50 protein-coding genes, 2 rRNA genes and 1 pseudogene (2 of these 53 cut by a window edge) are annotated in these 57,671 nt (G+C 41.7%); 31 read left to right on the top strand and 22 right to left on the bottom strand.

Translation table 11 applies throughout. The features are described 5' to 3' along the window. From GFH30_RS12390 to GFH30_RS12375, 4 genes are all read left to right on the top strand, one after another. Positions 1-1,039: ribosomal RNA gene (locus GFH30_RS12390) — 23S ribosomal RNA — on the top strand (it extends 1,856 nt beyond the left edge of the window). A 180-nt stretch (positions 1,040-1,219) separates the two neighbouring features. Continuing rightward, positions 1,220-1,334 (top strand): 5S ribosomal RNA (gene rrf / locus GFH30_RS12385). 325 nt (positions 1,335-1,659) lie between these two features. Continuing rightward, positions 1,660-4,062 (top strand): YgiQ family radical SAM protein, encoded by a 2,403-nt coding sequence (locus GFH30_RS12380; protein WP_153373034.1) that lies wholly within the window; start codon positions 1,660-1,662, stop codon positions 4,060-4,062. Positions 4,063-4,468: 406 nt separating this feature from the next. Continuing rightward, the gene (locus GFH30_RS12375; RefSeq protein WP_153373032.1) at positions 4,469-5,008 is read left to right on the top strand and encodes a DUF2726 domain-containing protein; all 540 of its coding nucleotides are present in this window, start codon (positions 4,469-4,471) and stop codon (positions 5,006-5,008) included. A gap of 53 nt (positions 5,009-5,061) precedes the next feature. On the opposite strand, the gene GFH30_RS12370 is transcribed toward GFH30_RS12375, so the two are convergent. The 5 genes from GFH30_RS12370 to mdtD form a co-directional block, all read right to left on the bottom strand. Next, on the bottom strand, positions 5,062-5,418 hold the full coding sequence (locus GFH30_RS12370) for a RidA family protein (RefSeq protein ID WP_153373030.1): 357 nt from the start codon (positions 5,416-5,418) through the stop codon (positions 5,062-5,064). Between the two features lie 3 nt (positions 5,419-5,421). After that, the gene (gene shiA / locus GFH30_RS12365; protein WP_153373028.1) at positions 5,422-6,717 is read right to left on the bottom strand and encodes a shikimate transporter; all 1,296 of its coding nucleotides are present in this window, start codon (positions 6,715-6,717) and stop codon (positions 5,422-5,424) included. 221 nt (positions 6,718-6,938) lie between these two features. After that, positions 6,939-7,994: a DNA polymerase IV gene (gene dinB, locus GFH30_RS12360; RefSeq protein ID WP_153373026.1), complete on the bottom strand. Its 1,056-nt coding sequence runs from the start codon at positions 7,992-7,994 to the stop codon at positions 6,939-6,941. A gap of 119 nt (positions 7,995-8,113) precedes the next feature. Then, positions 8,114-8,881, bottom strand: a complete 768-nt coding sequence (locus GFH30_RS12355) for a glycoside hydrolase family 25 protein (RefSeq protein ID WP_153373024.1) — start codon at positions 8,879-8,881, stop codon at positions 8,114-8,116. Positions 8,882-8,947: 66 nt separating this feature from the next. Further along, positions 8,948-10,339, bottom strand: coding sequence for a multidrug transporter subunit MdtD (gene mdtD, locus GFH30_RS12350; protein WP_153373022.1), 1,392 nt, complete (start codon positions 10,337-10,339; stop codon positions 8,948-8,950). A gap of 574 nt (positions 10,340-10,913) precedes the next feature. Here mdtD and GFH30_RS12345 point away from each other — a divergent pair. Beyond that, the gene (locus GFH30_RS12345; RefSeq protein WP_153373020.1) at positions 10,914-11,894 is read left to right on the top strand and encodes a hypothetical protein; all 981 of its coding nucleotides are present in this window, start codon (positions 10,914-10,916) and stop codon (positions 11,892-11,894) included. A 56-nt stretch (positions 11,895-11,950) separates the two neighbouring features. Here GFH30_RS12345 and GFH30_RS12340 read toward each other — a convergent pair whose 3' ends face one another. Further along, on the bottom strand, positions 11,951-12,571 hold the full coding sequence (locus GFH30_RS12340; protein WP_153373019.1) for an LOG family protein: 621 nt from the start codon (positions 12,569-12,571) through the stop codon (positions 11,951-11,953). A gap of 306 nt (positions 12,572-12,877) precedes the next feature. Between GFH30_RS12340 and GFH30_RS12335 the strand changes: the two genes are divergently transcribed. From GFH30_RS12335 to GFH30_RS12310, 6 genes are all read left to right on the top strand, one after another. Continuing rightward, entirely contained in the window at positions 12,878-14,455 is a 1,578-nt protein-coding gene (locus GFH30_RS12335; RefSeq protein WP_153373017.1) for a TerC family protein, read from the top strand. Positions 14,456-14,528: 73 nt separating this feature from the next. Beyond that, on the top strand, positions 14,529-14,993 hold the full coding sequence (locus GFH30_RS12330) for a YchJ family protein (RefSeq protein WP_153373016.1): 465 nt from the start codon (positions 14,529-14,531) through the stop codon (positions 14,991-14,993). 61 nt (positions 14,994-15,054) lie between these two features. Continuing rightward, the gene (locus GFH30_RS12325) at positions 15,055-15,699 is read left to right on the top strand and encodes a trimeric intracellular cation channel family protein (protein WP_153373014.1); all 645 of its coding nucleotides are present in this window, start codon (positions 15,055-15,057) and stop codon (positions 15,697-15,699) included. Between the two features lie 129 nt (positions 15,700-15,828). Beyond that, the gene (gene niaP / locus GFH30_RS12320; RefSeq protein ID WP_153373012.1) at positions 15,829-17,148 is read left to right on the top strand and encodes a niacin transporter NiaP; all 1,320 of its coding nucleotides are present in this window, start codon (positions 15,829-15,831) and stop codon (positions 17,146-17,148) included. A gap of 166 nt (positions 17,149-17,314) precedes the next feature. Further along, a complete protein-coding gene (parC, locus tag GFH30_RS12315) occupies positions 17,315-19,534 on the top strand; it encodes a DNA topoisomerase IV subunit A (RefSeq protein WP_153373010.1) in 2,220 nt (739 codons plus the stop codon). 150 nt (positions 19,535-19,684) lie between these two features. Then, complete coding sequence (locus tag GFH30_RS12310) at positions 19,685-21,361, top strand: AMP-binding protein (RefSeq protein ID WP_153373008.1); 1,677 nt, start codon at positions 19,685-19,687, stop codon at positions 21,359-21,361. A gap of 58 nt (positions 21,362-21,419) precedes the next feature. Here GFH30_RS12310 and GFH30_RS12305 read toward each other — a convergent pair whose 3' ends face one another. After that, positions 21,420-21,800, bottom strand: coding sequence for a hypothetical protein (locus tag GFH30_RS12305; RefSeq protein ID WP_153373006.1), 381 nt, complete (start codon positions 21,798-21,800; stop codon positions 21,420-21,422). 98 nt (positions 21,801-21,898) lie between these two features. Between GFH30_RS12305 and GFH30_RS12300 the strand changes: the two genes are divergently transcribed. Then, the gene (locus GFH30_RS12300) at positions 21,899-22,303 is read left to right on the top strand and encodes an MAPEG family protein (RefSeq protein WP_153373004.1); all 405 of its coding nucleotides are present in this window, start codon (positions 21,899-21,901) and stop codon (positions 22,301-22,303) included. Between the two features lie 115 nt (positions 22,304-22,418). Beyond that, complete coding sequence (ppa, locus tag GFH30_RS12295; protein ID WP_106983845.1) at positions 22,419-22,955, top strand: inorganic diphosphatase; 537 nt, start codon at positions 22,419-22,421, stop codon at positions 22,953-22,955. Positions 22,956-23,047: 92 nt separating this feature from the next. On the opposite strand, the gene GFH30_RS12290 is transcribed toward ppa, so the two are convergent. Next, entirely contained in the window at positions 23,048-24,364 is a 1,317-nt protein-coding gene (locus GFH30_RS12290) for an OprD family outer membrane porin (protein WP_153373002.1), read from the bottom strand. 735 nt (positions 24,365-25,099) lie between these two features. Here GFH30_RS12290 and GFH30_RS12285 point away from each other — a divergent pair. Continuing rightward, a complete protein-coding gene (locus GFH30_RS12285; protein ID WP_153373000.1) occupies positions 25,100-25,840 on the top strand; it encodes a TorF family putative porin in 741 nt (246 codons plus the stop codon). A gap of 42 nt (positions 25,841-25,882) precedes the next feature. Here GFH30_RS12285 and GFH30_RS12280 read toward each other — a convergent pair whose 3' ends face one another. Continuing rightward, a complete protein-coding gene (locus GFH30_RS12280; RefSeq protein WP_153372998.1) occupies positions 25,883-27,376 on the bottom strand; it encodes a YifB family Mg chelatase-like AAA ATPase in 1,494 nt (497 codons plus the stop codon). 65 nt (positions 27,377-27,441) lie between these two features. Beyond that, positions 27,442-27,669: an accessory factor UbiK family protein gene (locus GFH30_RS12275; protein WP_153372996.1), complete on the bottom strand. Its 228-nt coding sequence runs from the start codon at positions 27,667-27,669 to the stop codon at positions 27,442-27,444. Between the two features lie 276 nt (positions 27,670-27,945). On the opposite strand from GFH30_RS12275, the gene glnK reads away from it, so the two are divergent. From glnK to GFH30_RS12240, 7 genes are all read left to right on the top strand, one after another. After that, on the top strand, positions 27,946-28,284 hold the full coding sequence (gene glnK, locus GFH30_RS12270) for a P-II family nitrogen regulator (RefSeq protein WP_005094485.1): 339 nt from the start codon (positions 27,946-27,948) through the stop codon (positions 28,282-28,284). 59 nt (positions 28,285-28,343) lie between these two features. Beyond that, positions 28,344-29,756 carry an ammonium transporter gene (locus tag GFH30_RS12265; protein ID WP_153372994.1) on the top strand — a complete coding sequence of 471 codons (1,413 nt, stop codon included), beginning with the start codon at positions 28,344-28,346 and terminating at the stop codon, positions 29,754-29,756. A 139-nt stretch (positions 29,757-29,895) separates the two neighbouring features. Continuing rightward, positions 29,896-30,360 carry a transcriptional regulator NrdR gene (nrdR, locus tag GFH30_RS12260; RefSeq protein WP_153372993.1) on the top strand — a complete coding sequence of 155 codons (465 nt, stop codon included), beginning with the start codon at positions 29,896-29,898 and terminating at the stop codon, positions 30,358-30,360. Positions 30,361-30,362: 2 nt separating this feature from the next. Beyond that, positions 30,363-31,451: a bifunctional diaminohydroxyphosphoribosylaminopyrimidine deaminase/5-amino-6-(5-phosphoribosylamino)uracil reductase RibD gene (ribD, locus tag GFH30_RS12255; RefSeq protein WP_153372991.1), complete on the top strand. Its 1,089-nt coding sequence runs from the start codon at positions 30,363-30,365 to the stop codon at positions 31,449-31,451. Continuing rightward, positions 31,448-32,740 carry a DNA adenine methylase gene (locus tag GFH30_RS12250; RefSeq protein ID WP_153372989.1) on the top strand — a complete coding sequence of 431 codons (1,293 nt, stop codon included), beginning with the start codon at positions 31,448-31,450 and terminating at the stop codon, positions 32,738-32,740. The genes ribD and GFH30_RS12250 overlap by 4 nt, the downstream gene beginning before the upstream one ends. Before the next feature lie 33 nt (positions 32,741-32,773). Continuing rightward, on the top strand, positions 32,774-33,433 hold the full coding sequence (locus GFH30_RS12245) for a riboflavin synthase (protein ID WP_153372987.1): 660 nt from the start codon (positions 32,774-32,776) through the stop codon (positions 33,431-33,433). A gap of 107 nt (positions 33,434-33,540) precedes the next feature. Continuing rightward, positions 33,541-34,086, top strand: a complete 546-nt coding sequence (locus tag GFH30_RS12240) for a VTT domain-containing protein (RefSeq protein ID WP_153372985.1) — start codon at positions 33,541-33,543, stop codon at positions 34,084-34,086. An 87-nt stretch (positions 34,087-34,173) separates the two neighbouring features. Here the strand turns inward: GFH30_RS12240 and blhA are convergent, their stop codons facing one another. The 3 genes from blhA to GFH30_RS12225 are packed head-to-tail and all read right to left on the bottom strand — an operon-like array spanning position 34,174 to position 36,674. Continuing rightward, positions 34,174-34,800 carry a cell division protein BlhA gene (gene blhA, locus GFH30_RS12235; protein WP_153372984.1) on the bottom strand — a complete coding sequence of 209 codons (627 nt, stop codon included), beginning with the start codon at positions 34,798-34,800 and terminating at the stop codon, positions 34,174-34,176. Positions 34,801-34,825: 25 nt separating this feature from the next. Then, the gene (locus tag GFH30_RS12230; RefSeq protein ID WP_153372982.1) at positions 34,826-35,233 is read right to left on the bottom strand and encodes a DNA polymerase III subunit chi; all 408 of its coding nucleotides are present in this window, start codon (positions 35,231-35,233) and stop codon (positions 34,826-34,828) included. Then, the gene (locus GFH30_RS12225) at positions 35,226-36,674 is read right to left on the bottom strand and encodes a leucyl aminopeptidase (RefSeq protein WP_153372980.1); all 1,449 of its coding nucleotides are present in this window, start codon (positions 36,672-36,674) and stop codon (positions 35,226-35,228) included. Before GFH30_RS12225 ends, GFH30_RS12230 begins: the two co-directional genes overlap by 8 nt. Positions 36,675-36,838: 164 nt before the next feature. Here GFH30_RS12225 and lptF point away from each other — a divergent pair, with 164 nt between their 5' ends. The 4 genes and pseudogenes from lptF to GFH30_RS12205 all read left to right on the top strand — a co-directional run bounded on the left by lptF (position 36,839) and on the right by GFH30_RS12205 (position 41,874). Further along, entirely contained in the window at positions 36,839-37,939 is a 1,101-nt protein-coding gene (lptF, locus tag GFH30_RS12220; RefSeq protein WP_153372978.1) for an LPS export ABC transporter permease LptF, read from the top strand. 2 nt (positions 37,940-37,941) lie between these two features. After that, complete coding sequence (gene lptG, locus GFH30_RS12215; protein WP_153372977.1) at positions 37,942-39,012, top strand: LPS export ABC transporter permease LptG; 1,071 nt, start codon at positions 37,942-37,944, stop codon at positions 39,010-39,012. Positions 39,013-39,135: 123 nt separating this feature from the next. Then, positions 39,136-40,687: pseudogene (gpmI, locus tag GFH30_RS12210) on the top strand (2,3-bisphosphoglycerate-independent phosphoglycerate mutase). A 17-nt stretch (positions 40,688-40,704) separates the two neighbouring features. Further along, positions 40,705-41,874: a S41 family peptidase gene (locus GFH30_RS12205; RefSeq protein WP_153372975.1), complete on the top strand. Its 1,170-nt coding sequence runs from the start codon at positions 40,705-40,707 to the stop codon at positions 41,872-41,874. Positions 41,875-41,882: 8 nt separating this feature from the next. Here GFH30_RS12205 and GFH30_RS12200 read toward each other — a convergent pair whose 3' ends face one another. The 3 genes from GFH30_RS12200 to gacA all read right to left on the bottom strand — a co-directional run bounded on the left by GFH30_RS12200 (position 41,883) and on the right by gacA (position 45,537). Beyond that, complete coding sequence (locus GFH30_RS12200) at positions 41,883-43,241, bottom strand: sigma-54-dependent transcriptional regulator (RefSeq protein ID WP_153389376.1); 1,359 nt, start codon at positions 43,239-43,241, stop codon at positions 41,883-41,885. A gap of 80 nt (positions 43,242-43,321) precedes the next feature. After that, a complete protein-coding gene (locus GFH30_RS12195) occupies positions 43,322-44,887 on the bottom strand; it encodes a sensor histidine kinase (protein WP_153372971.1) in 1,566 nt (521 codons plus the stop codon). 14 nt (positions 44,888-44,901) lie between these two features. Then, positions 44,902-45,537 (bottom strand): response regulator transcription factor GacA, encoded by a 636-nt coding sequence (gene gacA / locus GFH30_RS12190; protein WP_153372969.1) that lies wholly within the window; start codon positions 45,535-45,537, stop codon positions 44,902-44,904. A 215-nt stretch (positions 45,538-45,752) separates the two neighbouring features. Between gacA and GFH30_RS12185 the strand changes: the two genes are divergently transcribed. After that, positions 45,753-46,802 (top strand): serine hydrolase, encoded by a 1,050-nt coding sequence (locus tag GFH30_RS12185; RefSeq protein ID WP_406565736.1) that lies wholly within the window; start codon positions 45,753-45,755, stop codon positions 46,800-46,802. 65 nt (positions 46,803-46,867) lie between these two features. Here the strand turns inward: GFH30_RS12185 and thrC are convergent, their stop codons facing one another. The 4 genes from thrC to xerD all read right to left on the bottom strand — a co-directional run bounded on the left by thrC (position 46,868) and on the right by xerD (position 51,328). Beyond that, positions 46,868-48,007: a threonine synthase gene (gene thrC, locus GFH30_RS12180; protein ID WP_153372967.1), complete on the bottom strand. Its 1,140-nt coding sequence runs from the start codon at positions 48,005-48,007 to the stop codon at positions 46,868-46,870. Positions 48,008-48,063: 56 nt separating this feature from the next. Next, positions 48,064-49,368 carry a homoserine dehydrogenase gene (locus GFH30_RS12175; protein WP_153372965.1) on the bottom strand — a complete coding sequence of 435 codons (1,305 nt, stop codon included), beginning with the start codon at positions 49,366-49,368 and terminating at the stop codon, positions 48,064-48,066. A 128-nt stretch (positions 49,369-49,496) separates the two neighbouring features. Then, positions 49,497-50,312: a DsbC family protein gene (locus tag GFH30_RS12170; protein ID WP_153372963.1), complete on the bottom strand. Its 816-nt coding sequence runs from the start codon at positions 50,310-50,312 to the stop codon at positions 49,497-49,499. Positions 50,313-50,410: 98 nt separating this feature from the next. Further along, on the bottom strand, positions 50,411-51,328 hold the full coding sequence (gene xerD / locus GFH30_RS12165; RefSeq protein ID WP_153372961.1) for a site-specific tyrosine recombinase XerD: 918 nt from the start codon (positions 51,326-51,328) through the stop codon (positions 50,411-50,413). Between the two features lie 179 nt (positions 51,329-51,507). Here xerD and GFH30_RS12160 point away from each other — a divergent pair, with 179 nt between their 5' ends. From GFH30_RS12160 to ftsW, 5 genes are all read left to right on the top strand, one after another. Beyond that, a complete protein-coding gene (locus GFH30_RS12160) occupies positions 51,508-51,768 on the top strand; it encodes a FeoA family protein (protein WP_153372959.1) in 261 nt (86 codons plus the stop codon). Further along, positions 51,765-53,621, top strand: a complete 1,857-nt coding sequence (feoB, locus tag GFH30_RS12155) for a ferrous iron transporter B (protein WP_153372957.1) — start codon at positions 51,765-51,767, stop codon at positions 53,619-53,621. Before GFH30_RS12160 ends, feoB begins: the two co-directional genes overlap by 4 nt. Positions 53,622-53,656: 35 nt before the next feature. Next, positions 53,657-53,908 carry a DUF6587 family protein gene (locus GFH30_RS12150; protein WP_153372955.1) on the top strand — a complete coding sequence of 84 codons (252 nt, stop codon included), beginning with the start codon at positions 53,657-53,659 and terminating at the stop codon, positions 53,906-53,908. Positions 53,909-54,069: 161 nt separating this feature from the next. After that, positions 54,070-55,416, top strand: a complete 1,347-nt coding sequence (gene murD / locus GFH30_RS12145) for a UDP-N-acetylmuramoyl-L-alanine--D-glutamate ligase (RefSeq protein ID WP_153372953.1) — start codon at positions 54,070-54,072, stop codon at positions 55,414-55,416. Positions 55,417-55,436: 20 nt separating this feature from the next. Beyond that, positions 55,437-56,633: a putative lipid II flippase FtsW gene (gene ftsW, locus GFH30_RS12140; RefSeq protein WP_153372951.1), complete on the top strand. Its 1,197-nt coding sequence runs from the start codon at positions 55,437-55,439 to the stop codon at positions 56,631-56,633. 7 nt (positions 56,634-56,640) lie between these two features. On the opposite strand, the gene GFH30_RS12135 is transcribed toward ftsW, so the two are convergent. Continuing rightward, positions 56,641-56,877, bottom strand: a complete 237-nt coding sequence (locus GFH30_RS12135) for a zinc-ribbon domain-containing protein (protein ID WP_153372949.1) — start codon at positions 56,875-56,877, stop codon at positions 56,641-56,643. A gap of 48 nt (positions 56,878-56,925) precedes the next feature. Continuing rightward, positions 56,926-57,671: the 3' portion of a tRNA glutamyl-Q(34) synthetase GluQRS gene (gluQRS, locus tag GFH30_RS12130; protein ID WP_153372947.1), read on the bottom strand. Its footprint extends 187 nt past the window's final position; only the last 746 of its 933 coding nucleotides appear in the window; its start codon lies beyond the right edge, outside the window; its stop codon occupies positions 56,926-56,928.

Raw genomic sequence — 57,671 nt, 5'->3', positions numbered from 1 at the left:
AGCGCAAGCGAAGCTATTGATCGAAGCCCCAGTAAACGGCGGCCGTAACTATAACGGTCCTAAGGTAGCGAAATTCCTTGTCGGGTAAGTTCCGACCTGCACGAATGGCATAATGATGGGGGCGCTGTCTCCAGCAGAGACTCAGTGAAATCGAATTCGCCGTGAAGATGCGGTGTACCCGCGGCTAGACGGAAAGACCCCGTGAACCTTTACTGCAGCTTGACATTGAACTTTGATCTTACTTGTGTAGGATAGGTGGGAGGCTTTGAAGTCGTGACGCTAGTTGCGATGGAGCCAATCTTGAAATACCACCCTGGTAATATTGAGGTTCTAACTCTGCTCCATAATCTGGAGCGAGGACCATGTCTGGTGGGTAGTTTGACTGGGGCGGTCTCCTCCTAAAGAGTAACGGAGGAGTACGAAGGTGCGCTCAGCGTGGTCGGAAATCACGCGTAGAGTATAAAGGCAAAAGCGCGCTTAACTGCGAGACCCACAAGTCGAGCAGGTACGAAAGTAGGTCTTAGTGATCCGGTGGTTCTGTATGGAAGGGCCATCGCTCAACGGATAAAAGGTACTCTGGGGATAACAGGCTGATACCGCCCAAGAGTTCATATCGACGGCGGTGTTTGGCACCTCGATGTCGGCTCATCTCATCCTGGGGCTGAAGCAGGTCCCAAGGGTATGGCTGTTCGCCATTTAAAGAGGTACGCGAGCTGGGTTTAGAACGTCGTGAGACAGTTCGGTCCCTATCTACCGTGGGCGTTGGAAATTTGAGAGGATCTGCTCCTAGTACGAGAGGACCAGAGTGGACGAACCTCTGGTGTACCGGTTGTGACGCCAGTCGCATCGCCGGGTAGCTATGTTCGGAAGGGATAACCGCTGAAAGCATCTAAGCGGGAAGCCTACCTCAAGATAAGATTTCCCAAGGACTTTATGTCCTCTAAAGAGCCGTTGAAGACTACGACGTTGATAGGTTGGATGTGGAAGTGCAGTGATGTATGAAGCTGACCAATACTAATTGCTCGTGAGGCTTGACTATACAACACCCAAACAGTTGGTGTTGTAGTCGAAATCACTACAAAACAACTTGATTTAGTTTGAAAGCTAAGTAAAATTAAGCAACGCATCGATACTCAAATATCTCTGTTAATAACTCTTTTGACCAAAGCTAGGCATGCGAAAGCAACTAAGACCATAGCGAGTAATCATAAACAGTTGTGCTGGCGACAATAGCAAGAGTGAACCACCTGATCCCTTCCCGAACTCAGAAGTGAAACCTCTTAGCGCTGATGGTAGTGTGGGATTACCCATGTGAGAGTAAGTCATCGCCAGCTCATTAATTCGAAAACCCCCTCAATCAAAAGATTGAGGGGGTTTTTTCTTTGTGGGGAAGAAAGTTGGAATATATAAAAAATAATTAATCTAGAAAATTAAGCCATACCAGGTATAAAAACCTGAAATTTTTTAGGTATATCGCTTAGAAAAAGAAGAATTAGGACTCAAAAATATTCATCATTCATTCCTAATCATCAGTCATTCTAAATATTTGTATAAATTATAATCAAGCAAGCTCGGTCTAATTCATGCTAAAATAGTCGGCTTTCATCTTTGATCTAATTTTAGATCTCCTATCATCTGCCAGCCGAGAATTTGCTAGCCATGTCTACTGCTTATACCATGCAGACAGCGCCTAAAGCGTTGTTTGATTACGACAAATATTGGGCGTCATGTTTCGACCCAGCGCCATTTTTGCCGATGTCACGCGAAGAAATGGATCAACTCGGTTGGGACAGTTGTGATTTTATTTTAGTTTGTGGCGATGCTTATATCGATCATCCGTCATTTTGTTCAGGCATCATTGGTCGTACCTTGGAGGCGCAAGGCTTCCGTGTTGGCATTATTGCACAGCCTGACTGGACGAACGTGGATGCGTTCCGCGTGCTCGGTAAACCGAATATTGCTTGGGGTGTAACGGCAGGGAACATGGATTCCATGATTAACCGTTATACGGCTGACCGTAAAATTCGTTCAGATGATGCTTATTCACCAGATAATGTGCCAAATAAACGTCCAGACCGTGCAGCAACTGTGTATTGTCAACGTGTACGTGAAGCTTACCCTGATGTACCTGTACTTTTAGGTGGTATCGAAGCATCACTGCGTCGTATCGCACATTATGATTATTGGTCAGACAAAGTTCGTCGTTCAGTTTTGATGGATTCAAAGGCCGACCTTTTGATGTATGGTAATGGTGAGCGTTCGATCACTGAAATTATGCATCGTTTGGCGCGTGGTGAAAAAATCACAGATATTACTGATGTTCGTGGTACGGCATTTATTGTCAATAAAAATAACCGTGCATCGAAAGCCAAATTTGTCGAAATTGCATCGAATGATGTCGATAGCGTTGGTCGTGTTGATCCAATCATCAACCCATATGTGATGACTGAAGATTTAGACGGCTGTGAAATTGAAAAGGGTAAAGAAAGTACCCAATATCAAGGTTTCCAAAAAGAACCTGTTGCGAATCCGATTGTACGTGAAGGCGATAATCTAGATTCTGATACTCAAATTGTACAACTTCAGCCCGCATCTAAAGCGATAAAACATAAATTACCGCCACGTGAATTATCTGTTATTCGCCTGCCTGCTTTTGAAGAAGTGGCAGCAGATCCTGTGTTGTATGCACATGCCAATCGTATTTTGCATTTAGAAACCAATCCGGGTAATGCGCGTGCTTTGGTTCAAAAGCATGGCGAACGTGATGTTTGGCTGAATGCGCCTCCAATTCCGTTAACCACGGAAGAAATGGATTATGTGTTTGATTTGCCTTATGCACGTCTTCCACATCCATCTTATGGTCAGGCACGTTTCCCCGCTTTTGACATGATTAAGTTCTCTGTGAACATCATGCGTGGCTGTTTTGGCGGATGTACCTTCTGTTCGATTACTGAGCATGAAGGTCGTATTATTCAGAACCGTTCTGAAGAATCGATTTTACGTGAAGTTGAAAAAATTCGTGATACTGCACCGGGCTTTACCGGCATTATTTCCGATTTAGGCGGCCCGACTGCCAACATGTATCGTTTGGCGTGTAAAGATCCTGAGATTGAAAAGAATTGTCGTAAGCCATCGTGTGTGTTCCCGGGGGTATGTCAAAACCTACATACTGATCATGCGCCATTGACCCAGTTATATCGTAAAGCACGTTCTTTACCAGGTATTAAAAAGATTCTGATTGGTTCAGGTTTACGTTATGACTTAGCGGTATTAAACCCTGAATACGTGAAAGAATTGGTGACGCATCACGTTGGTGGTTACCTTAAGATTGCACCTGAACATACCGAAAAGGGCCCACTCAATAAAATGATGAAGCCGGGTATTGGGACGTATGACCGTTTCAAACAAATGTTCGATCGCTTTAGTAAGGAAGCAGGTAAAGAACAATACCTTATCCCTTACTTCATCGCAGCGCATCCAGGCACAACCGATTACGATATGATGAATCTTGCGATTTGGCTGAAAAAGAATGGTTTCCGTGCCGATCAGGTACAAACTTTCTATCCATCACCAATGGCAACTGCAACCACCATGTATCACACGGGTAAGAACCCACTTGCCAAAGTCGCGCGTTATACAGAGACCGTAGATATTGTAAAAGGTGATAAACGTCGTCGTTTGCATAAAGCATTCTTGCGTTACCATGATGCCAATAACTGGCCATTACTGCGTGAAGCATTAAAAGAAATGGGACGTGCAGATCTGATTGGTAACTCGAAGCATCATTTGATCCCGACGTATCAACCTGCATCTAGCACCGAAGGGCAGTATCAATCGGCTCGTAAAAAGAATTCGACTGTGGCAGGTGATTCTGCAAAACGTAACGGTGAACAAGGTAACCGAACTAAAGCCGCACAGGCTCAAGGTCGTCCTTCAAACACCAAGAAACGTCCTGAGCGTGGTCAAATCTTAACGCAATATACCGGTTTACCACCACGCGAAACAGGTGATGCGAAAAAACCATTTACAGGTAATAAATCAAAGTCTAAATCACGTGCTTAATGTATGACGTGATCTAGATGTATATTCAAAAAGGCACTTCGGTGCCTTTTTTATTGCGTTCATTTTGTCAGTTCATTCCAAGATCATGTTTATTGAAGCGACGTAGGCTGATGAATAAAGACATAAATATGCGAAAAGTACTGTTTATCGGAATTGTCCGACAAATGAAGAGGATAGTATTGCGATATGTCTGAGAAATGCTTTAGATTTAGGTAGACAAGAGAGAAGGATCTCTTTTGACTCAGTATAGGCTGATGTTTTAGCAAATGTTGCGAACTTAAGTTGTTTTGATACAGCATGTATATGTATCTTACAAGAATGGTTCTAAACGCCTCAATTATAAAAAATGGATCTATACTGATTCTTATAAAACAAAAATGACTATAAGAATTCAAAGGACAATGGCATGGCTATTTATATTCTCATTGGGAGTTTGTTACTCTTTTTTGCGTTAATCATCGCATGGAGACAACTCGGCAATCGCGCAAAAAGACAAGACAGTATTTTGAAACAACGTGCAATTTTTAATTTTAATGAACAGCTGACCTATACGCGCTTAAAAGAAATACTATCTGAAAAAACTGTATTGGCACATGTGTCCTACGATACCTTGCTGACAACGAAATTTTATCGAACCCGTAATAAATACCGTAACTTAGTGGCAGACTTTGTGGTTTTAGACCAACAGCATCACATCATTGCGATTGTCGCTGTAGATGATCCTTTAGTGTTAAAGCGTCCACAGCAATCGCAATACGAAGATGCTTTACTGACGATGGCAGGTTACCGCGTGATACGTTATGACAATGTGCCAGAATATCAACAGTTAAGGCAGGATTTCTTAGGTGAACAAGCATTTTCAATGATTGATTCAAGCTCGAATTCAGTCAACGAGATGAAACGACCGCGTTCATATGCAGGTCGTAATATTAAAGCCATGAGCTAAAAATAAAAAAGCATGCTATGTGCATGCTTTTTTTATATTGATTCAGATCAATGTTATGTAGGTTTAACTGCAACAACCGTCAATTCGACCAAAACTTTGGGATCATAGAGCTTGGCTTCGACACAAGTACGCGGCAGGGCTTGAATATCTAAAACCCATGCATCCCATACTTCATTGAATGCAGCATAATCTTGTTCAATATCTTTTAAATAGATAGTCACTGACATGATGTGGCTTTTATCTGTGCCTGCTTCAGCAAGGAACTGGTCAATGATGTCCAACGTTTGTTGAGTTTGACCTTGAATATCGAGGTCAAGATCCGATGCTAATTGACCCGCAAGATGGACTAAATTGCCTGAAATCGCAATTTCAGAAAAGCGTTTCGAGACATGCAAACGTTGAACCGTCATTTCTTAATCCTGTGTTTTTGGCATCATTGCAGCCACAACCGCTGTTAATAAACAACCAATCGCTAAATAAATAGCAACATAGTGCCATGAACCATCTGCCCAAATCACCAAGGATGCTGCGATCATTGGCGTAAAGCCACCACCAATAATACTCGCCACTTGGTAGCCCACACCTGCACCGCTATAGCGATATTCAGTGCCGAACAATGAGGTAAAAATAGGTTGGTGAACACTGACCACCATATCATGTGCGATATTGGCAAGCAAAATGGCACCGACAATAATCATCCATGTATTTTGTGCATCTAACGCCATAAAGAAGGGGAATGCGGATAGTGCACCGATTAAACCGCCCCAAATACACATGGTTTTATGCTCAATTTTGTCAGAAATCCAAGCAAAAAATGGAATACTGATACAACTGATCGCACCGACCATGAGGGTAATATTTAAGAAGAACTGTTTATCCATACCCAAATGATTGGTCGAATAATTGAGAGCAAAATTGGTTACCAAATACATGGTTAACAGCTCAGTCATTCGCAGCGCAATAATATAAAAGAAGGCTTTTGGATGCTTGGTTACCGCTTGTATGATCGGAAGTTTGGCTGGCTTTTGCGCAGAATTGATAACTTTTTCAACAAATTCTTGAGATTCATCCTGACCGTGACGAATCCACATTGCAATGGCAATTAAAACGATACTGGCAATAAAAGGGATACGCCAAGCCCAATCCGCGAAAGCGGCTTCACCAAAGAAATGAAGAATGAGTGATACAGCGCCAGTCGCGAGTACTAAACCTACGCCAAAACCGACTTGAACACCGCTCGAGTAAAATGCTTTTTTACCTTTAGGCGCATTTTCTACTGCCATAAGTGCAGCACCGCCCCATTCACCACCGACGGCAAAACCTTGTAATGCACGTAAAGTGACCAATAGTACCGGTGCCCACCAACCGATCATTTCAAAATTAGGTAATAGACCAATACCCACCGTTGATAAGCCCATCAAGACGACAGTAATAACGAGCATTTTTTTACGACCGAGTTTGTCACCAAAATGCCCGAACACAATACCGCCTAGCGGGCGAAATAAGAAACCGACACCAAAGGTTGCAAGGGCAGCAAGGGTGCCCATATTGTTGCCAATACTTGGGAAAAATTGATCTTTAAAAATTAAGGCTGCGACAATCCCGTAAAGGAGAAAATCATACCAATCGACGACAGCACCAACAAAGCTAGAGAGCGCAGCTTTACGCGCGCGTTGTTCTTGAACAACAGAAGAATTCGCAGAGGACATGCAAGAAAAGTTTCCATGAGTTACAACAGAGTTGCCCTGTAATATTCGGATTCGGTCGTCACGCCAATCACAGGACATCATGCTGAAAGTAAAGGTGATTTTCAGCAGCTCAGCAGATACATGGATAATGCATTGCGGGGGATAGATTACTCTAAATTTTAAAAATGTAAAAACAAAGTTGCGCTATTTTTGCACTCATGCCTATATCTTGATCAATTGACCTAAAGTAAGGAAAGTTGTTGCTCTGGTTCTGGTGGACTCAGCAAATGCACTCCAACACCAATCAAGCGAAATGATTGCTGCGGATCAATATGCATATCGATGATTAAGTTGTGTAAGACTTGTTGTAAATCTTGAACCGAGCGTAGAGGCACTTTAAAGCTTTTACTGTGTTGCAGAATTTTAAAATTGGGCATTTTGAGTTTGACTGACACACCGCGTGCTGTAAGTTTTTTTTGATTTAAGCTAAACCAAACTTGTTCTACCAATTTGTCCCAATAAGGTGGACATTGTGCGAGCACTAAATTGCCATCAAAAGTGGTTTCTTTGGAAATTTGCTGCCTTTCGCGTTCTGCTTCAACAGGGCGGTCATCAATGCCTTGGGCATATAAATAGAGCCTTCTGCCGTATTTACCAAAATGTTGAATGAGAAAGAATTCATCAACATCCTGCAAATCTCCCAAAGTAACCAAGTTTAAACGTTGTAATTTTTCTTGGGTGACCCTACCAACACCTGGAATTTTCTTTAATGGTAGCTCATGGATAAAAGCCTGAACTTGAGTGGGTTTAATCACACAGATGCCATTGGGTTTATGCCAATCTGAAGCCACTTTGGCTAGAAATTTATTCGGTGCTACACCTGCCGATGCTGTCAAACCTGTGAGCTGAAAAATATCCTCACGAATGCGCATTGCAACTTCGGTGGCACTGGCAATATTTTGCAAATTTTCAGTGACATCTAAGTAGGCTTCATCAAGTGATAGTGGCTCGATCACATCGGTATATTGACGAAATACTTGATGAATTTGTGCCGAAACTTCACGATATTTTTGGAAATTCGGTTCAATTACAATGACCTGTGGACATAGTTTTCGAGCTTGTGTCATCGACATGGCTGAGCGCAACCCAAAGCTACGCGCGGGATAAGATGCAGCCGTCACCACCGCACGCGCATGATGGGATGCGATTACGACCGGCAAGTGTTTTAAATCAGGGCGTTCACGCAGCTCTACGGAGGCGTAAAACGCATCCATATCGATATGAATAATTTTGCGCATGCGTCATCTTAAAAGGCTTTTTGACTCTTGTGAAGGCGAAGCGATCGCTTTATCTCAACAAAGCGAAGCAAGATGTCGCGTTGATATTTATGAAATTCAAGCAAGATATTTTGATTTTTTTAATCAATAGGTGGCTTGTGATAAGTCACCTGATTTTTTTCTAAAAACTTTAACCATACTTGCTCTGAACCATAAAACACATTCATGTCCACAGGTGTGCTGATCCCTTGAATTTTTCCTTGATTGGTATGTTGCCAAAAGTGCCATTTGGGCTGATCTTTCAAGTCTGGCAAGCCTTTATATTCGCGAACCCAAAGTGGAACGTCTTTAAATGATCCTGCCAATACGATGTTATAAAAAGTTTTCGAGGTATAGAAAATCGGTTGCTTGCCATAATGTTGTTTCAAGGCATCGTGCATGACCTGAATTTCTTTTAAAAGTTGTTCTTTGGAATAGGTATTGATGCAATTGCTGTCATATTCCAAATCAATCACAGGCGGCAAAGTATCAGGTTTATTCGGTACAGATTCAATAAAATTTTGGGCTTGAACCGTGCCATCACGGCATAAACGGTAAAAATGATAGGCACCAACTAATAGTCCATGTTCACGCGCTTTGAGCCAGTTTTCTTGAAATTTAGTATCTTTAAAATCACCACCTTCGGTCGACTTTAAATACACGAAGCGATATTTTTGCGGAGAAATCTTTTTCCATTCAATCTCTTTTTGATGATGCGAGACATCAAACCCTTGAATCGGGTAGTCTGCTGCATTGGCAGAAGGTGCTCTAAAAATAAATAGATACAGCAGCAAAAACACAATAAAAATGACCCCAGTGCTCAATGCAATCGGCCAAAGATTTGAAGTGTGTTTTTTGTTGGCTGTCATAAGTTGATCTAATCTTTATGGAGTATTGAGCTTAAACCTATTTTTAGCTATCGCACTAGCATTCTTCTAAACTGAAACATTTTTAGGGATATTCCAGAAAATATAAGCTGCAATCACATTAATGCATCCTAAACACATCAATGCAGTATGAAACGCTAAATCTAATTGATCGGCCCCAAAATATGCACTAAACATATTTACCAATGTACCTGCTAGTGCAACACCGATACTCATAGACAGCATCATAATCATGGATAAAAAACTATTTCCACTGCTGGCATCTTGTTGGGTTAAATCTTTTAAGGTCAGTGTGTTCATTGAAACGAATTGCAAGGAATTTAAAATACCAAAAACAAAGAAATGAATGGCACGCAACCAAATCGGTGTCTCGGCTGTGGTGAGTGCAAAACTGGCAATGCAAATACCAACCAATAACGTATTGACGACCAAGACACGGCGATAGCCAAAATATTGAATGATCGGGCGAATAATCGGTTTAGATGCTAATGATCCTAAAACCGTTGGAATCATCAATAACCCTGTAATAAAGGGTTCGAAGCCAAAAGCCACTTGCAGCATTAGCGGCAATAAGAAGGGCATCGCATTGCCACCTAAACGGGCAAAGAAATTGCCCAAGATGCCAAGCGTGAAAATCTTATTATTGAATAAGCGGCTGCGGAATAAGGCATTTTGATGGGTATGTGCATGGTAGGCATAAATAAAGGAGCTGATAATACCGACAAAAATCAGACCAAGACTCCACCAGATTGGATATTGAGGACTAGCAAAGTTTTCAATACCCAAACATAAGCTGACCATAGCAAAGATCAATAAGATAAAACCACCAAAATCAAAAGCAGCTACTTCGGGTTCAGTCACATTAGGCATAGCTTTGAAGGTCAGTAAAGCACCTAAAATACCAATTGGAATATTGATAAAAAATACCCATTGCCAAGATAAGTATTCCGCCATCCAGCCACCTAAGGTAGGACCAATTAGAGGTCCCATTAAACCGGCGAGACTCATCAGGCTCATAGCGGCTAAAAACTGAGTGCGGGGAATAATTTTAAGTAAGGCTAAGCGACCGACCGGTAACAGTAATGCACCACCAAAACCTTGTAATACGCGATAAATGAGTAATTCATTGAGGTTATGCGAAAAGGCGCAGCCTAATGATGCCAATGCAAAAATAATAATGGCTGCAAAATAAATATTACGGACGCCATAACGGTCAGCGAGCCAACCACTTAAGGGAATACATGCCGCCACAGACAGCACATAAGCCACCACCACACTGTGCATTCTTAAAGGATCTTCTCCTAAATTAAGCGCAATGGCAGGTAATGCCGTATTAATAATAGTGCTGTCCAAACCCTGCATGAAAAAGCCGATAGACACCAGCAAGACAAGCAGTCTAAATTCAGGGGTTAAGGCTTGATGGCTGGGCGTTGCATTCATAATCATAAATGAAGTTATTTTTGAACAGTTTAAAGCAATCTAAAGCGGATGTTGTATTAAATCGTTGTCATTTACAGGCGCATCAATGGTATTTAAATAGACAGGACATTGGGTCTTAGCAGTAGCTCAATACCTTAAATTTTAAGTTAAAAAGATATCTAAATTGTGCGGCATACCAGATTCGTATCGTTTATTCGCTGAATACTTAAACAGTATAAGTTGGCTATTTTAGCCATTTTATCGTTTTAAATGCCTTTTTATATCTAAAAATATCAGGTTGAGCATCGCGTTCAACAGATAAAAGTCTTTGTTTTTATATTATTTAATGAATTTGAAATAATACTGATCAGCACGGAACTGCTAGCGAAGTGAGCGGAGTCGCACGGACGGATGAAATTCGACTCAAATAAGCGTTATACTTCACCCATTCTAAAGAGCACCTCGGTGCTCTTTTTTATATCGTGCTACAAAATTTATGACCAGATTGTCACGAAAGTGAAATAAAACCGTCATAATCTTGAGCAAAATTCCAACGGTGCTGTGTTGGATAAAATTCTTCGCAAGGTTTGTTTTTATGACAATCGAAATCTTGATGGTAGTAGGCTTCTGTTTAGCAGCTTATTCTATCGTCGGAAATGATGTACCACAGACACTCGGTACATTTATCTCATCGAATGCACATCGCCCGTGGTGGATCTTATGGATCTATATCAGCACGATTTTGATGGTGGTATTGGTCTATGGTTGGTACGCCTCTGGCGTAGGTGATGCATCTTATGGACGTTTGGAAACGATTCCATTTCCAGAAGGTGGGGTCACTTGGCTATATATTGTGCCGCCAGTTCTACTGATTTTATTGACCAAATATGGCATTCCTGTCAGTACAACATTCCTTGTACTCACCATTTTTTCACCAAGTAGCTTAGGCTCGATGATGGTGAAATCAATGATGGGTTACGCCGTTGCGTTCATTGTTGCTATCGTAATCTATCGTTTTGTTATGGGCAAAGTATCGCAATACTTTGCGCGTACTCGACATGAGCCATCTTCTAAAGTTTGGGTCGGTTTGCAATGGGTATCGACAGCATTTCTGTGGAGCCAATGGCTGATTCAAGATTTAGCAAATATTTTTGTATACGTGCCTCGCCAAGTGCCATTATCGTTCCTCATTTTTGCGATTTCAGTCTTTGTCATTCTGATCGGGATCATTCTCTATCAACGTGGCGGTGCGATTCAAAAGATTGTTGATACCAAAACCGGTGTGACCGATATTCGCTCTGCAACGATTATCGACTTTATGTATGCACTGATTTTATTGGTGTTTAAAGAGTGGAGTAATATTCCAATGAGTACGACATGGGTATTCTTAGGTTTACTTGCTGGTCGAGAGTTTGCCATGTCAATGATGCTGCATGAAGTGAATAAACACCGTACTTCGCGTAACGTCAGCAAAGATGCTATGAAGTTAATGTTCGGTTTAGCGATGTCGGTTCTTTTGGCAACGACGCTGCCGATGTTCTATGAGTTTGTCACCAATCTTGCTCAACAACCTTGATTGTTGTGTTTAAAAGCGAGCCTAGAGCTCGCTTTTTTTACGTCTTAAAGAATGGATTAAGCTCTAAATTTTTCAGGATAATCGAGATTGTTAATCGCGCTATAAATTTGTGCAGCGTGCTCGCAAATGATTAATTTCGCCCGATGCTGTGGAGGTAAAAAGCCTTCTTCGACGGCAACATCAAGTTGTTTGATTAACGGATTATAGAAGCCATTGACGTTATATAGCATCATGGGTTTTTGGTGCTGATTGAGTTGCCCCCACGTTGCAATTTCCAAAATTTCTTCAAAAGTGCCTAAGCCACCGGGCAAGGCAACAAAAGCACTCGCGCGTTCTGCCATCATGGCTTTACGTTCATGCATATTTTGCACGATATGCAGTTCAGTCAATGTACTGTGGGCAATTTCATAGTCCAACATAAATTCAGGAATGACGCCAACCACTTCGCCGCCATGTTGCATCATGGCATCTGCCACTTGCCCCATTAAGCCAATACTGGCACCGCCATAAACCAAGCCAAAACCGTGTTGGGCTAAACCTTGTGCCAATTCAATAGCTTTTTGTTGATAAATGGGTTTGTTACCCGCACGTGAGCCACAATATAGGGCTACCAGTGGACGCGTCGTTTTAGGAGAAATTGTTTGATTTAATTCTGTCATTGATGCCACGCTTTGCATTTATTTTCTTTACCTTAGCATTAATATATTTTGCCGTTCTAGCTTAAACAAAAAATATGACAAAGAGGTGAGTGATTGTGTATTTTTTAAAATCAAAAATGACACAATTGAAAACAGGTGAATTTCAGCTTGTTCTTGTTATACTGAAAATGTTTTTCACAACAATAGAACGAACATGGGTAGTGGAAGTTGGTGCTATCACCAAACAGATTGTCACACAGATAAAATCAAAATATATGCAAAATTAAGCCAAATTCATGGACTTAAAGTTGTATATACAATGCATGACATGCAGGAGATGACACAATGATCTTCGAATGGATGTCAGATCCATCTGCATGGGTAGGTCTACTTACACTGATTGTGCTCGAAATTGTACTTGGTATTGATAACCTTGTTTTTATTGCGATTTTGGCAGAAAAACTTCCACCAGAACAACGTGGTACAGCACGAGTAGTCGGGCTATGTTTAGCCTTAATTATGCGTCTGATCCTGTTGGCATCCATTGCTTGGGTGGTGACATTAACCGATCCAATGTTCTATGTATTTGATCATGCATTCTCAGGTCGTGATCTGATTTTATTGTTCGGTGGTGTATTCCTCTTGTTTAAAGGCACCATGGAACTGCATGAGCGCTTAGAAGCTAAACCGGTATTAAAAGAAGAAAATCCTGTCCATGCAGTATTTTGGATGGTGATTGTACAGATTGTGGTGCTTGACGCCGTATTCTCACTCGATAGTGTGATCACTGCTGTGGGGATGGTGAAAGATCTTTCTGTGATGATGACAGCTGTTGTGATTGCCGTGGGTGTCATGCTGTGGGCATCAAAACCATTAATGGACTTTGTGAATAAGCATCCAACTGTGGTGATTCTGTGCCTTGGCTTCTTAATGATGATCGGTTTCTCTTTGGTGGTGGAAGGCTTCGGTTTCCATATTCCAAAAGGTTACTTATATGCAGCCATTGGTTTCTCTGTCGTAGTTGAATTTATTAACCAATCAATGCGTCGTAATCAAGAGAAACTCGTGACCACAACTGATTTACGTTACCGTACAGCGTCCGCTGTGATGCGTATGCTCGGTGGTAAGTCTGCACAAGATCCTGAACATGCGGAGCCGGAAGATGTCCTTGCAACACGTGCTTTTGCCGATGAAGTGTTTGATGATGAAAATGGTGCCTATCACAGTGTGATGGTACAAGGTGTATTGGGGCTTTCTGAGCGTCCCGTCAAATCAGTGATGACACCACGTCCAGAACTCGAATGGATTGATTTAGACGAAGATCCTGAAGTTGTAAAAGCCAATTTGTTAAGCACCAGTCATTCACGTTTAATTGTTGCGCGTGGTGAACTTGATAATATTGCAGGTGTAGTACTGACACATCGTGTGCTCAATGATTTTATTGAAACCGGTCATTTAGAACTTGAAAAACACTTACGTGAACCTGTGATTGTGCATGAAAATGCGCAAGTGCTTATGGTGATGGATCAATTACGCCAAGCACCGCTACAAATGGCAATTGTGTTAAACGAATATGGTTCGATTGAAGGGATTGCAACGCCAATTGACGTGCTTGAAGCAATTGCCGGTGAGTTCCCTGATGAAGATGAGTTAGATACAGCAGCAGAAAGCCTCGATGATGGTAGTTTGTTGCTTGAAGGTTCAACCGATATTCGCCACGTCTCGTTATTAATTGGACGTGACTTGGTCAATGAAGCCGAAGAATACTCGACTTTATCAGGTTATATCTTATTCCATATGGCGCGATTACCGCATAACGGTGAAAAATTCGAAGCCGATGGTCATATTTTTGAAGTCGTGACCATGGATGGACATAAGATTGATAAAGTCCACATCACCGCACAACCTGTAGCGAAAGACTAAGTTCAATTTATCTAGTTCACTCGCAATTTTGCTAAAATAGCCCGTTCATACGGGCTATTTTTTTGGAATTTTTATGTCAGATGCATGTCCATGTGGGCAAGGTGAATACGAAAATTGTTGTCAGCCCTTACATTTGGGTCAAGCGGTCGCAACGAGTGCAGAACAACTCATGCGTTCTCGTTATAGTGCCTTTGCTAAGCATGAAATAAACTATATTCAAAACACGACAGCTTTGGGGCAGCAACAAGCTTTGGATATGCAAGCGATTGCAGATTGGAGCAGGACGAATCAATGGCTCAAACTTGAAATTGTTCAAGCCAATGAAAAGCTCGACAAAACACATGCATTGGTCGAATTTAAAGCGCATTATCATGATGGCAAGCAAACCCAAATTCATCACGAACGTTCGCACTTTGTGCGGCAGGATGGGCTTTGGTATTTTCTTGATCCAACCACAGAGCAAACCATCACCATGAAACAAGCGTGTATTTGTGGTTCGGGCAAAAAATTTAAACAATGTTGTGCGCAATTTTTATAAATTCCACACTGATTTAGCTTAGAATAGCCGCCATCTCAAAGCCTCAATCGGAAGTAAGGCGATGTTGTTGACCATTATCTATATTGTTGCCATTACAGCTGAAGCGATGACGGGTGCGTTGTCCGCAGGTCGGCGAAGTATGGATTGGTTTGGGGTCATGATTATTGCCTGTGTCACGGCATTGGGTGGTGGTTCTGTTCGCGACGTTTTACTTGGGCACTATCCATTAACGTGGGTTAAGCATCCTGAATATTTGGTACTGACCTGTTGTGCCGCCTTTGTGACGATTATCATTGCCAAATGGATGCGTCATTTACGTAATATCTTCTTGGCACTGGATGCTTTAGGCTTAATTGGCTTTACCATCATTGGTTGCCAAATTGCCTTAGAGATGGGGCATGGTTTTGTGGTGTGCGCCGTTGCAGGTGTGCTCACAGGGGTATCGGGTGGGATTATCCGCGATATCTTGTGTAATGATGTGCCTTTAGTGTTCCGACGTGAACTGTATGCCAGTATTTCCTTTGTTGCAGTGATTTTCTATTGGCTGTGTCGCAATTGGGACTTATCGCTTGAAATCACCATTGTATCAACCTTAGTGTTTGGTTTTAGTCTCCGTATTCTCGCGATTTATTTCGGTCTTGAGATGCCTAAATTCATTTATAAAGAGGATGATGAACAATCCGCATCCTCTAAAGACGCGAATTAATTAGCGCTTTATTTTAAAATAGCGGGGCTTAAGCGCCTCGTTTTTATATGTTCATTTCATTATAAAAAACGGTCTAATTTTGCGCTGCACATGCAGCTTCTCTCGTATCACCCAAATAGAGATGTGTTTATGGATTTAGTTTCTCGAATACAGCGTTTACCGATCGGTAAGTTTCACTATATGTTGCTGCTCGTCATTGGGTTGGGCTGGATGTTTGATGCCATGGATACGGGGCTGATTTCCTTTATTTTGGCAAAAATGTCTGAAGACTGGCAAATGACTGCTGAGCATAAAAGTTGGGTGGTATCCATTGGCTTTATTGGTATGGCCATTGGGGCAATTTGCTCGGGTGCATTGGCAGATCGATTTGGGCGTAAAACTGTTTTTGCACTGACTTTGGTGATTTATAGCCTTGCCACAGCCGCATGTGCTTTTGCGCCAAATTTAACGTGGCTGTTAGTTTTTCGCTTTATTGTCGGCTTAGGTTTGGGTGGGCAACTTCCTGTCGCTGTGACCTTAGTAAGTGAATATATTCCTGCTCATGTGCGTGGTCGTTTCATTGTTTTACTCGAAAGTTTTTGGGGCTTAGGCTGGCTGGTTGCTGCGTTAGTATCGCGCTTTGTCATTCCTGATTTTGGTTGGCAAGCGGCATTTCTAATTGGTGGTATTCCTGCATTTTATGCAATTGTGATTTGGAAATATGTACCTGAATCGATCCCATTCTTAATTCAACGTGGTCGGATTGATGAAGCGCATGCTTTAGTCAAAGACATTGAGAAAAAATGTGGCGTACAAGTCATTGAGATTTTCCAAGTTCAAGCCATTGCGGAAAAACCAAGTTTGTCATTTTCGCAATTATGGTCAGGTGTTTTAGCACGCCGTACTTTAATGTTATGGCTCATTTGGTTCGGTATTGTATTTTCCTACTATGGCATTTTCACATGGTTACCAAGCTTGTTGGTCAAGCAGGGTTACACCATCGTACAATCCTTTGAATATGTATTAATGATGATCTTGGCACAATTGCCGGGTTATATCGCTGCCGCATGGTTGGTGGAAAAATTAGGACGTAAGGCAACCTTAGCCGGATTTATTGGTATGTGTGCCTTATCGGCTTACTTCTTTGGGCAAGCAGACAGTGTGACCGATATTATGATTTGGGGTTGTTTCATGTCCTTTTTCAACTTAGGCGCTTGGGGTGTGTTATACACGTATACACCAGAACAATATCCAACCCATATTCGTGCCTTTGGTTCGGGGTGGGCAGGTGCGATTGGTCGAATCGGTGGGATCGCTGCACCTTTTGCAGTGACGCATTTGATGGTATTCCCGCAAGGTTTTAGTTATGTCTTCACGATGTTTACGGTGGTCTTGGTGGCGGTTGCATTGATTATTTTAGTCTTGGGTGAAGAAACCAAAGGCAAACGCTTAGAATCGATGGACGTGTAGTCTCTGATGATTTTTTAGTTGCTTAGGGCGTTTAAAATGGATATTTTTACGCCATAAGACATAAATTGTCGCGCTGTGTCATTTCATGCCCTTGTGCCGTGGACAGCTGCGACTTAGCATAACAAACATTGATACAAAAACGAATGAATTAGGAATATAGGTTGTTATGACAAGCCTTGCGCATCATGCGACAGAAAACCGTTCCGTAGCGGAATTTACCGAACAAGCTTACTTAAACTATGCCATGTACGTGATTATGGATCGTGCATTACCGCATATCAGTGACGGTTTAAAACCCGTGCAGCGTCGTATTGTCTATGCGATGAGTGAACTTGGTTTAAAGTGGACCAGCAAACCGAAAAAATCGGCACGTACGGTCGGTGATGTACTGGGTAAATACCATCCACATGGTGACTCTGCGTGTTATGAAGCGATGGTACTGATGGCGCAGCCATTTAGTTATCGCTATCCGTTTATTGAAGGGCAAGGCAACTGGGGTTCACCCGATGATCCGAAGTCTTTCGCTGCGATGCGTTATACCGAAGCCAAGCTGTCGCAATATAGTGAGTTGTTATTGTCGGAACTTGGTCAAGGCACCTGTGAGTGGCAGGACAACTTTGACGGTTCAATGAAAGAGCCGATTAATTTGCCTGCGCGTGTACCGAATATTTTACTCAATGGTACAACGGGTATTGCCGTCGGGATGGCAACCGATATTCCACCGCATAATTTACGTGAAGTGGTCAAAGGCACCATCGCGCTCATTCGTAACCCGAATCTGACCGATGAAAAAATTTCAGAATATATTCCAGCGCCTGATTTACCGACTAAAGCGGAAATTATTACCCCCGCTGCAGACTTACTGAAAATTCAAGTGACGGGTCGTGGTAGCTATCGCATGCGTGCGGTCTATACGGTTGATAAAAATGAAATCGTGATTACTGAATTGCCATATCAGGTATCAGGTTCAAAAATCATTACCCAAATTGCCGATCAAATGCAGGCGAAGAAACTGCCATTGGTGAGCGATGTTCGTGATGAATCCGATCATGCCAATCCAACGCGTTTAGTTATTGTTTTACGTTCAAACCGTATTGATGCTGAAGCGGTGATGAGTCATTTGTTTGCGACGACCGATTTAGAATCGAGCTATCGTGTCAATATGAATATGATTGGTGCGGATGGTCGCCCGCAAGTTAAATCGATTCGTAAAATTCTCTTGGAATGGATCGAAATTCGTAAAACGACGGTCACACGCCGTCTGCAATATCATTTAAATAAGATTGAAAAACGTCTGCATATTTTGGGCGGTTTAATTATTGCCTATTTGAATATTGATGAAGTGATTCAGATTATTCGTGAACAAGATCAACCAAAACCTGTGCTCATGGAGCGATTTGGCATTGACGAAGTTCAAGCTGAAGCTATTTTAGAACTGAAACTTCGTCATTTGGCGAAGCTTGAAGAAATGGAAATGCGGACTGAACAAGAAGAACTTGAAGCAAAAGCAGCCATTATTCGTGAACAACTGGCAAATCCTGAATCACTCAAAGCATTGATTATTAATGAACTGAAAGATGATGCCAAACGTTTTGGTGATGATCGTCGTTCGCCATTGGTACATCGTGCAGAAGCACAAGCCATTAACGAAAATGACATGTTGCCTGCCGATCCTGTGACTGTTGTTTTATCAGAAGCAGGTTGGATTCGTTGTGCCAAAGGGCATGATGTTGATGCCGAAAATCTAAACTTCCGTGCGGGTGATCAGTACTTAAGTCATGCGCAAGGTAAATCGAACCAACGTGTCTATGTATTCGATGAAGCTGGGCGTAGTTATGCATTGCCAATCAATAATTTGCCATCTGCTCGCGGACTCGGTGAACCTTTAAGTTCAAAATTATCACCTGCAAGTGGTATTGGTTTTAAACAAGTCTTGGTCGCAGAGGATGAAACCGAAATTTTAGCTGTGAGCAATAAAGGTTATGGCTTTAAAACCCTTGCTAAACAGCTTGATACCAATGCTAAAGCGGGTAAAGCCTTCTTGACCGTGCCTGAAGATGCAGCAGCAATGAATTTACAGATCATTGAAAATGCAACGCATTTAGCGGTTTTAAGCACAGCAGGTCGATTACTTGTGATGGATTTATCAGAATTGCCTGTACTGAACAAAGGTAAAGGTAATAAATTGATACAACTTGAGGCGAAAGATCAAATTTTATCCATGACAACTTTAAACTTAGATGAAATAATTCAAGTGCTTGCAGGACAACAACAACTAAAATTAAAAGGGGATGATTTGCTGAAATATGTGGGTAAAAGAGGAGCTAAAGGTCAGCTATTACCACGCGGATATCAAAAAGCAAATAAACTGTTGATTCAAAGATAATACTAGCATCCATCTGTTGAAATACGTTATATATGGTTACGACTTCGACAACATGGATGCAATGTCGCGTATAAACAAATTCAAAAATGACGCGCGACATTGAAAAAAACAGTTGAAATTCTAAGGATTATGATTGGAGAAATTGGCATTATGGAAAAGATTTGGTTTGCTGAATATCAGAAAACAGGGATCCCACAAACTGTAGAATTACCCGCTGAAAACACGTCTTTGGTTGATGTGTTTGAACGCAATTTCCAAAAATTTGGCTCACGTGATGCCTTTATCTTTATGGATAAAGTGCTGACTTTTAATGAATTAGAAGAAGCGAGTCGTAAGTTTGCAACGTATTTACAAAGCTTAGGTTTACCAAAAGGCTCACGCGTTGCGGTGATGATGCCGAACGTTTTGCAATATCCAATCGTGGCATTGGCTGTATTCCGTGCAGGTCTTGTTTTAGTGAATGTAAATCCACTCTATACATCACGTGAACTTGAACATCAGTTAAATGACTCAGGCGCAGAAGCATTGGTTATTATTGAAAACTTTGCTTCAGTGTATCAAGCGATTATTGGTAAAACACCTGTGAAGCATGTCGTTGTTGCTTCAGTCGGTGACATGCTCGGTACGTTAAAAGGTACATTGGTGAATTTCGTACTGCGTTCGGTACGTAAACAGATTCCTGCGTGGAATATTCCGGGTCACATCAAATTTAATGCTGCGATGTCGAAAGTCAGTGCAAGCAATTATAAACGCCCTGAATTAACTTTAAGCGACACGGCTGTGCTGCAATATACAGGTGGTACAACGGGTGTATCGAAAGGTGCAGAGCTGACCCATCGTAACCTTGTAGCCAACATGTTGCAGTGTGATGGGATCTTCCAAAGTAAATTTGGCGCACAAGATGGTCAACCTGATGACCGTATCTTCTGTGCATTACCGCTTTATCACATCTTTGCATTTATGGTGTGTGCACTTTACGGTATGTACAAAGGTCAAGCCAACGTATTGATTCCAAATCCACGTGACTTACCTGCGGTCATTAAAGAATTACGTAAATATCAACCGTCATTCTTCCCAGCTGTAAATACATTATTTAATGCGCTTGTGAACAACGAAGAGTTTAAACAACTTGATCACAGCAAATTAAAAATGGCGATGGGCGGTGGTATGGCTGTACTGCCTTCAACTGCAGCAGCATGGAAGAAAGTGACAGGTACCAACATTACTGAAGGTTATGGTTTATCAGAAACATCACCTGTTGCAACAGCGAATCCACCTGCGTCTGAAGAATTTAGCGGCACGATCGGTATTCCATTGCCTTTAACTGAAGTTGCAATCTTAGATGATGATGGCAATGAAGTTGCGCTTGGTGAACAAGGTGAAATCTCGATTCGTGGTCCTCAAGTCATGAAAGGCTATTGGAACCGTCCAGATGAAACTGAAAAAGTCATGACCAATGGTTTCTTCCGTACGGGTGACATTGGTGTCATGGATGCACGCGGCTATGTGAAGATTGTAGACCGTAAAAAAGACATGATTTTGGTGTCTGGTTTCAATGTTTATCCATCTGAAATTGAAGAAGTTGTTTCGCAACATCCGAAAGTGTTAGAAGTGGCGGCAATTGGTGTGCCAGATGAAAAATCAGGTGAAGTGCCTAAACTGTTTGTTGTGAAAAAAGATCCATCTTTGACTACAGAAGAAGTCTTGGCATTTGCGAAAGAAAACTTAACAGGCTATAAACGTCCTCGTTATGTCGAATTCCTTGATGAATTACCAAAATCCAATGTAGGTAAAATTCTACGTAAAGATTTACGTAAAACAGCATAATGCAAGAACTAAAAAAAGCGCCGATGGGCGCTTTTTTTTATATCAAACATTTACTGAATTATTTTTTCATCAGCCAACGGTCAAAGTAAGGACGACCAATGCCGACAATGCCTAAGAAGATAAACATGGTGCCAAAGTGACGGCTAAAGCCACCTTGCTTAAATTGACCATAATATAAAATATTGTCTATGAGGGCATAGATCAGAATAACGATCACCCAATGCCAAATGGGCAAGCGTTTAATGCCGACTGCATAAAAGGCAATCCACAGTACAATAAAGGTAAACAGGGTTGACCATATGCTCATGTTTGAACAAATCACAGTCAATAAGAATGCGACAATCGGTAGCACAATTTTGAAGACACGATCCACTTGAAGCTGATGTTGGCGCTGTTTTTCCAGCACATCGAACATGTTATTGTCATCAGGTGTGACCATTAGAAATCCTTAAGCATTAATAAAAACACCCTATTTAACAAAATTTATTCACAAATTGCCATGTTATGATAGGCATAAAATTGTCATGAGAAAAATAGATGCATAGCATTAATGGCGTGATTTACCTGATTTTAGCAGCTTGTCTATTGCCCTATGTCTTTACGATAATTGCAAAAAAAGCCGCAGGTTTTCGCGCCCGAGATAATCAAAATCCACGTGAATTTTTAGCAAAATCAACGGGTCTTGCCAGTCGTGCCCACGCAGTTCAGCAAAACAGTTTTGAAAGTTTACCGCTTTTTATTGCTGCCGTTTTAATGGCTGAATATTTAGTACTTCCTCAAAGTTTAGTCATGACTTTTGGTATCGCTTATTTGGTCTTTCGCGTGCTATATGGCATTTGTTATTTAGCTAATTGGGCAACTTTACGCTCAATTGTTTGGTTACTCTCCATCTTATGTCCAGTGACTTTATTGTTACTCATCATTCGTATTCTTTCCCTCTGAATAGACCAATGGTCGACATATTTACCGTTCAATATTTTAAAACCCAAAAAAATCTGTAAAAACCGTTATAATTAACTCGGTTTTTAAAAGATATAACTTGTTAAAGAGTGATGCTATGAGCTACAGCAATATCCCAGCGGGTAAAGATGCGCCAAACGACATCTATGTCATTATCGAAATCCCTGCAAACGCAGCACCGATCAAATACGAAATTGATAAAGATTCTGATGCATTATTCGTAGACCGTTTCATGGGTACAGCAATGTTCTACCCAGCGAACTATGGTTATGTACCAAATACTTTGTCTCTTGATGGTGACCCATTAGACGTATTGGTTGTGACTCCACATCCAGTTGAACCGGGTTCAGTGATTCGTTGCCGTCCTGTCGGTAAATTAAACATGGAAGATGACGGTGGTGTTGATGCAAAATTAGTTGCAGTTCCACACGACAAATTGACACCAATCTACAAAGATATTCAAGAATATACTGATCTTCCACCGTTGTTGATCAGTCAAATTGAACACTTCTTCCAACACTACAAAGATTTGGAACCTGGAAAATGGGTTAAATTAAGTGGTTGGGAAGGTGCAGACGTTGCGAAACAAGAAGTGCTTAGCTCAATTGCTGCATATCAAGAAGCAAACAAATAATCTTTGTTTGAATCTTTTTCTAGTTTTAGGACTAGAAATAAAAAAAACCTGCACAATGTGCAGGTTTTTTTATGGCTTAAAATCCGAGTGAATTAGAATAATTTCACAGGAATGTCTAACCAGATACGCCATTCATTGGTATCACCAATATATACGCTGTTGTAATCATCGCTACCACGAAGGTATGAATGACGAACACGTAAACTCGCATCTTTTGCAAAACCAGATTGAACAGTATATTTTACTTGGTTAAAGAATTCGCGCTCTTGGTTATTGTCGCTGATTAATGCACCATCTTTCGCAGCTTTAATATCCCAACCATAAACAAATGCGCTAGTCCAGTTTAAACCTGGAACACCATGGTTTTTAAAGTTGTAGTTGTACTGTATACCTAAAGATTTCTCATCATTGCCTACAAAATCAGAAAGATATGAGTTTGGTAGATAAATACTTTGTGCACCATCGGCATTGGAGCCATAGTCATAGCCTGTATTACCCGTATTTTGTTGATACGCAAGCATCACATTATGAACATCTTTGCTATAAGTGCCCGATACAGCAAAAATTGAATTTTTGCGATCAGCTAAGTTGTCAGTGATATGTGAACCTGTATCTGCGCCTTCTTCAAATTCAGTATGATAGCCACTGAAGTCTAAAGTCATGGATGAATCATTTTTTAACGCTTGAGTATAATTTACATTTGCAAAATGACGGTCTAATTTATCTTTAACATCTGTACCGTAATATGATGCATTTAATTGATCATTAAAGTCGTATTTTGCACCCCAAACCACAGCACGGTCTAAGCTATTACCATCTGAGTTAATTTGATCAGAATATTGGTTTTTAGTGAATTTACCCGCAGTTAATGTCAGCTTATCAATTTCATTGCTTGTTACCAATAAACCTTCAAAATATTCAGGTACTAGGCGTGCAGTATTAGATGCTAGCACAGGAATATCGAGAACTTGTGTACCGTAAACAGCAGTTGTATTAGATACACGTGCTTTCACAAACGCACCACCACGCGCCCAATGATCATATGTATCACCGATACCTTTTTTATATACACCTTTGGCATCAAAACCAGCTTCACGTGGGATCATACCGTTACCAGCATGTTTGTTATCGCCCAGTTTAAATGAGGCATCACCAATGATACCCGCGCCAAAACCAACGACACCTTGAGTGAAACCAGACTCAAGTTTTACAATCGCCGTCTGAGCAGTTGAACGAGTATCAGCATTGCCGTCTTTTTTATCACGTGTTAGAAAACCAGTACGGAATAATACTGAACCCTCGGCATCTTCAACGAAGCCTTTTGCTTCACTTTGTTCGCTGGCATATACAGATGAAACTAAAGCAGCTTGGATTAAAACTGCCAATGTTAATTTTTTAGAGTTTTGCATTGGAGAAGAAGCCTTATAGACATTGATCAAAAATTTTTAAGAATTGTATAAGAATTGCTGAAAAAATGTCATTTTTTATTGGGTATATTCCACTAAAGTTATGCTGAATTTCTGATATAAATTTGTGGAAATCCTTTAAGGACATAGCTTGAGCTATCAAAATTTTAAAAAATGGTAAAAAAAGCAAAGACCTGCAATTTCTAAAATGCGTTGGGCTTGTTTATAGTTTTTTAAAAATTGGATAATAAGGCGACTCGATGAAATCGACGGTTTGTCAGATTAGAGCACATCTTTGGTAAATTTTCAGTGCTTAACATCAAATTTACTCTGGATTGGCTGCTTAAACTAAATATATAAAACCAGTTTTAGGACTTTTGATTATTAAGTGATAGTTGAAAAAGGTTATCTTATCAGTATGAGTGAATTTTATGCACTATAATTAAGCGTAAAATTTAAAGTTCACAAAAAATAGACTTATAAAGATGCAAGTTGTAAACAAATATGTAGTAAAGGAAATACGACGAGATGAAGTCTATTTTCTATAAAATCCAACACGACATAAAAACTAAAAACTAGTTTAAATTTATTTAAAATCAAAAACTTAAAAAATAAAAAAACAAAATTAATTTGTAATAATTGTTGTTTTTCGATTCTTGGCACAGCAATTGCTAACTCTTATATGAGTTTTATAAATGACCATAAAAAACGTCTTGGGACGGTCGGGGGAATCGAATAATGAAATTTAAACTGAAAGCTTTGGCTCTAGCAGCAGTTGCATCGGCATCACCGTTAACATTTGCAGATGAAGTCGCATCTGAACATAGTTTCTCTGGAAATATTGGCTTACTTTCAAGCTATAACCTACGCGGTAACACAGCATTACCTGAAAACGATAAATTAACGATTCAAGGTGGTTTAGATTATAGCCATGCATCAGGTTTATATGCAGGTTGGTGGACGTCTACACTTGATGGCGATGATGCTTATCCAGGTCAATCTAATGCAATGGAGCACGACTTCTATGTTGGGTATAACGGTAGCTTTAATGATGATCTAGGTTTTACTGTAGGTACAACTTATTATTATTACTATGACATTAATACGTCTGATGCGAATGGCTTCGAACTTTTATTGGGTTTGAATTACAAAGATTTTGGTGTGACGGCTCAAACCTTATTGGAAGATACAATATGGGGGAATGCAGGCGATACCTATTTTAAAGCCACTTATAGCTATCCTTTACCGAATGATTTTAGTTTAGACACTGCTTTAGGTTTACATACTTATGAGAAAAATGGAGATTTCGTTAAAGGTTCAACTGAAAGTTTTAGCTTCCGCCATTTTGACGTGGGTGTAAGCAAAGCATTAGGTGATACAGGCTTAACCGCAAGCTTCAATTATATTCTTGGTGGGAATGGTCGTTTTGATGAAGATTTCAAAAACAAAGCGGTGCTAGGTTTAGCATATAGCTTCTAATAATACGTATCTTTGAAAAAGGCGACCATTCGGTCGCTTTTTTTATAGCTGCGATATTTGACTTCGATACGAAAGTGCTTCTGATAAATGTACACTTTGAATATCTGGACTCTGTGCTAAATCGGCAATGGTCCGTGCCACACGCAATACCCGATGGTATGCACGTGCTGATAAGTCTAATTTTTGCTGTGCCATTTCAAACATGAGAGTCGTTGTGTCATCAAGGAGGGCATATTGCTCAAGCTGTTTTGGACTTAAACTCATGTTTAACGCATTCTGCCGCTTCATTTGTCGTTCATAAGCTGTAATCACACGTTCACGAACAGTCGCTGAATTTTCAACGGCTTGGCTGTTCTGTAGCTCTTTTGCCGCTAAGGGCGGTACGTCAATGTGCAAATCTATTCGATCCAAGAGCGGGCCAGAAATTCGGCTTTGATATCGCTTGATCATCTCAGGTGAACATTGGCAACGCACATCATTGTTAAAAGCATAGCCACAAGGACAGGGGTTCATGGCTGCAATCAATTGAAAATTGGCAGGAAAGGTGATTTGCCGTGAAGCGCGTGAAATCACGATCTCTTTAGACTCAAGTGGCTGTCTCAGAACTTCTAATACTTTACGATCAAACTCTGGCAGCTCATCCAAAAATAAAACACCTAAATGTGCCAAGGTAATTTCACCCGGTTTCGGATGTGATCCTCCACCCACTAAAGCAATCGCAGATGCAGTGTGATGTGGTGCCCGAAAGGGGCGTTGTCCGAACGGATGCTGAGCATTGGCAATAGAATAAATACTGGCAACTTCTAAGTTTTCTTGCGTGTTGAGTGGTGGCAAAATACTGGCTAATCGTGAAGCAAGCAGGGTTTTGCCTGTGCCCGGAGGCCCCTTAAACAATAAAGAATGCCCACCTGCGGCAGCAATTTCTAATGCACGTCTTGGGCGTAATTGACCTTTCACATCGGCTAAATCATATTTGTACTGTTGTTCAGTCATCGCTTCTTGCGGCTGAAATTGCGGTAATTTTTTAGATTCCGCCAAATGTTCACAGACTTCTTTTAAATGGTTGGCACCAAAGACTTGGAAGTTAGGCAGTTGGCAGGCTTCTTGAGCATTGGGACTTGGTAGAATTAAGGTGTGCTGTTGTTGCTGACAGGCAATCGCGATACTGAGTACACCTGTGACAGGACGAAGTTGACCATCTAAAGCCAATTCACCAACAAACTCTAAACCATCAGTACAATGCTCAGGCAATTGACCCGTTGCAATCAATATTCCTAGTGCAATTGGTAAATCGAGTCTTGAACCATCTTTGGGGAGGTCGGCAGGGGCTAAATTAATGGTTAAACGTTTGGTCGGAAATTGAAAACCACTGTTTAAAATGGCAGAGCGAACTCGATCTTTACTTTCACGAACAGCAGCTTCGGCTAAACCGACAATGGTAAGTGAAGGCATACCTTGACTGACATGCACTTCAACTTCAATCAGTGGGGCATGTAACCCGAGTAAACCTCGGGTGTGAATTTTGGCAAAAGACATTTTATTGTTCCGTTATGGTGCATTATTTTTATTGGGTTATGGTCTTTTATGCACTTTTAGTGTGCTTATTTTTTGTTCAAAATGCGTTGTTCAAGTTCGCTGACTTGTTGAAGTAGATCATTCAAACGAATATTGGCGTTATTCAGTGCAATTTGTTGACGTGCTAATTCATCTTTAGACACCAAATCCATTTTTGTGACTGCTTCGTTTAATAAGGCACGAAGATTATGTTCAAGATCTTTTTTGGGTTGCTCGACCTGTTGCAATATGGCTTGTAATAAAGTTTCGATCATGAGGTTGTCCACAACGATGAAAATAAGCCAATAGTGTAGCATTGCAGCGCTAACGCCCATAGTATTTTAGTGAAAATATGGATTTAACCGATGAGTTATATTGATAATACCGACATAAAAAAAGCGCATATTTTTTAGTTTGAAAGAATTTATCAGTATAAAATAAGGTATAAAGAAACGACATGTCGAGCTTTCTAATTTCCCCCGACCTTGGGAATCTTGGCATGAAATTTGAACATAAAACCTTACTGGTGAAATAAGCCGAAGGAAAAAAACATGAAGCTCGTAACTGCAATTGTAAAACCTTTTAAATTAGACGACGTGCGTGAAGCACTGTCTGAAATTGGTGTTCAAGGCATCACTGTCACTGAAGTAAAAGGGTTTGGTCGTCAAAAAGGCCATACTGAACTTTACCGTGGTGCTGAATATGTTGTTGATTTTCTACCTAAAGTTAAGATTGAAATTGCGATTAGCGATGACATGGTTGACTCAGTGATTGAATCAATTACACGTGTAGCAAGCACAGGCAAAATTGGTGACGGAAAAATTTTCGTAACCAATTTAGAGCAAGTCATCCGTATTCGTACAGGTGAAACAGGCGCAGACGCTGTTTAATTTGGCATGAAGTTTGCTGAGTAGCGAATAACTCACAAAAACTTGGTTGGGGGATACGAATGAAAAAGATGCTACTCGCGTTAGGTTTGTCTAGCGCACTCTTGGGCGGTTCTGTTACTTGGGCTGAAGAAGCTGTAACAGCAACTGCTCCTACTGAAGAAATTGCTGTTTTAGATGTAACAGAAGAATTATCAACCTCAGATACAGAAGCAGTGGCTGCAGAAGCACTTGCTGAACCAGTTGTGGCTGAAGCCATCGCTGCAGAAGAAGCAACATTAGATACAGGTGATACCGCATGGATTTTGGTATCAACCGCGCTTGTTTTACTCATGACTATTCCTGGTTTAGCACTTTTCTATGGCGGTATGGTACGTAAGAAAAACGTATTAAGTACCATGGCGCATAGCTTTGTTGCTGCAGCTGTGGTGAGTCTAGTTTGGGTTGTGATTGGTTATACCTTGGCATTTGGTGAAGGCAATGCCTTTATTGGTAGCTTAGACAAATTTATGTTGTCAGGTATTACCACAGATGCACTCTCAGGTACGATTCCTGAAATTCTCTTTGTTATTTTCCAAATGACCTTCGCCATTATTACCGTTGCCATCATTAGCGGTTCAATTGCAGAACGTATGAAATTCGGTGCATTTGTTGCCTTTATCACGATTTGGGTAATTGTGGTTTATGCACCAATTACCCACTGGGTATGGGGTGGTGGCTGGTTAGGTAATGACGGTGCACTTGATTTTGCGGGCGGTACAGTTGTTCACATTAACTCAGGTGTGGCAGGTTTAGTTGCTGCATATATGCTCGGCAAACGTATGGGGCTTGGCCGTGAATCAATGGCGCCACATAACCTTGCATTAACTGTTGTCGGTGCAAGCTTAATTTGGGTCGGTTGGTTTGGTTTTAATGGTGGTTCAGCATTGGGTGCGAATGGTTCAGCAGGTTATGCACTTGTTGTGACTCAAGTTGCAGCTGCAGCCGCAGCAATCTCATGGTTAATTACTGAAAAAATAGCACGTGGTAAAGGTTCTGTACTTGGTGCTGCATCTGGTGCAGTGGCAGGTCTTGTTGTGATTACACCTGCAGCAGGCTTTGTTACTGTCGGTGGTGCTTTGGCTATGGGCTTGATTGGTGGCGTGGTTTGCTTCTGGGGGATTACAGGTCTGAAACGTGCCTTGAAAGCAGATGATTCTTTGGATGCCTTTGGTCTACATGGTGTCGGTGGTATTGTCGGTGCGCTTTTAACTGCTGTATTCGCAAGCTCATTCATTATGGGTGATGATGCGCCAACCAATGTACTCCATCAACTTTGGATTCAATTAGAGGGTGTACTTGCAACCATCGCTTACTCTGCAATCCTAACCTTCATTATCTTAAAGGTGATTGATCTAGTGATTGGTATTCGTGTTGAGTCAGATGACGAACGTATGGGTCTAGATTTAAGTCAACATGGCGAACGTGTCGAATAATATGATAATCAAATAATCAATATATTGTGTAAAACAGCCCTTCGGGGCTGTTTTTTTTCTATATGTTGCGTAACACTCTACAAAGTTTGGAATTTTTGCTACACTCGGAAATCGTCTAGATTTGTTCAATTAAACCGCTATGCACTGCCCATTTTGCAACACTGCAGACAGTAAAGTTATTGATTCGCGCTTGGCTGCTGAAGGCTGCCAAATCCGTCGTCGTCGTGAATGTATTGGTTGTAATGAGCGTTTTACCACCTTTGAAAGTTATGAAGTGGTCATGCCACGCGTGATTAAATCCGATGGTAAAAACGAGCCTTTTGATGAAGCGAAATTACGCCGCTCACTCATGCACGCCTTACAAAAGCGTCCAGTTACCCAAGAACAAATTGAAACCGTATTGAGCGATATTCAACTGCAAATCCGTCGTTTAGGCGAGCGTGACGTGAAATCTCGTATGATTGGTGAGATTGTCATGCAATCCTTATTTGCACTCGACCATGTGGCTTATGTGCGTTTTGCTTCGGTGTATCAAGATTTCCAAGATGTTGAAGCTTTTCGTCATCAAATTGAACAAATGCAACAACGCGATTTACAAGAATAAATATGCCTGAATTGAATCAAGACCAAATATGGATGTTGTGTGCTATTGAGCTAGCACAGCAAGGGCAATATTCAACACGACCTAATCCAAATGTTGGCTGTGTCATTGTAAAAGATGGTCATGTTGTGGGTGAAGGTTTTCATCCTCAAGCAGGGCAACCACATGCGGAAGTGTTTGCACTACGCCAAGCAGGGGAGTCTGCGCGTGGTGCAACGGCTTATGTCACGTTAGAACCCTGTGCGCATTATGGTCGTACACCGCCATGTGCTAAAGGTTTAGTTGCAGCAGGGGTTGCTCGGGTTGTGGTGGCGTGTCCTGATCCAAATCCATTGGTCGCAGGAAAGGGTGTAAATATTCTTCGTGATGCAGGTATTGACGTTGACCTCGGTATTTGCCAAGAACAAGCACATGCGTTGAATGTTGGTTTCTTAAAAGCGATGGCAACCGGTATGCCATATGTACGGCTTAAAATTGCCTCAAGTTTAGATGGTCGAACGGCAATGGCATCGGGTGAGTCAAAATGGATTACAGGATCTCAAGCACGTCAAGATGTTCAGCATTGGCGAGCAATTTCCGGTGCTGTGATTACGGGTGTTGACACTGTTTTAGCTGATGATTGCCAGCTCAATGTGCGTCAGCTTGATACGGTTGCAGATATTGAAAAGATCGTACAGCCGAAACGTGTTGTTTTGGATCGTCAAGGTCGTTTGCCATTGACTGCAAAAATCTTACAAGATCCTACAACGCTTATGGTCATGGGACCATTTCGTCAAGAGCTCGCGGACTTGGGTGTGTTACAATTACCAGTACAGCCTCTAAAAGAATTATTGCAACAGCTGGTTCAGCAACATCAGATTTATGATGTATTGGTTGAAGCTGGGGCGACTTTATCTACTGCATTTTTACAAGAACATTTGGTTGATGAACTGATCAGTTATGTCGCACCGACACTATTGGGTCAAACTGCGCGTAGCATGTTTAATGCAGCATTTAGCCAGATGGCAGAACAACTTCGATTTAAGCTCCACGATGTCACTCAGTTTGGTGATGACGTTCGCTTTAGGTTAATTCCTTCTCAAGAGACACTATGAATCCAGAGTCAACGGTTTACAATAAACGTCGCCATGCGGCACGTACCACCGATGAGTATCTTTTCCATCAGTTGGTTCCTTATTTGGGAAACAAACGTCGTTTATTACATTTGATTCTTGAAGCCCTTGAACTGACTGGCACGTTAAAACGTGAAGATGGTCGCGCACCGATTTTCGCTGATTTTTTTGCAGGTTCAGGCGTGGTGTCTCGTTTAGCGCGTCAAAATGGTTATCGTGTCATTGCCAATGATTGGGAACCGTATAGCCATGCGCTGAATCATGCGGTGTTAGCATGTACCGAAGCCCCAGCATTTAAAGAACTCGGCGGCTATCAAAAAGCGATTGATTATTTAAATCGCTTGCCTGAAGTCAAAGGCTGGGTGACACATAATTTGTGTCCGCGTAATGATGAAATTTACGATCCAAGTCGTGACCGTCTCTTCTTCAAACGCCGTAATGGAATGCGTATTGATGCAATTCGTCAGCAAATTGCCACTTGGCAAGCCCAAGGCGCGATTGATGATGTTGAGATGTCAGCGTTGCTTGCACCGCTACTTTATTCAGCAAGTTTCGTCAGTAATACCTCAGGCGTATTCAAAAGCTTCCATCATGGTTGGGGCGGTAAAACCCAAACAGCTTTAGAAAGAATTGAATCTTTGCTTTGGCTCACACCAAGTCGTTTCTGTGAAAATCCACAACCGAGTGGTCCTTCAGCGGAAATGTGGTGTGTCGATGCACAGCATTTAGCCAATCAAATGAGCAGCTTTGAAGTTGACGTCGCGTACTTAGATCCACCGTATAATCAGCATGCTTATAGCAGTAATTATCATGTACTGAATGCTTTAACACTGTGGGATCAGGTCGATCTACCTACACCGGACACAAAGGGCTTTAAAAGCGGTATTGACCGTGCATGGCGTAAAGAGCGTCCAAGTCAGTACAATTCATCCAAGCATGCGCAAGAAGCTTACGAGAAGCTGCTGGCGACCATCAATGCACGTTTTATCCTGACCAGTTATTCAACCGATGGCAACATTAGCGCCACGGATTTACTTCAAGCCAACTTAAAACGTGGTCGTGTAACTTTGCTGACTCAAGATGTACCGCGCTATCGCGTGAGTAAACAACGTCAGTCAGAACGCGCACGTGTACTTGAGTTTATTGTAATTACGGACACACATGCCAAATCAGGTCCTTCAATTCGTCAGTTGTTAGGACAGTTGCATCATTATGCAGAACTTGGTGGTGTAGATACGACAGGCGTGAGTACACAGTTGGCACTTTGGTAAAACCGTATAAAAGAGACAGAAGCGAGAAATAAAATGTTTACAGGGATTATCGAAAGTCTAGGCAAAGTAAAAAGTCTGCAAAGCGTAGGCGGTGATGTACGTATTAGCATACATACAGATCTCGATATGTCTGATGTGCATTTGGGCGATTCGATTGCGACCAATGGCATTTGCTTAACCGTCATTGCTTGGGGCGAGAATTGGTATTCTGCCGATGTTTCACGTGAAAGTTTAAATAGAACCACGCTTGCTAATTGGAAAGTCGGTCAAGCAGTTAATGTTGAAAAAGCTATGTTACCGACTACGCGCTTTGGTGGTCATATTGTCTCGGGTCACGTCGATGCTGTGGGTGAGATTACCCAAGTTCGTTCTGATGCCCGTTCGTTATACTTTGAAGTGACTGCACCTGTTGAAATTGCGAAATACTTAGCTGAAAAAGGCTCAGTTACAGTAGATGGCATTAGTCTAACCATCAACCATCTACGTGGTCATGTGTTAAGTCTAAATTTAATTCCACATACCGCTGAACGGACCAATATTGGGTCATGGCAAGTGGGACAAAAAGTGAACTTGGAAGTGGATATTTTAGCCCGTTATATTGAGCGTTTATTACTGGGCGATAAAGCCGCTGAACACAATAAACAATCAAAATTGAGTATGGAATTCCTTGCAGAAAATGGATTTTTAAAGTAAATTTTGATCGAATACCGAACAGTTTAATTGAAAAATTAGACTGTTTTTTTATTTTTAGGGATAATGTAAGTCTTAGTCTGCAATTTTTCCCGCAGTGGACAGCTTGAATGCTCGATTTTTTACTCAACTTAGAACAATTGCTTCCTGTTTTATTAAATGAATATGGCGTCTGGATTTATGCCATTTTATTTTTGGTAATCTTTGCAGAAACAGGTTCAGTATTCTTCTTTTTTTTACCGGGTGACAGTCTACTGATTGCAGTCGGTGCGCTCTGCGCAAGCAGTGATTTAATTACATTGCATTCGATGGGCTTGCTGTTATTTGCCGCATCGACTTTGGGTTATAGCGTCAACTATTACACAGGCAAAATATTAGGTCTCAAGTTCTTTAATGAACATTCTCGGTTGTTTAAGCCAGCCTATATTGTGAAGACCAATCATTATTTTACCAAACATGGTGGTAAAACCATCTTAATTGCACGCTTTATTCCTTTCGTGCGTTCTTTCGGACCTTTTGCTGCTGGTTCAGGGCATATGAATTTTGCAACATTTACGATGTATAACGTCCTCGGTGGATTATTATGGATTTCCACTTTATTGGGCGTTGGCTATTTAGTCGGAAATGCGGCTTTTCTTTTGGTGGATTTAATCTAAGTGCATTTCGCACAAAAAGTGAAGTGCGAAAATAGCTTATATACCCGTTGTAATTAAACGAATTAAAAAATCTAAGCCGACAAATACTTAGTCTGCAGAAGACGCAGTTAAATTAGAATTCTTCAAAATATATTCAATTTCATCTTGAGCTGCACTTTGCAGTTTTTCACGAACTGATTTTAACGTCTGTTCAATCAGCGTTTCTGCTTCAAGTTCTAGACGTAAACGCAGACTTTCAAGTTCAGATAAAATTTGATTGTCATCAATGTTGAGTTTGCCACGCGCGAAATCTAAATTGTTTTCAGGGTTTTTATGGAAACGCGAAGCATATTGATCGACTTCAACGGCAAGGCTTTGACTGAGTTTAGCTAAAGCTTCAGTTTGTTCAGCAAACTTGCGTTCTTCGTCCTGACGCAGTTGTTCCGCATAGGCCTGTTGCTTGGCACGTTTATCTGCCAATGCTTTTTCTAATGCCAACTGTTTACGAATACGCGCAGCTTCAATCAATTCAGCTTTACGTTTCGCATAGGCTTCTTCAATACGTCGCTCAGAACGCTGCTGTAAAACACGGTCTTGTGTCAGCCATTCTTGCAAAGAGGTTTCAGGTTTAAGGACGTCACTGATGCGAGTCAGGTCATCAATAAAGGTCTGACGTACAGCTTCCGGTACATTTAACCAGCGCTGTTTAAAATCTGGACCAACATTTAATGCCACTTGCATCTCCTTAAGATGTGTCTTGTCAAAGTTTATGTGTGTTTGGTACGAGACCATGACTTCGGTATTGTTTGAACTTTTTCCGACCGATTTGTTTAGCCGTTTCATTATTTTCAATGATCTCGATAATGTGACTAAATTTTGGATCAGGTTCAAGTGCTTCTGAATTAAAATTAAAAATAATCCAGTCTGCTTGTTCAGGTTTTTGCGCTGAAATACAGATGCTCCCCTGTGGTTGATCAATGCCATGCGGCAAAAAGCTGCTGGCATCGAAGCTCCACAAACGTTCATCCAATTGCTGCCGCAGTTCTGCATCATCACACAGCATCCAAACGCGCTCGCTTTGACGCAGAATTTTACGGCTTAAACGACAAGCACTTTCGACTTGTCGTTCAGGACTTTTCTCAAATAAATAAAAGCTAACCTTAGCCATTTTTGCTCGCGCGATTGGCTAGGAATTGTACCAATAATGGTACAGGACGACCGGTGGCATTTTTATTCGCACCTGAAGCCCACGCTGTACCTGCAACATCTAAATGCGCCCAACGATAGTCACGTGTGAAACGTTGCAAGAAGCATGCAGCAGTCACTGAACCTGCTTTAGGACCACCGATGTTGGCAATATCAGCAAATGGAGAATCGAGTTGCTCTTGATAATCTTCAATCACGGGCATACGCCATACACGGTCAAATGCAGTTTGACCTGCGGCTTCAATTTCAGCTGCAAGTTCATCATCTGGACTAAACATACCGGTTAAGACTGAACCGAGTGCAACCACACATGCACCTGTCAATGTCGCAATATCAATCACAAGGGCAGGGTTAAAGCGTTTGATATAAGTCAAAGTATCGCAAAGTACCAAACGACCTTCAGCATCGGTATTTAGGATTTCAACCGTTTGACCGCTCATAGTGGTCACGATATCACCCGGACGTGTTGCACCGCCTGAAGGCATATTTTCAGCTGCAGCAATCGCACCGACCACATGGATATCTAAACGAGATTCACATAATGCGCGTAGTGTTCCGATTACAGATGCAGCACCACACATATCGTATTTCATTTCGTCCATGCCCGCGCCTGGTTTTAATGAAATACCACCTGTGTCAAACGTCACGCCTTTACCGACCAAGACCACAGGGGCTTCTGAGCGCTGAGCATTGTATTCGATGGTAATAATACGACCCGGACGATCTGAGCCTTTGCTGACTGCAAGGAATGCACCCATACCTAAATCAGCCATTTGCTGTTCATCAAGTACAGTAACTTTTAACAATTCAGGATATTCAGCAGCCAATGCGATCGCTTGATCGGCTAAATATTCTGGGAAGCAGATATTACCCGGACGGTTACCTAAATCACGTGCTTGGTTTTGACCCGTTTGAATCGCTTGAATAAGTTGTAATTGTTCAGCAGTCAATGTGCTGTTATTGGCAATCAGATGAATCTGTTCAAGTACAAATTCATTTTTCTTCGATTTAAACTCATCAAATGCATAAGCGGCTTGAGTCAGGCTTAAAGCAAATAAGTAATGCAATTCTGAAGGTAATGCTGAAATATCGACACTAATCGTTTTAAATTTTTTCTGCGCCGATTTCACCACTGTTTGTGCAATTTTTGCGATCTTATTTGCTTTTAAATCGGTAGCTTGACCCAAACCGAGCAATGCTGCATTGCTTGCAGTGGAGATGTTGCCAATTAGGGCAAGGCTTTCATTCAGCGCAGCTTTATATTGAGTGGCACTAATAATCGTATCTAAGTTATTGATTTTATATGTTGAAGCTGCTGTTTGCACTTGTTCAGCATCGACTAAAATCAATAAATATTCGTTAGACGCATTCTCTTGGAACGCGGTATTCATTGTGAGTTTCATGAGCGTTTATACAAGCCTTATAAAATTTGCAAACCATTAAACCATTGAAACATTTTCATGAATAGGGTTTCAATGTGCAACACACGTATCGCTTTTATATTTTTAGCATTCACATTCGGGTAAACTAAAGCAAATTTTTTACCCTTTTTATTGGAAGATTGAATTTGATTATTCGGCGTTATCTCGTCAAGCAAGTGGTGTCGACCTCCTTGGTTGTGATTGCCTTATTGACCTTAATTATGATGGGCGGTCGATTGATCAAGTACTTTGGCGTGGCAGCACAAGGGCGACTCGATGCGAGTATTTTACTCAGTATTATCGGCTATCGTTTGCCTGAATTTTTAACGCTCATTCTTCCATTAGGGTTCTTTATTGGCTTAATGCTGGTGTTTGGTCGCATGTATGTCGATCATGAAATGGCAGTCATGAATGGTAGCGGAGTCAGTCGACATCAGTTGGCGCGGCTTCTCATTCCCATGACTGTGGTTTTTATGGCAGTGCAAGCTTTCTTAATGCTGTGGGCAGCCCCGTGGGGCATTCGCCAATTTGAAGCCCTAACCACCAATCAGGCAGTACGTACAGGTTTTGATTTGGTTCGACCCAAAGAATTTATTTCCTCAGGCCCTTACACCATTTATGCAGGAAGCTTGTCTGAAGATCGTAAAAATCTAAAAGATATTTTCTTCTATCAACGCGCGGATAAAGACGGCAAGCCTGATGTGATGATTTTGGCGCAAGAAGCGACGCGCGTTGATGTTGCCGATGACACCGCCAATGTCGTGGATTTGGTCAAAGGGCGCCGTTATGAAATTTTTGCAGGTACGCCCAAATATACTCAAGCAGAATTTCAATCTTATCGTTTGCGCTTGGAAAGTGATAAAGAAGCCAAATTCGAAAGTGCGGATGTCGAAGCCTTACCTACGAGCAAGCTTTGGGAAAATCGTCAAGATCCTGTTGTTGCTAGTGAACTCGGTTGGCGTGCTTTTGTGCCATTTTCGATTGTGATTGCTCTGATTTTGGCAGTGGCGTTGTCTGAGGTCAGTCCGCGTCAGGGACGTTATCTTAAGCTCTTCCCGGCATTACTTATTTTTGCCAGTTTAATTGTGGCATTGATGGCGGTAAAAACACGGGTGAGTAAACAGGAGATGGGGATTTTTGCCTTCCCATTGGTGTTAATTGTGTATGCCATTGCAGGGGCATTGTTCTCTCGTAAGCAAAAATTAGCACCGAAAATTAAGAAACAGATTCAGCGAGTGAGGTCTTAATCATGTTGGCACGTCGTCTGGTTGCAAAACATGTGACCCAAACTACGGCACTCGCGATGCTTGGTGCAACTGCGGTACTTTCAGGTTTACAGGTGCTCTTTACCTACTTAGGTGAATTAGGTTCGCTTAAAGAAGGCTATGGTGCTTGGGAAGCCTTAAAATATGTACTTTGGGGTGCTCCAACCTATCTTTATGAAATTCTTCCTATTTCTGCATTGATTGGTGCGGTACTCGGTTTAGGGACCTTGGCATCGAATAGTGAACTGATTGTGATGCGTTCAGTGGGTGTTAGCCTATGGCGTATTGTCGGTTGGGTGATTCGCTCAGCACTCATTTTAGTGGTGCTGTCCTTCGCATTAAGTGAGTGGGTGATTCCACATACTAACGAACAAGCCAATAATATTAAGAGCTTTGATAAAAAGACCCAACTCGGTGAAGTGCGTGGTTATTGGACACGAGAAGGGCAGCGCTTTATTTTTGTTGATTATGCGAATTCCAAAGGTGAGCTTAAAAATGTTCAGATGCTCGACTTTGACCAAGATTACCGTTTACGTGGCACACTCAAAGCACAAAATGGTGAGTTTATTAAAGATGGTTCTTGGAATTTAAATAACACCGAAGAAGTGAATATTTTAGCCAATGGTACAGCGACATTTACGCCGCATGCAACGCAGCCTTTGGCTTTAGCCTTACAACCCAAATATGTGCATATGGTGACGATTGACCCTGAAAATTTATCACCAAGTCAATTGGTCAGTTTCATGAGCTATATGCATGAATATAGCCAAGTACCAAAAACCTATGAGTTGGCATTTTGGCAAAAAGTGGGCTCACCATTTGCGCTGATTGCTTTGGTGGTGATTGCCTGTTCATTTATTTTTGGGCCATTACGCCAACAATCGATGGGTTTTCGCTTGGTCATTGCGTTATTTGTCGGCTTGGGCTTCTTCTATTTACAAGATTTCTTGGGGTATGCAAGTTTGATTTATGCACCATCAGCGGCATGGTTCGTGTTTATTCCTATTGTATTCATGTTCATGGTCGGTGGTTATTTGCTGCATCGAGCGCGCTAAATTTCAGGTTCATAGAATAAATCAATGTGAATGAGAGACTTAAACCATGATTGGTGCATAGTCTCTGATCATAAAATTCGCTAAAATAGTGCGATTAATTCGTAAACGAAAAGAGTATTCATTATGACGGATGCAACTGCTGGCAAAATCCCTCACGTATTGGTAATTATGGATGGTGTGGGTCATCGCGAAGCGGTCGAAGACAATGCGTTTTTAGCAGCGAAACGACCAAACTTAACAGCGATGCAAAACAAGCATCCGCATAGTTTGATCTCAGGTTCTGGTGAAGATGTTGGTCTACCTGATGGTCAAATGGGTAACTCTGAAGTTGGACATATGAACCTCGGTGCAGGTCGTGTGTTGTATCAAGACTTCACTCGTATTACGAAAGATATTCGCACCGGTGCGTTCTTTGAACATGACGTGTTAGTAGACGCGGTTGAAAAAGCCAAAGCCAATGCGGGTGCAGTGCACTTGATGGGCTTATTGTCACAAGGTGGCGTACACTCACACGAAGATCACATCGTAGCAATGGCAGAACTGGCACTGAAACGTGGTGCAACGGTGTATTTACATGCCTTCCTTGATGGTCGTGATACACCGCCACGTAGCGCAGCACCTTCATTGCAAAAATTAGATGCTTTATTTGCACAATATCCGGGTCAAGGTCGTATTGCGACCATGATTGGTCGCTACTTCGCCATGGATCGTGACAATCGTTGGGATCGTGTTGAACAAGCCTATCGTTTGTTGACTGAAGGTGAGGCGGTTCGTACTGCAGCAACGGCTGTTGAAGGGCTTGAACTGGCTTATGCTGCTGAAGAAAATGACGAATTTGTCAAAGCGACTCGCATTGGTGAACTCGCAACCATCAATGACAATGACAGTGTGGTCTTTATGAATTTCCGTGCAGATCGTGCGCGTGAAATTACGAAAGCCTTTGTTGAAAAAGACTTTGCTGGTTTTGAACGTAAAGTTGTACCGAACCTTGCAAAATTTGTGATGCTTACGCGTTATCAAGCAACGATTGATGCACCTGTGGCGTATATGCCAGAAGCGTTGGTCAACTCAATTGGTGAGTACTTATCAAACTTAGGTAAAACCCAGCTGCGCATTGCAGAAACTGAAAAATATGCGCACGTGACGTTCTTCTTTAGCGGTGGTCGCGAAGATGAATATCCGGGTGAAAAACGTATTCTGATTCCATCGCCAAGCGTTGCAACCTATGACTTGAAGCCAGAAATGAGCGCATATGAAGTGACTGATGAATTGGTTGCTGCGATTAATTCAGGTGAATTCGACTTACTAGTTGTGAACTATGCCAATGGTGATATGGTCGGTCATACGGGTGTATTTGATGCCCGCAGTGAAAGCCGTTGAAGCAGTCGATACCTGTTTAGGACGTGTTTATGAAGCAGTGATGGCACAAAAAGGTCATATGCTTGTCACCGCTGACCATGGTAATGTAGAGCAAATGCAGGACTATGTCAGTGGTCAAGTCCATACCCAACATACCACGGAACATGTACCGTTTATTTATGTGGGCCCGACGACGGCAACCATCGCAGAAGGTGGTGTGCTTGCGGATGTTGCACCGACATTATTAAGCCTGATGAATCTTCCGATTCCGGCAGAAATGAAAGGTCGTAACTTAATTCAGCTTTCAAATGCTTAAAATAATAAGGAAATAGCATGGCACATTCACATTGGAAGACGGTTGTTTTCACCAGCTTGTTGATGTGTATGAGCCCGGCTTGGAGTGCTGGTTCTCAGGAGCCAGCACTTGATGATATGGAGACAGATCAGCAGACCTATGCTGAAATTCCCGTATCATCTATTCAGGAATTTGTGCAAATTTATGGCATAGTCAAAGACAATTATATTCAAGAAAAAAACGATGATGCTTTGTTCCAACAAGCGATTAAAGGACTTGTTGCGGGGCTCGATCGTTATTCACGTTATTTAAGCCCTGAAGAATTTGAACAATTACGTCAGTACACCGAAGGTGAATTGGCGAGTCTTGATTTTAACTTAGAGTTTCATCCGCAATTAAAACAATGGGTTATTTCGGATTTAGATAAAGATGCCGACTCCTCTAAACTGGGATTTCGTAATGGCATCACAGTCTACAAAATTGATGATCAAGTTTTAACAACGTTGAATCCAGAACAAGTTCGGCACTTATTGAGCGGCAGTATTGGTTCGACTTTAACGTTGCAATTGTCTCCGCAAAGTCAGGCGATCAATTTAGTCCGTAATACCAAAATAGAAACAGAAATTGAATCACAATTTCATAGTAATCAAGTCTTGGTCATTCACGTCAAAGTATTTCAGCAAGACACTGCCAATGAAATTAAACGGATTATCGAAAGTTATCCGAGTAATCGCGTTAAAGCGGTTTTATTCGACTTAAGAAATAATCCGGGCGGATTATTGTCTGCTGCGGTGGAATCTGCTGATTTATTCTTAAATCAGGGTGTAATTGTCTCGACCAAAAGTCGCTCCGAGGGCGATCAACAATTTCAAGCTTTGCCAAGCTTTGAATTTCCAAGTTTAAAAATTGGTATTTTGATTAATCAACGTTCAGCATCGGCAGCTGAAGTCTTCACTGCCGCACTTAAAGAACATAACCGTGCTTGGATTGTGGGTGAAAAAAGCTATGGGAAGGGCGTAGTACAGAAGCTGTTTCCACTCAGTAATGGTTCTGCTATTCAAATGACCGTTGCGCAATATTTTAGCCCGACAGGTCGTATGATTGAAGGCGCGGGGATACAGCCGCATCTGACTTATCCGCTAGCGTTAGATATGCGCGAAGATAACTATATTGCGCATATTACAGATTTATTACTTATGCATAAGTAACTCAAAAACTATTCTTCATCGTCTGTGTCTAAACCAAATTTCTTTAAACGATAACGCAGTGAACGAAAAGACATGCCAAGTTTTTTGGCAGCCAATGTTCGATTCCAATGCGTAATATTCAGTGCATTCAGTAAAATTTCTTTTTCAATTTTTTCGATATAACGCTCAAGACCTTCTTCAGGTAATTTTTTGGGCACCATAAATGTGTCATGAGTGGTTTGCTCTTGAGGCGTATGGCTCTCGACACTCGGATTAAATGTTTGTCTGAGTGGTGCGGTCTGTAAGTGTTGTAAATCAATCGTATCATCGTCAGATAGTGTCATCGCACGTTCAATAATATTACGTAACTCACGTACATTACCCGGATAATACTGCCCTAATAATAGCTCTTTGCTGCGTTCTGTGAGACGTTTAGCCGGAATTTGCCATTCTTTCGCAATGCGATGAATAAAATGTTCAGCGAGCAGTAAAATATCATTGCCGCGTTCACGTAGCGGTGGCAGCACCAAATCCATCACATGAATACGGAAATATAAATCCTGACGGAATTTACCTTGTTGGACTAAGGCATCTAAATCTTGATGACTGGCACTAATGACGCGAAAATCCACATCAATTTCGCCATCTGAACCAAGCGGGCGAATTCGTTTTTCTTGTACGGCACGCAGTAGTTTCACCTGCATATTAAGAGGTAATTCAGCAATTTCATCTAAAAATAAGCTACCGCCATGTGCCGATTGAATGAGACCTTGCTTGTCTTGCGTTGCGCCGGTAAAGCTGCCTTTTTTATGCCCGAAAAGCTCACTTTCCATGAGTTCACTTGGAATTGCACCGCAGTTAATGGCAATAAAAGGGCCTTCATTCCGATTACTTAAACGATGGACTAAATTGGCAACCACTTCTTTACCCGTGCCCGATTCACCAGTAATAAAAACCGGTGCTTGAGAGCGCGCAATTTTTTGTAAAGTAATCCGCAGTTGTTGAATCGGTTGAGATTGCCCAATGAGCATACGATGCTCAAGCGAGTCTTGTTGATTATGATGATAATAATCGACAGGTTTGTTCAGTGCTTTTTGTAGTAATTGTTCTAAATGTTTTTGATTAATCGGTTTGCTAACAAAATCAAATGCACCCGCTTTAAGGGCAGCGATGGCAATATCCATGTTGCCATAGGCGGTGAGAACAGCCACAGGCAAAGTCGGGCAACGCTGACTAATCCACTCTAGCAGCTGTAAACCATTGCCATCAGGCAGATTCAGGTCAGTCAAGCAGGCATCATATTGATGATCGGATAGGCATTTTTTTGCATCTTCAAGACGATGTGCAATGTGTGTGCGAATTCCCATGCGTGTCAGAGACATTTGCATGAGCGTACACAAATCTTCTTCATCATCCACCAATAAGACCAGTGGTTGTTGCTCCACGTTATACCCCTTTCATCATGAATTTAAACTGTTATTCGTTGGCAGCTAATGCGAAAGCATGCGCCTTGTTCTTGTTGTATGTAATTTAGCTGAGCCTGATTGGCTTCGCAAAAACTATGCGATAAATATAATCCTAAACCTGTGCCATGAATAGATGTGCTGAAAAATGGTTTAAACAAAGATGCTTGATCAGTGATGGCGACGCCGTCACCAAAATCACGCACATCAATCCATACTTTATGTTCATAAGGGCGAATATTGATTTCGATATAATCCAATTCGGGGTCATTGTGTCGAATGGCATTACGCACTAAATTAATCAACACTTGTCGAAGCTGTTCTTCATCAAATTGAATCGCCAATGGCATATCCATGTTGAAACGAATTTGATGGGCAACATCGGCTAAGTCTTCACGAATTAACAGCGGCAAGAACGCATTAAGCTGAATCAAGATGGGGTGCATCTCTTTATTTTTGACCATATTCAAGGTGTCTTGAATAATCCGATCAATTCGTATCGCTTGTTTACTAATCATTTGATTTAGAACGGCTTGCTGACTTATTTCTGAATCTTGGAATAAATCATTGGCCTGTACAATGGCAGCTAAAGGATTACGAATTTCATGCGCAATACTGGCTGAAAGCTGTCCTAAAGAGGCAAGTTTGAGTTGTTGTACCTGCTGATTGAGTTTTTTTGCATCTTCCAGAACTAACAAAATTAAGGTTTGATGAGGTACTAATAATTTTTGTACTTGAACATGAATGTTATAGCGGCTTTGCTGTGATTCAAATTGAAAGCGCTCGCCATTTTCTAAATCTTCAAATTTAATCAGTTCAAATAAATCGGGTTGGGAGCGATACAGTGGAAATTTATCATGGGCATACATGGCAGGAATGCCTAGTAAATGACACGCTGCGGGATTACTCAGTACCACATGAAAGTTTTCATCAAGTACTAAATAGCCGGTTTCAATTTGCTCTAAAATATAACGGTTAATATTTTGTAAGCGATTCAATTCAATCGATTGGGAGAAATTAAGATTCTCCATAATTTGAAAACGACGTACCGCAATTTGCCCCGTGCCGTAGACCACAAAAAATAAAAAGGCAAGGAGCGTGCTATTGCCAATATTGGTTAAAGATGAAATTTCAAAGATACTGCCGATAAAATGCTGATAAATGACACTAATGACAGCAATCAAGGTAATGACGAGGGATTTTTTAGCATCAATGAGCAAAGACGCTGAAAAAATCGTAATCACAAACAATAAGCCTAAATGTAAGTTTGGACCATTGGTCGCAAGGGTCAGTAAACTTAAGGCACAAAGATCGGTAAAGAAAATAATAATTAATTGTTGTGAAATATAATTTTTAACAAGTTTAATGGTCAAAAGTTGGATTGAACTGATTGTGACAAACGTTGCTAAAACATAACCATACAATTGTGGAAATTGATATTCGGAACCCATGCCATCATAGGTCAGCATAAAAATCAGCAATAAACCGACGCTAATAATGAGACGATAGGCGGTATACCACAGCCCCAAATGGTATTGGTTGAGTTCCGAATGGATCGACTGCTGTGGCATAGGCGCGCGCCGACTTAAGGTTTAATTAAGCCATAGCGCATCGCTAAATGAGTCAGTTTCACGTCACTATCAATATTGAGTTTTTCAAAAATACGATAACGATAGGTATTGACGGTTTTGACGCTGACAAAGAGTTTATCGGCAATTTCTTGGGCGCTGATACAATTGACGACCATCATTGCGACTTGCATTTCACGTTCCGACAAAGCATCAAATGGGGACTGCTGAGTGTCTGATAAATAAGAACTTGCCAATTGTTCGGCAATATCAGCACTGAAATATTTACCACCTTGTACGACTTTATTAATGGCACGAACCATTTCAGTAACAGGTGCACCTTTGGTGATATAGCCTTTCGCACCTGCTTTTAATAATAATGAAGGATAAGGTTCTTCAGCTAAGCCGCTCACAGCTAAAACCTTGGTTTCAGGTGCAGTTTGTAACAGTCGACGCGTGGTTTCCACACCGCCAATGCCCGGCATATTTACATCAAGTAGCACAACATTCGGATGATGTTGGCGAACGAGGGCAATCGCTTCTTCACCAGATTCAGCTTGTCCAACAACCTGAACATCTGCGTGGTCTTCGAGCATTCGACAAATCCCAGTGCGCACTAATTCATGGTCATCTACAACTAAAACTGTGATCACGTACACTCTCCCTCTTTTAAATTTTCATTTTTTTGTTACATATCGCAAAATAAGCTTGCAATGAAACGACAAAATTAGCAATGCTATTCTTCATCTAAATTTAATTACATTTACAGTGATTGGAACAAAAAATGTTCGGCATTGTGTCTAAATGTAAGGCATATTAGAGGTAATAGGCAAATGAATCTTACCTCGGTCAGTTGAGAGAAAGAATTGTGAAAAAAACAACCGCGCCACTGTTGCATGTATTAGGGCTTTCCATTCTCGTCGGTATGAGTTCAACCAGTTTTGCTGAGTTGACGATGAACTCAACTTCCAGCAGTCAGCAAAGTGCGATTAGCTGGTCTTCTGAAGATGCGAATCAGTTTTTAAATGATGGTGGTGATGCGCTTGATGAACCATCACCGTTGGGCTCGACTACGGTGACGACATCTATTCGTAGTAGTAACGGAGTAACGGTTCAAGAGCCCGCTAAAAAAATCCAAATTTTGGATACTAAAAATTATACCAATCAACCTTCCGTCAGCGCACGTGCGGCTTTGGTCATGGATGCACAAACAGGTGAAGTCCTGTATAGCAAGAACTCGAATAGAGCATTGCCAATAGCATCAATTACTAAACTCATGACCGCAGTAGTCACCTCAGATGCCCGTTTAAACATGAATGAAAAAATCACCCTGCAACAAGGGGATTTTTCATGTTCAGGTTGTAAGAGTTCTAGTTCAACGCTTCGTGTGGGCGATACGATGAATCGTGCTGAGGTTTTATTATTTGCCTTAATGAAATCTGAAAACCCTGCAGCATCAGCATTGGCACGTACCTATCCGGGTGGTCGCAGTGCGTTCTATGCGGCAATGAATAAAAAAGCCAAAGCTTTGGGCATGAATTCAACTCATTATGTTGAATCGACAGGCCTACATCCGGGCAATGTCTCTTCTGCGCGTGATTTAGGGATTTTAGTCAATGTTGCTTCGCAATACGGTGTGATTCGTCAGTTCTCAACCACACCGCGTTATGACTTCAATTTAGGATATCGTGTGTTGCCATCGAACAATACCAATGCTTTAGTACGTAATGGTGGTTACAACATTAATATTTCAAAAACAGGTTTTATTAATGAAGCAGGGCGTTGTGTGGTCATGCACACGACATTAAATAACCGTCCTGTTGCGGTGATATTATTAGGTGCCGATACCTCTGCCTCACGTACCAATGATGCTGTACGTTTAATGAATTGGGTCAGTCATTTACCGAAAAATATTTAAAAACATCTGCATAAAAAAACCCTGCCAGAGCAGGGTTTTTTTAATGCTTAGATGATCAAATAAACTTACATATTTGATAGAATTGAATCACGCACTTGTTCTAAAGTCGCATCAATTGACAACATGACAGCATCAGAACATTGTTTGATTGCAGTATCTGGATCTTTTAGACCGTTACCTGTAACCGTACATACAATTACAGAACCTTCAGCAATTTTACCTGCTTTGATATCACGGATTGCACCACCAACAGAAGCAGCAGACGCAGGTTCTACAAATACGCCTTCATACATAGAAAGCAAACGTTGTGCTTCTAAGATTTCAGCATCAGTCAATTCATCGAACCAACCTTTAGAATCACGTACAACGGCTTTCGCATGGTTCCAGCTTTGTGGGTTACCAATACGGATTGCTGTTGCCACAGTTTCTGGATTTTCTACAGGCGCACCGCGAAGGAAAGGTGCAGCACCAGATGCTTGATAACCTGCCATAATTGGCAAGCCCGCAGGCTTAGGACCTGTGAAGGCATCAGTTGCAGCATCGTAAACGACTTGCTCAAATTGTTCTTTTGGCTGATTTGCAACTGCTTCGGTATAACCCATCCAGTGTGCAGTGATGTTACCTGCGTTACCAACAGGTAGGCAGTGGTAATCTGGTGCACGACCTAGCGCTTCAACAATTTCGTAAGCAATGGTTTTTTGACCTTGTAAACGGTACGGGTTGATTGAGTTTACAATCGTTACCGGTGCTTTATCTGCAATTTCTTTAACTAAGCGCATACCGTCATCGAAGTTACCACGAATTTGCATCGTGATTGCACCGTACATCATTGCTTGCGCCATTTTACCCATGGCAATTTTGCCTTCTGGGATTAAAACAAACGCTTTGATACCTGCACGGGCAGCATAAGCCGCAGCCGCAGCAGAGGTATTGCCTGTAGAGGCACAGATAATCGCTTTAGAACCTTCTTCAACGGCTTTTGTTACAGCCATGGTCATACCACGGTCTTTAAATGAACCAGTCGGGTTTAAGCCCTCGTACTTCACATAAATTTCAACATTTTTGCCAATAATGCGTGGAATGTTCTCGAGCTTAATCAGTGGCGTGTTTCCTTCGCCGAGTGAAATTGCGCGAGTTGTTGCAGACACTGGTAAACGGTCGCGATAGCGGTCAACTAAACCAGTATAACGATTGGCATTCGACATGATGATGTTCCAATTATATGTAGTGCTTGGAGAGGAGCGTGAACCCCTCAACCCGATTAATTTTCAAGCGATTCTAAACGAATTCGTACAATTTCGCCATGAATGACAGGAAGTGATTGAATTTGTTTTAACGCTTCATCCATTTTCGATTCAACAACAGGATCTGTCATGATCACGATAGGAATAAGGTCTTTTAAGCGTGGCTGCTGCATGATTGCATCAATGCTAATACCCGCATTGCTTAAAATAGAGGTCACATTCGCTAAGACACCCATTTGGTCTTCAGCATTAATGCGGATGTAATATCCAGTCGTCATTTCTTCACGACTTAAAATAGGCAAGTCAGTCAGATTTTCGAACGCCAATTGTGGGATCGTACCTGCACCATCTTCGGTATAGGAAATATCACGAACAATATCGACTACGTCAGCAACCACAGCAGAGGCTGTTGGACCTGCGCCTGCACCTGCGCCGTAATAAAGCGTTGGACCTACCGCATTGGCATGGACAAGAACGGCATTTTTAACGCCATTCACATTGGCAATGAGTTGATCTTCAGGAATTAAAGTCGGATGAACACGCAGTTCAATCCCTTTTTCAGCACGTTTCGCAATACCCAAATGCTTAATACGGAAGCCTAAATCTTCAGCATATTTTACATCTTGTGCGGTAATTTTGCTGATACCTTCTGTAAAGACTTTGTCAAACTGTAATGGAATACCAAAGGCAATTGAGGCAAGCAAAGTCAGTTTGTGGGCAGCATCAATCCCTTCAACGTCAAAGGTTGGATCTGCTTCTGCATAACCAAGTTCTTGCGCTTCAGCCAACACGTCCGCGAAAGCACGACCTTTGTCACGCATCTCAGTCAAAATAAAATTGCCTGTTCCGTTAATAATACCTGCTAACCAATCAATTTTATTGGCAGCCAAACCTTCACGCATGACTTTAATAATTGGAATACCACCTGCAACCGCTGCCTCGTATGCAATTTGCACAGCGTTATCATCTGCAAGTTTAAAGAGTTCATTCCCATGTTCCGCAAGCAAAGCTTTGTTCGCAGTTACAATTTGCTTACCGTGCAAAATCGCTTCTTTAATCACTTCATAAGCAGGGTGAATACCACCCATGACTTCAACCACCACATCGACATCAGGTTGACGCACAATGCTGAGTAAGTCAGCGCTTTGTTGAACAGATTCAGGTAGATCTAAATCAGGACGAGGACGACGTGTCCCCACATGGGTAATTTGGATTTCACGACCGGTGCGACGTCTAATCTCAGCAGCATTTTCTTTTAATAGTTTAAGGGCACCACCACCCACAGTACCAAGACCGAGGATTGCCAGACGAACTGGTTTCACGTCACACTCCAAATATATTCAATTTTTTACGAGAAGCTAGATCATAGCTAAAAAATCGCGCTGACTCTAGCGCGATCTCACAATATCTTTGAGGTATAAAAATAAGTAAAATAACCTATTAAAACGAGTTATTTAAGGCGTTCCAATAATTCAGCTGTCGTCATGTAGCCACCGAGGTATAAACCTTCTGAGCTATACACGCCAGGTGTGCCATTTACGCCAATATTCAGCCCCATTTGGTACTGATCTTTGACTGGATTTTGACAGTTTGCAGCCCCTGCAATTTGTCCACCTGCAATTGCAGTATCGAATGCGCGACGACGATCGGCACTACACCAAATTGCTTCCATGGCTGGCATATGTTGCTCGCCACGTGGCCAAGCGATATAACGGACTTCAATGCCTTTGGCGTTCATCTCATCCATTTGCTCATGGAATTTATGACAATACGGACAGCTCACATCGGTAAAGACATAGATCACATGCTTGGCTTTGCCTTTCGCAGGGTAAATCAAAAGATCTTTAGCGTTTAACGCTGCAAATTGCTTTTTCGTCACATCTGCTTGCAGGTTTTCGCTGACGTTATAGAGCGCTTTATCACCTAAACGAATCACATCACCTTGGAAGATGTATTTGCCATCACTGGTCGCATACACAGATGTCATCCCTTCGAGGCTCACCCAAAATAGGTTCGGTACTTCGGTCGCTTTAATCTCGGTAATTTTTGCTTTGATACCGGCAGTTTTAAAATTCTTTTCTAAGTTAGAGCTTAAGCGTTGCTGGGCATTTCGTTCAGTCAGGGTAGATGCTTCACCTGTCGCAGGTGCGCTTGCCGTTAAGGTCGTTTGTTTTTTATCTTCATTATTTGAATTGGAACATGCGCTTAATCCCATGCCAAGAGCAAGTGTACACGCAACAAAAACTTTAGAGCGGGCAAATGCCATAAATGACCCTTTTTTGCTTAGACGAAAATAGACAGCTAGCATAGCAAAAAAAACAATGCTCACGTCAAACTTCTGTGTACGCGCCGTCTGAAAGCGACTTAAGCACGCGGATGATGTTGAGCATGGAGTTGCTGCATACGTACTTGGGCGACATGGGTGTAAATCTGAGTGGTCGATAAATCGCTGTGACCTAAAAGCATCTGTACGACACGTAAGTCCGCACCATGATTGAGTAAATGTGTGGCAAAGGCATGGCGCATGGTATGTGGGGAAAGCTCAGCTTGAATACCTGCTTGTAGGGCATAGCGCTTAATGGCATACCAAAAATTCTGACGACTCATAATGCCGCCATGTTGGGTTAAAAACAGATAATCGGTTGCTGATTTATATAATTGTGAGCGTCCTTCATTCAGATATTTCTCTACCCATTCACATGCCATTTGTCCCATGGGTACAAGACGTTCTTTATTGCCTTTACCAATAATACGTAAGTAACCTTGTTTTAAATTAATCAAATCTAAGCGCAGATTAATCAGTTCAGATACACGTAAACCGCAGGCATATAGCACCTCAAACATGGCACGATCACGTAAACCAAGCGCGGTATTGATATCAGGTGCTTGAATTAAGGCTTCAACATCCGCTTCAGAAATATCTTTAGGCAAAGCGCGTCCTAATTTTGGGGTTTTATGCGCGGCAACGGGATTATCGCTACGCAATTTTTGTTCACGTAAGAATTTATAAAACGAGCGTAATGCAGATAAAGATCTTGCGATGGATCGCGGGCTTTTTTGTTTTTTTGTGAGTTCGATCAGCACATCGGAAATATCATCATGATTCCAATCTGTTAACGGTTTCGTTAGGCATTCACTACATTGAATTAAATCGGACAAATACGCATTACGGGTATGCGGGCTTACCGTTTGTGCAATCAGATAATCTCTAAAACCTTGTAAATAGCTTGAAGATTCAGGAATTTGAACGGGAGCGGGCAGACGAGGTTTTTTGTTCAGCATAAGGGTCTTTTTAAAGGTGCTTTAGGCACATACTTTTTGTGATGTTTCCGCTTCAATGTAGTGGAATTTAGCTTTGATGTCGATCAAGAGTTGAGAAAAGTCAGAATGTGACTCAACCTTATTTGTTAATTATTCTCATTTGTTTGTATACTGTACGAAATCGTTTAGGAATTTTCACGGTGCGTTTGTCCGATCTGAAAGCAAAACAAACTGCCATCATTCGAAAAGTGAATCGAGCTACTGATGGCCAAGGTACCCACTCTGATATGGTGGCGAGTCGCTTAGAAACTTTAGGATTTGTAGCTGGTACACAGATACAAGTGATTACCAAAGGTATTTTTGGCGGTGATCCGATTTTAATCCAAGTGGGTTTTACTCGTTTTGCACTGCGTAAGTCTGAGGCAGAAAAAATTGAAATTGAAGATGGAGCCTTGGCATGAGTGATGCCTTACGTATTGCCCTTGTCGGTAACCCTAACTGTGGTAAAACTTCATTATTCAATCATTTAACGGGTACACGTCAGAAAGTTGGTAACTATGCGGGTGTGACGGTTGAACGTAAAGTCGGTCAATTTAATCTGCCTTCAGGCAAAGCTGTTCGTGTCTTGGACTTACCGGGAACCTATAGCTTAGATGCAACAAGTCCCGATGAAGCGATTACCCGTGATGTGGTACAGGGAAAAATTGCCGACGAAGGGCAGCAAGATGCATTTTTATGTGTGGTTGATGCCACCAATTTAAAATTGCATTTGGGTTTGGTCTTAGAAATGATCGAACTGAAACGTCCTGTTTTGCTTGTGTTAAATATGATGGACGAAGCGCGCCGTCGTGGTATTCAAATCAATACCCAAAAACTATCGCAGCGTTTGGGTATTCCTGTGGTTGAAACGGTGGCAGTGCGTAATTCAGGCATTGAAGGCTTATTAAATGCCCTAGATCAAGCCAAATACGCAGTACCACAAACTGAAATGACTGGTTTAAGCGGTGACTCACATCAAAAAGTGCATAGCATTTTAAAAGATGTGGTTAATTTCATGGATGCCGAAGATAAACGGACTGAATTCCTAGACAAAATATTTTTGCATCCTGTGCTTGGCTTAATGAGCCTCGCGCTGATGATGTTCGTGATTTTCCAAGCGGTCTTTGCTTGGGCAGCACCCTTTATGGACGGAATTGAAAGCTTCTTTGGTTGGTTTGGTGAATCAGTCAGCGCTGTGATTTCACATCCTTTACTCAACAGCTTAGTGGTGGATGGTGTCATTGCAGGTGCGGGTGGTGTGGTAGTGTTCTTACCGCAGATCTTAATTTTATTCTTCTTCATTTTAGTTTTAGAAGAATCAGGTTATTTACCACGTGCTGCATTTCTGCTTGATAAACTCATGTATAAAGCCGGGCTGTCAGGTCGTGCCTTTATTCCATTATTGTCGAGTTTTGCTTGTGCGATTCCGGGGATTATGGCATCGCGTACCATTAGTGATCCGCGAGATCGTTTAACCACAATTTTAGTCGCACCTTTAATGACGTGTTCTGCGCGTCTACCAGTCTATGCGCTGTTAATTGCTGCTTTTATTCCATCGACCACAGTTTTAGGCTTCTTAAACCTGCAAGGCTTGGTGTTGTTTGGCTTGTATATGGCAGGTATCGTCAGCGCATTGTTGGTGTCATTTGTCTTGAAGTTTTTCAATAAAGATAAGACTCAACAAATGCTGTTGATGGAATTGCCGAGTTACCGTTTCCCAGATTTGAAAAATATCTGGATTGGTTTATTAGACCGTGCCAAGATTTTCTTGCGTCGTGTCGGTGGCATCATCTTCGCTTTATCAATTTTACTATGGTTCTTGTGTACTTTCCCACAAGCACCAGATGGCGCGACCTTACCCGCCATTGATTATTCATTTGCTGGGATGCTAGGTCATTTAATTCAACCAATTTTTGCGCCGCTTGGTTTTAACTGGCAGATTTGTATTGCCTTAATTCCTGCTATGGCTGCACGTGAAGTTGTGGTTGCAGCCTTAGGTACTGTTTATGCTTTATCGGCTGTCGATGAAGATGCCATGTCAGAAGGTTTGGTCTCTTTAATCAGTAACGGTGGTGATTTAAGTTGGTCGGTTGCGACAGGATTATCACTATTAGTCTGGTTTATTTATGCACCGCATTGTTTGGCAACACTGGCAACGGTAAAACGTGAAACAGGCTCTTGGAAAACAGTAAGCTTCATGACGATTTATTTGTTTGGTTTGGCCTATATCATGTCATTCCTGACTTATCAAATTGCCTCACATTATTTAGCTTGATGCTGCATCGTGCAGATCGCTTTTGGGAGAATGAAATGATTGAAATTCTGATTGTTATGGCATTGGTGCTGTGGAGTACTGTTGTTGTTTTCAAAAAGGTCTTTCCAAACACATCGCGGACGGTCTTTCAAAAGCTTTCAAATGTTTGTGCAAAGCTGGGTTGGAACACGCTTGCAGCATGGTTAAAACCTGCTATGGCATCGGGTTGTGGCGGTGATTGTGGTTGTTCAGCCAATGATAATGCGGTTCCAAAGAAAGCTGAGATTCAAGCTGTAAAATGGAAATAGCGAGTTAAGTGTCATTCAGTTAAAAAGCCGTCATTTGAATGACGGCTTTTTTACGCAACAACACAAAATAATTGCGATAAAGTGCAAACAGAAAAAGCATTCAAAACAGCAAAGTGCTAACATTTCCTCAGTTTCAAATTAGACCAATATATGGGGCGAAAATGTTAATTCAACGTGGTGGACTCAAAGTCGTTGCGGGACTCGGTATTTCAGGTGTTGCAGCTGTCAATTTCTTACACGAGAAGGGCTACCGTGTTGCAGTAACAGACTCTCGAGCAACACCGCCTGGACACGATAAAATTCCAACTGAGGTACAAACCAGTTTTGGACAGCTCGATGCGGCACTTCTGTTGTCAGCTGAAGAAATTATTATTAGCCCAGGACTTGATCCAAAAACGGCTGAAATTCAAGCTGCAATCGACAAAGGCATTCCGGTTGTCAGTGAAATTCAAATTTTACGCCGCGCAACCGATAAACCGATTGTGGGTATTACCGGCTCAAATGCAAAAAGTACCGTGACCACTTTAATGGGTTTAATGGCAGTAGATGCCGGTAAGAAAGTGGCAGTCGGTGGTAATTTGGGTCGTCCAGCATTGGATCTCACCAAAGATGATCCTGAACTTTATATTTTAGAACTCTCAAGTTTCCAACTTGAAACAACATCGAATCTACAGGCAGAAGTTGCTGTTGTACTGAATATGAGTGAAGACCATCTTGATCGTCATGGCGATATGATGGGTTATCACACTGCCAAACATCGCATTTTCCAAGGTGTGAAAAAAGTCGTTTATAACCGTGATGACTCTTTGACACGTCCTTTGGTGCCTGATGCAACACCGATGCAAAGTTTTGGTTTAAATGCACCGGATATGAATCAATATGGCATTTTAAAAGATACCGATGGCACGATTTGGCTAGCACGCGGTCGTGAACGTCTTTTAAAAAGTGCTGATATGTACATTCAAGGCACGCACAATGTTGCCAATGCTTTGGCATGTTTGGCTTTAGGTGAAGCGATTGGTTTGCCACTTGAGCGTATGCTTGAAACACTCAAGACTTTTAAAGGTTTAGAGCATCGTTGTGAGTTCGTTAAAGAAGTAGCGGGCGTGCGCTATTATAACGACTCAAAAGGCACCAATATTGGCGCAACCTTGGCAGCACTGGATGGTTTAGGCATGGCGATTGAAGCCAAAGGCGCTAAAGTTGCCATCATTTTAGGTGGTCAAGGCAAAGGGCAGGACTTTAAAGCATTGCGTGATTCTTTATCTAAATATGCCAAAGTGGCGGTATTGATTGGTGAAGATCGTCCGATGATTGAAGCTGCGATTGAAGGCACCACACAATTAATTCATGCTGAAACTTTAGAGCAGGCTGTAGCGCTTTGTCAGCAACATACCGAAGCTAATGATGTGGTTTTACTTTCACCCGCTTGTGCAAGTTTTGATATGTTCTCGGGTTATCCTGAGCGTGGGCACAAATTTGTCGCTTATGTGAATGAACTTAATTAAGAATAACAAGGACTCGTAATATGGCTGAGTTTGCTCAGACAACGATCAATAAATTAAGCCAACTCTATGATCGGTGGTTACCAAAATTACCTGCCGAGATAAATCCACGTAATGTATTGATTTTCTGTGTTTTAGGGTTGCTATGTATTGGCTCGATTATGGTGGCTTCGGCATCTATGCCTTATGCGGAACGGATGCATGAGAATGCATTCCACTATGTTACCCGTCATGGTATCTCGATTTTCGTGGCGGCAATGGCAGCCTACTTGGCATATAAAGTACCGCTCAATGTTTGGTTTAATAATACCTTCTTTTTATGGATTATTACCATTGTACTTTTGGTCGCCGTCTTGGTGGTTGGTACTGAAGTCAATGGTTCCAAACGTTGGATTCGATTGGCAGGCTTTACCTTGCAGGCATCTGAAGTCGGCAAGGTCATGATGGCGATTTTCACCGCCGATTATGTTGTTCGTCGTGCAGAAGAAGTTCGAAATAATATCAAAGGTTTAGTCCGCCTATCTGTGATTATGGGTGCGACCGTCGGCTTAATTATTTTAGAGCCTGACTTGGGTGCAACGGTCGTCATCACCTTGACCATGCTCGGCATCTTCTTCCTTGCAGGTGCGCCTTGGATTCAGTTTGGTGCGGCTTTCGTTACTCTCTTTGGGGTATTTGTCGCAGCGATTTTGTTAGAACCTTATCGTTTACAACGTCTTCTGTCTTTCTCGAATCCTTGGGAAGATCCGCTTGGCACAGGTTATCAATTGTCGAATGCACTTATGGCGTTCGGTCGTGGTGAATGGACAGGTGTCGGCTTAGGGCACAGTATCCAAAAAATGTCCTATTTACCCGAAGCCCATACCGACTTTATGTTGGCGATTTTGGGTGAAGAGTTTGGCTTTATGGGCATCTCGACCATTTTGCTTTTGTCATTTACCATGCTGATTTGTTGTATTCGTATTGGTCATCGTGCTTTACAGCATCAATACTTGCGTGCAGGTTATTTGGCCTATGGTATTAGCATCATTTTCTTATTACAGATTTTGGTCAATGCGGGCATGAATATGGGTATGCTGCCAACCAAAGGTTTGACCTTGCCGTTTATTAGTTATGGCGGTTCATCTTTGATTGTCTGTGCAGTAATGATCAGTTTGATTCTAAAAATTGATTCCAATACCCGTGAAGTCAATCCAAGTCGCGAAGAATCAAGCTTCTAAAGCAGCATTAAACATTCGGCTGAGCATGGTCAAGTACTGTGCTCGGCATTTGTGTTCTACAGTTTAAGCACTGCACAAAGCTATTTTTTGGCTTAGACAAGGGAATGAGCGGAATGAAAAATAAAGAAAAATAATTACGCTGTTGTTTTAGTTCATAACTTGAACGTGTACGACAAACAGGACAAACAAACTGATTCGTTTCAATTACTTTGGTTTTAGGACCTAATCCAAAAATAAAAAACATACATGCTTCCTGATCTTATTTTTCTTTAGCTTAGACCAAAATATGAGTTTATAGGTAGTAACCTTGTAGCGCTGTTGTATGCGGAATATGATCAATGTTCCATTGTGCTACCGCTTGTTTGAGCATGCGATCAGGTGTATCTAAATCGACATGGGCTTGATGTAAGGCTTGAATGGCTTGCTGTAGCAGTTCAGGTGCCTTAGATAAATCTAAAGCCTGTGCCATATTTTGTTTCGATAATTTTTGCCCTTGATCATTCATCGCCAGTGGCAAATGTATGTAGTTCAGGCGAGGGTAGCCAAGCAGCTGACCTAAATAAATCTGCCGTTCGGTATTATCTAAAAGATCCGCGCCACGCACAACATGGGTCATGCCTTGCAAATAATCATCCACTACAACAGCAAGCTGATAATTGATGATGCCATCACGACGTTTCAAGACAAAGTCGCCTAAGTCTTGTCTCAAATGCGAACAATGTGTGCCTTGTAGCGGGTCGTCAAAACAGATTTCGACATCTTCAACTTTAAGACGAATCGCTTGACCTTCAAAGCCTAAGCCTAAATGCCGACACGTATCTTGATAGATATGATTTGAGCCGAGCATTTTACGCGTGCATTGGCAGGCATAGACCAAGTCTTGCTGACGTAACTCATCAATAACCGCTTCATAAATGTCGAGACGATCTTTTTGAAAGATAATTGGCGTATCAGATTCAAAGCAAAAAGCATCCATCGCGCGAAGAATATGATCTTCACTGCCGGGATAAATACGAGGGATGTCGGTATCTTCAATGC

This window comes from Acinetobacter wanghuae (genome assembly GCF_009557235.1).
Classification (GTDB): Bacteria; Pseudomonadota; Gammaproteobacteria; order Pseudomonadales; family Moraxellaceae; genus Acinetobacter; species Acinetobacter wanghuae.
Note: the sequence above shows the minus strand (reverse complement) of the source record. Positions and strands in the feature narration are given on the sequence as shown.

Bases quoted from the DNA above. Each gene is read 5' to 3' on its own strand.
- GFH30_RS12380 (WP_153373034.1), top strand. From the start codon at position 1,660: ATGTCTACTGCTTATACCATGCAGACAGCGCCTAAAGCGTTGTTTGAT.
- GFH30_RS12375 (WP_153373032.1), top strand. From the start codon at position 4,469: ATGGCTATTTATATTCTCATTGGGAGTTTGTTACTCTTTTTTGCGTTA.
- GFH30_RS12370 (WP_153373030.1), bottom strand. From the start codon at position 5,418: ATGACGGTTCAACGTTTGCATGTCTCGAAACGCTTTTCTGAAATTGCG.
- shiA (WP_153373028.1), bottom strand. From the start codon at position 6,717: ATGTCCTCTGCGAATTCTTCTGTTGTTCAAGAACAACGCGCGCGTAAA.
- dinB (WP_153373026.1), bottom strand. From the start codon at position 7,994: ATGCGCAAAATTATTCATATCGATATGGATGCGTTTTACGCCTCCGTA.
- GFH30_RS12355 (WP_153373024.1), bottom strand. From the start codon at position 8,881: ATGACAGCCAACAAAAAACACACTTCAAATCTTTGGCCGATTGCATTG.
- mdtD (WP_153373022.1), bottom strand. From the start codon at position 10,339: ATGAATGCAACGCCCAGCCATCAAGCCTTAACCCCTGAATTTAGACTG.
- GFH30_RS12345 (WP_153373020.1), top strand. From the start codon at position 10,914: ATGACAATCGAAATCTTGATGGTAGTAGGCTTCTGTTTAGCAGCTTAT.
- GFH30_RS12340 (WP_153373019.1), bottom strand. From the start codon at position 12,571: ATGCAAAGCGTGGCATCAATGACAGAATTAAATCAAACAATTTCTCCT.
- GFH30_RS12335 (WP_153373017.1), top strand. From the start codon at position 12,878: ATGATCTTCGAATGGATGTCAGATCCATCTGCATGGGTAGGTCTACTT.
- GFH30_RS12330 (WP_153373016.1), top strand. From the start codon at position 14,529: ATGTCAGATGCATGTCCATGTGGGCAAGGTGAATACGAAAATTGTTGT.
- GFH30_RS12325 (WP_153373014.1), top strand. From the start codon at position 15,055: ATGTTGTTGACCATTATCTATATTGTTGCCATTACAGCTGAAGCGATG.
- niaP (WP_153373012.1), top strand. From the start codon at position 15,829: ATGGATTTAGTTTCTCGAATACAGCGTTTACCGATCGGTAAGTTTCAC.
- parC (WP_153373010.1), top strand. From the start codon at position 17,315: ATGACAAGCCTTGCGCATCATGCGACAGAAAACCGTTCCGTAGCGGAA.
- GFH30_RS12310 (WP_153373008.1), top strand. From the start codon at position 19,685: ATGGAAAAGATTTGGTTTGCTGAATATCAGAAAACAGGGATCCCACAA.
- GFH30_RS12305 (WP_153373006.1), bottom strand. From the start codon at position 21,800: ATGGTCACACCTGATGACAATAACATGTTCGATGTGCTGGAAAAACAG.
- GFH30_RS12300 (WP_153373004.1), top strand. From the start codon at position 21,899: ATGCATAGCATTAATGGCGTGATTTACCTGATTTTAGCAGCTTGTCTA.
- ppa (WP_106983845.1), top strand. From the start codon at position 22,419: ATGAGCTACAGCAATATCCCAGCGGGTAAAGATGCGCCAAACGACATC.
- GFH30_RS12290 (WP_153373002.1), bottom strand. From the start codon at position 24,364: ATGCAAAACTCTAAAAAATTAACATTGGCAGTTTTAATCCAAGCTGCT.
- GFH30_RS12285 (WP_153373000.1), top strand. From the start codon at position 25,100: ATGAAATTTAAACTGAAAGCTTTGGCTCTAGCAGCAGTTGCATCGGCA.
- GFH30_RS12280 (WP_153372998.1), bottom strand. From the start codon at position 27,376: ATGTCTTTTGCCAAAATTCACACCCGAGGTTTACTCGGGTTACATGCC.
- GFH30_RS12275 (WP_153372996.1), bottom strand. From the start codon at position 27,669: ATGATCGAAACTTTATTACAAGCCATATTGCAACAGGTCGAGCAACCC.
- glnK (WP_005094485.1), top strand. From the start codon at position 27,946: ATGAAGCTCGTAACTGCAATTGTAAAACCTTTTAAATTAGACGACGTG.
- GFH30_RS12265 (WP_153372994.1), top strand. From the start codon at position 28,344: ATGAAAAAGATGCTACTCGCGTTAGGTTTGTCTAGCGCACTCTTGGGC.
- nrdR (WP_153372993.1), top strand. From the start codon at position 29,896: ATGCACTGCCCATTTTGCAACACTGCAGACAGTAAAGTTATTGATTCG.
- ribD (WP_153372991.1), top strand. From the start codon at position 30,363: ATGCCTGAATTGAATCAAGACCAAATATGGATGTTGTGTGCTATTGAG.
- GFH30_RS12250 (WP_153372989.1), top strand. From the start codon at position 31,448: ATGAATCCAGAGTCAACGGTTTACAATAAACGTCGCCATGCGGCACGT.
- GFH30_RS12245 (WP_153372987.1), top strand. From the start codon at position 32,774: ATGTTTACAGGGATTATCGAAAGTCTAGGCAAAGTAAAAAGTCTGCAA.
- GFH30_RS12240 (WP_153372985.1), top strand. From the start codon at position 33,541: ATGCTCGATTTTTTACTCAACTTAGAACAATTGCTTCCTGTTTTATTA.
- GFH30_RS12230 (WP_153372982.1), bottom strand. From the start codon at position 35,233: ATGGCTAAGGTTAGCTTTTATTTATTTGAGAAAAGTCCTGAACGACAA.
- GFH30_RS12225 (WP_153372980.1), bottom strand. From the start codon at position 36,674: ATGAAACTCACAATGAATACCGCGTTCCAAGAGAATGCGTCTAACGAA.
- lptG (WP_153372977.1), top strand. From the start codon at position 37,942: ATGTTGGCACGTCGTCTGGTTGCAAAACATGTGACCCAAACTACGGCA.
- GFH30_RS12205 (WP_153372975.1), top strand. From the start codon at position 40,705: ATGGCACATTCACATTGGAAGACGGTTGTTTTCACCAGCTTGTTGATG.
- GFH30_RS12200 (WP_153389376.1), bottom strand. From the start codon at position 43,241: ATGCAAATGTCTCTGACACGCATGGGAATTCGCACACACATTGCACAT.
- GFH30_RS12195 (WP_153372971.1), bottom strand. From the start codon at position 44,887: ATGCCACAGCAGTCGATCCATTCGGAACTCAACCAATACCATTTGGGG.
- thrC (WP_153372967.1), bottom strand. From the start codon at position 48,007: ATGTCGAATGCCAATCGTTATACTGGTTTAGTTGACCGCTATCGCGAC.
- GFH30_RS12170 (WP_153372963.1), bottom strand. From the start codon at position 50,312: ATGGCATTTGCCCGCTCTAAAGTTTTTGTTGCGTGTACACTTGCTCTT.
- xerD (WP_153372961.1), bottom strand. From the start codon at position 51,328: ATGCTGAACAAAAAACCTCGTCTGCCCGCTCCCGTTCAAATTCCTGAA.
- feoB (WP_153372957.1), top strand. From the start codon at position 51,765: ATGAGTGATGCCTTACGTATTGCCCTTGTCGGTAACCCTAACTGTGGT.
- GFH30_RS12150 (WP_153372955.1), top strand. From the start codon at position 53,657: ATGATTGAAATTCTGATTGTTATGGCATTGGTGCTGTGGAGTACTGTT.
- murD (WP_153372953.1), top strand. From the start codon at position 54,070: ATGTTAATTCAACGTGGTGGACTCAAAGTCGTTGCGGGACTCGGTATT.
- ftsW (WP_153372951.1), top strand. From the start codon at position 55,437: ATGGCTGAGTTTGCTCAGACAACGATCAATAAATTAAGCCAACTCTAT.
- GFH30_RS12135 (WP_153372949.1), bottom strand. From the start codon at position 56,877: ATGTTTTTTATTTTTGGATTAGGTCCTAAAACCAAAGTAATTGAAACG.